At 62.9% G+C, this 57,671-nt stretch carries 50 protein-coding genes and 2 pseudogenes (2 of these 52 only partly in view); 32 read left to right on the top strand and 20 right to left on the bottom strand.

Translation table 11 applies throughout. The features are described 5' to 3' along the window. The 3 genes in view from NKI22_RS04570 to NKI22_RS04560 are tightly spaced (at most 47 nt apart) and all read left to right on the top strand, a layout consistent with a single transcriptional unit that may run on beyond the window. Positions 1-522 carry the 3' end of a TonB-dependent hemoglobin/transferrin/lactoferrin family receptor gene (locus NKI22_RS04570; protein ID WP_502897681.1) on the top strand. The gene continues 1,692 nt to the left of window position 1, outside the view, so 522 of the gene's 2,214 nt are visible here — the last part of the coding sequence; its start codon lies off the left edge, out of view; the stop codon is at positions 520-522. A gap of 2 nt (positions 523-524) precedes the next feature. Beyond that, a complete protein-coding gene (locus NKI22_RS04565) occupies positions 525-959 on the top strand; it encodes a hypothetical protein (RefSeq protein WP_031194295.1) in 435 nt (144 codons plus the stop codon). 47 nt (positions 960-1,006) lie between these two features. After that, positions 1,007-2,293 carry an energy transducer TonB family protein gene (locus NKI22_RS04560; RefSeq protein WP_352937385.1) on the top strand — a complete coding sequence of 429 codons (1,287 nt, stop codon included), beginning with the start codon at positions 1,007-1,009 and terminating at the stop codon, positions 2,291-2,293. 61 nt (positions 2,294-2,354) lie between these two features. Here the strand turns inward: NKI22_RS04560 and putA are convergent, their stop codons facing one another. Then, positions 2,355-5,966: a bifunctional proline dehydrogenase/L-glutamate gamma-semialdehyde dehydrogenase PutA gene (putA, locus tag NKI22_RS04555; protein WP_352852292.1), complete on the bottom strand. Its 3,612-nt coding sequence runs from the start codon at positions 5,964-5,966 to the stop codon at positions 2,355-2,357. Positions 5,967-6,128: 162 nt separating this feature from the next. On the opposite strand from putA, the gene NKI22_RS04550 reads away from it, so the two are divergent. Continuing rightward, the gene (locus NKI22_RS04550; RefSeq protein WP_023720000.1) at positions 6,129-6,581 is read left to right on the top strand and encodes an Lrp/AsnC family transcriptional regulator; all 453 of its coding nucleotides are present in this window, start codon (positions 6,129-6,131) and stop codon (positions 6,579-6,581) included. Between the two features lie 132 nt (positions 6,582-6,713). Here NKI22_RS04550 and NKI22_RS04545 read toward each other — a convergent pair whose 3' ends face one another. The 3 genes from NKI22_RS04545 to NKI22_RS04535 form a co-directional block, all read right to left on the bottom strand. Continuing rightward, positions 6,714-6,914 (bottom strand): hypothetical protein, encoded by a 201-nt coding sequence (locus NKI22_RS04545; RefSeq protein ID WP_031194293.1) that lies wholly within the window; start codon positions 6,912-6,914, stop codon positions 6,714-6,716. Between the two features lie 128 nt (positions 6,915-7,042). Continuing rightward, positions 7,043-8,242, bottom strand: coding sequence for a cytochrome-c peroxidase (locus NKI22_RS04540; RefSeq protein WP_352484207.1), 1,200 nt, complete (start codon positions 8,240-8,242; stop codon positions 7,043-7,045). 7 nt (positions 8,243-8,249) lie between these two features. Further along, on the bottom strand, positions 8,250-8,696 hold the full coding sequence (locus tag NKI22_RS04535; protein ID WP_352590225.1) for a FixH family protein: 447 nt from the start codon (positions 8,694-8,696) through the stop codon (positions 8,250-8,252). A gap of 158 nt (positions 8,697-8,854) precedes the next feature. Between NKI22_RS04535 and NKI22_RS04530 the strand changes: the two genes are divergently transcribed. Then, on the top strand, positions 8,855-9,784 hold the full coding sequence (locus tag NKI22_RS04530; protein ID WP_352814609.1) for a sugar kinase: 930 nt from the start codon (positions 8,855-8,857) through the stop codon (positions 9,782-9,784). Here the strand turns inward: NKI22_RS04530 and NKI22_RS04525 are convergent. From NKI22_RS04525 to NKI22_RS04515, 3 genes and pseudogenes are all read right to left on the bottom strand, one after another. Further along, positions 9,777-10,777, bottom strand: a pseudogene (locus NKI22_RS04525) (NADP-dependent oxidoreductase). The gene NKI22_RS04530 and the pseudogene NKI22_RS04525 overlap by 8 nt on opposite strands. Positions 10,778-10,867: 90 nt before the next feature. After that, a pseudogene (locus NKI22_RS04520) lies at positions 10,868-11,344 on the bottom strand (alpha/beta fold hydrolase); the annotation flags it as partial. Between the two features lie 62 nt (positions 11,345-11,406). Further along, on the bottom strand, positions 11,407-12,222 hold the full coding sequence (locus NKI22_RS04515; protein WP_352791370.1) for an oxidoreductase: 816 nt from the start codon (positions 12,220-12,222) through the stop codon (positions 11,407-11,409). A 106-nt stretch (positions 12,223-12,328) separates the two neighbouring features. On the opposite strand from NKI22_RS04515, the gene NKI22_RS04510 reads away from it, so the two are divergent. Continuing rightward, entirely contained in the window at positions 12,329-12,913 is a 585-nt protein-coding gene (locus tag NKI22_RS04510) for a TetR/AcrR family transcriptional regulator (RefSeq protein ID WP_352937387.1), read from the top strand. 12 nt (positions 12,914-12,925) lie between these two features. Here NKI22_RS04510 and NKI22_RS04505 read toward each other — a convergent pair whose 3' ends face one another. Beyond that, a complete protein-coding gene (locus tag NKI22_RS04505; RefSeq protein ID WP_023719991.1) occupies positions 12,926-13,924 on the bottom strand; it encodes a LacI family DNA-binding transcriptional regulator in 999 nt (332 codons plus the stop codon). Between the two features lie 305 nt (positions 13,925-14,229). Between NKI22_RS04505 and NKI22_RS04500 the strand changes: the two genes are divergently transcribed. From NKI22_RS04500 to NKI22_RS04480, 5 genes are all read left to right on the top strand, one after another. Continuing rightward, positions 14,230-15,162 (top strand): ABC transporter substrate-binding protein, encoded by a 933-nt coding sequence (locus NKI22_RS04500; RefSeq protein ID WP_352958247.1) that lies wholly within the window; start codon positions 14,230-14,232, stop codon positions 15,160-15,162. 131 nt (positions 15,163-15,293) lie between these two features. Next, the gene (locus NKI22_RS04495; RefSeq protein WP_352937391.1) at positions 15,294-16,331 is read left to right on the top strand and encodes an ABC transporter ATP-binding protein; all 1,038 of its coding nucleotides are present in this window, start codon (positions 15,294-15,296) and stop codon (positions 16,329-16,331) included. Next, complete coding sequence (locus tag NKI22_RS04490; RefSeq protein WP_352640453.1) at positions 16,328-17,215, top strand: ABC transporter permease; 888 nt, start codon at positions 16,328-16,330, stop codon at positions 17,213-17,215. Before NKI22_RS04495 ends, NKI22_RS04490 begins: the two co-directional genes overlap by 4 nt. Continuing rightward, positions 17,208-17,999: an ABC transporter permease gene (locus NKI22_RS04485; RefSeq protein ID WP_023719987.1), complete on the top strand. Its 792-nt coding sequence runs from the start codon at positions 17,208-17,210 to the stop codon at positions 17,997-17,999. The genes NKI22_RS04490 and NKI22_RS04485 overlap by 8 nt, the downstream gene beginning before the upstream one ends. Positions 18,000-18,013: 14 nt before the next feature. Then, on the top strand, positions 18,014-18,934 hold the full coding sequence (locus tag NKI22_RS04480; RefSeq protein ID WP_023719986.1) for a phosphorylase family protein: 921 nt from the start codon (positions 18,014-18,016) through the stop codon (positions 18,932-18,934). A 499-nt stretch (positions 18,935-19,433) separates the two neighbouring features. Here the strand turns inward: NKI22_RS04480 and NKI22_RS04475 are convergent, their stop codons facing one another. The 5 genes from NKI22_RS04475 to NKI22_RS04455 form a co-directional block, all read right to left on the bottom strand. Continuing rightward, positions 19,434-20,003: a GNAT family N-acetyltransferase gene (locus tag NKI22_RS04475; protein ID WP_352609116.1), complete on the bottom strand. Its 570-nt coding sequence runs from the start codon at positions 20,001-20,003 to the stop codon at positions 19,434-19,436. A 100-nt stretch (positions 20,004-20,103) separates the two neighbouring features. After that, positions 20,104-21,840: an adenylate/guanylate cyclase domain-containing protein gene (locus NKI22_RS04470; RefSeq protein WP_023719984.1), complete on the bottom strand. Its 1,737-nt coding sequence runs from the start codon at positions 21,838-21,840 to the stop codon at positions 20,104-20,106. A 448-nt stretch (positions 21,841-22,288) separates the two neighbouring features. Then, positions 22,289-23,314 carry an aldose epimerase family protein gene (locus tag NKI22_RS04465; protein ID WP_023719983.1) on the bottom strand — a complete coding sequence of 342 codons (1,026 nt, stop codon included), beginning with the start codon at positions 23,312-23,314 and terminating at the stop codon, positions 22,289-22,291. Between the two features lie 85 nt (positions 23,315-23,399). Next, positions 23,400-24,857, bottom strand: a complete 1,458-nt coding sequence (locus NKI22_RS04460) for an NAD-dependent succinate-semialdehyde dehydrogenase (protein ID WP_352640456.1) — start codon at positions 24,855-24,857, stop codon at positions 23,400-23,402. A 170-nt stretch (positions 24,858-25,027) separates the two neighbouring features. Then, entirely contained in the window at positions 25,028-25,978 is a 951-nt protein-coding gene (locus tag NKI22_RS04455; RefSeq protein WP_352640457.1) for an AEC family transporter, read from the bottom strand. A 149-nt stretch (positions 25,979-26,127) separates the two neighbouring features. On the opposite strand from NKI22_RS04455, the gene NKI22_RS04450 reads away from it, so the two are divergent. The 7 genes from NKI22_RS04450 (at position 26,128) to NKI22_RS04420 (ending at position 34,971) form a co-directional block, all read left to right on the top strand. Beyond that, the gene (locus NKI22_RS04450) at positions 26,128-29,139 is read left to right on the top strand and encodes a caspase family protein (protein ID WP_352814614.1); all 3,012 of its coding nucleotides are present in this window, start codon (positions 26,128-26,130) and stop codon (positions 29,137-29,139) included. 105 nt (positions 29,140-29,244) lie between these two features. Further along, positions 29,245-29,793: a histidine phosphatase family protein gene (locus tag NKI22_RS04445; protein WP_352640459.1), complete on the top strand. Its 549-nt coding sequence runs from the start codon at positions 29,245-29,247 to the stop codon at positions 29,791-29,793. 213 nt (positions 29,794-30,006) lie between these two features. Continuing rightward, positions 30,007-30,291, top strand: a complete 285-nt coding sequence (locus NKI22_RS04440; protein WP_023719977.1) for an acyl carrier protein — start codon at positions 30,007-30,009, stop codon at positions 30,289-30,291. A gap of 38 nt (positions 30,292-30,329) precedes the next feature. Beyond that, complete coding sequence (locus NKI22_RS04435) at positions 30,330-31,517, top strand: beta-ketoacyl-ACP synthase (RefSeq protein ID WP_352495968.1); 1,188 nt, start codon at positions 30,330-30,332, stop codon at positions 31,515-31,517. A 74-nt stretch (positions 31,518-31,591) separates the two neighbouring features. After that, positions 31,592-32,863 carry a beta-ketoacyl-ACP synthase gene (locus NKI22_RS04430; protein ID WP_352640461.1) on the top strand — a complete coding sequence of 424 codons (1,272 nt, stop codon included), beginning with the start codon at positions 31,592-31,594 and terminating at the stop codon, positions 32,861-32,863. An 84-nt stretch (positions 32,864-32,947) separates the two neighbouring features. Then, positions 32,948-33,976, top strand: coding sequence for a zinc-binding dehydrogenase (locus NKI22_RS04425; RefSeq protein ID WP_352640462.1), 1,029 nt, complete (start codon positions 32,948-32,950; stop codon positions 33,974-33,976). 2 nt (positions 33,977-33,978) lie between these two features. Further along, a complete protein-coding gene (locus NKI22_RS04420; protein WP_352640463.1) occupies positions 33,979-34,971 on the top strand; it encodes a lipid A biosynthesis lauroyl acyltransferase in 993 nt (330 codons plus the stop codon). A 150-nt stretch (positions 34,972-35,121) separates the two neighbouring features. Here the strand turns inward: NKI22_RS04420 and NKI22_RS04415 are convergent, their stop codons facing one another. After that, complete coding sequence (locus NKI22_RS04415) at positions 35,122-35,550, bottom strand: L,D-transpeptidase (protein WP_023719972.1); 429 nt, start codon at positions 35,548-35,550, stop codon at positions 35,122-35,124. A gap of 222 nt (positions 35,551-35,772) precedes the next feature. Between NKI22_RS04415 and NKI22_RS04410 the strand changes: the two genes are divergently transcribed. The 6 genes from NKI22_RS04410 (at position 35,773) to NKI22_RS04385 (ending at position 43,227) form a co-directional block, all read left to right on the top strand. After that, positions 35,773-37,062 carry an acetylornithine deacetylase/succinyl-diaminopimelate desuccinylase family protein gene (locus NKI22_RS04410; protein WP_352640464.1) on the top strand — a complete coding sequence of 430 codons (1,290 nt, stop codon included), beginning with the start codon at positions 35,773-35,775 and terminating at the stop codon, positions 37,060-37,062. A gap of 130 nt (positions 37,063-37,192) precedes the next feature. After that, complete coding sequence (locus NKI22_RS04405) at positions 37,193-38,671, top strand: ABC transporter substrate-binding protein (RefSeq protein WP_023719970.1); 1,479 nt, start codon at positions 37,193-37,195, stop codon at positions 38,669-38,671. Positions 38,672-38,926: 255 nt separating this feature from the next. Beyond that, complete coding sequence (locus tag NKI22_RS04400) at positions 38,927-39,874, top strand: ABC transporter permease (RefSeq protein WP_352495965.1); 948 nt, start codon at positions 38,927-38,929, stop codon at positions 39,872-39,874. Next, on the top strand, positions 39,871-40,740 hold the full coding sequence (locus tag NKI22_RS04395) for an ABC transporter permease (protein ID WP_352640465.1): 870 nt from the start codon (positions 39,871-39,873) through the stop codon (positions 40,738-40,740). The genes NKI22_RS04400 and NKI22_RS04395 overlap by 4 nt, the downstream gene beginning before the upstream one ends. Further along, positions 40,737-42,359 carry an ABC transporter ATP-binding protein gene (locus NKI22_RS04390; RefSeq protein WP_352640466.1) on the top strand — a complete coding sequence of 541 codons (1,623 nt, stop codon included), beginning with the start codon at positions 40,737-40,739 and terminating at the stop codon, positions 42,357-42,359. The genes NKI22_RS04395 and NKI22_RS04390 overlap by 4 nt, the downstream gene beginning before the upstream one ends. Before the next feature lie 52 nt (positions 42,360-42,411). After that, entirely contained in the window at positions 42,412-43,227 is an 816-nt protein-coding gene (locus tag NKI22_RS04385) for a CPBP family intramembrane glutamic endopeptidase (RefSeq protein WP_023719966.1), read from the top strand. Positions 43,228-44,048: 821 nt separating this feature from the next. Here NKI22_RS04385 and NKI22_RS04380 read toward each other — a convergent pair. Continuing rightward, positions 44,049-44,480 (bottom strand): tellurite resistance TerB family protein, encoded by a 432-nt coding sequence (locus NKI22_RS04380; RefSeq protein ID WP_023719964.1) that lies wholly within the window; start codon positions 44,478-44,480, stop codon positions 44,049-44,051. 509 nt (positions 44,481-44,989) lie between these two features. Between NKI22_RS04380 and NKI22_RS04375 the strand changes: the two genes are divergently transcribed. From NKI22_RS04375 to NKI22_RS04365, 3 genes are all read left to right on the top strand, one after another. Next, positions 44,990-45,160 (top strand): hypothetical protein, encoded by a 171-nt coding sequence (locus tag NKI22_RS04375; RefSeq protein WP_023676480.1) that lies wholly within the window; start codon positions 44,990-44,992, stop codon positions 45,158-45,160. A 110-nt stretch (positions 45,161-45,270) separates the two neighbouring features. After that, the gene (locus tag NKI22_RS04370; RefSeq protein ID WP_352640467.1) at positions 45,271-46,098 is read left to right on the top strand and encodes a helix-turn-helix domain-containing protein; all 828 of its coding nucleotides are present in this window, start codon (positions 45,271-45,273) and stop codon (positions 46,096-46,098) included. A gap of 73 nt (positions 46,099-46,171) precedes the next feature. Continuing rightward, positions 46,172-46,594 (top strand): VOC family protein, encoded by a 423-nt coding sequence (locus NKI22_RS04365; RefSeq protein WP_352640468.1) that lies wholly within the window; start codon positions 46,172-46,174, stop codon positions 46,592-46,594. Here NKI22_RS04365 and NKI22_RS04360 read toward each other — a convergent pair. Both NKI22_RS04360 and NKI22_RS04355 read right to left on the bottom strand, forming a co-directional pair. After that, complete coding sequence (locus NKI22_RS04360; protein WP_352547275.1) at positions 46,591-48,060, bottom strand: cobyric acid synthase; 1,470 nt, start codon at positions 48,058-48,060, stop codon at positions 46,591-46,593. The two genes, NKI22_RS04365 and NKI22_RS04360, sit on opposite strands and share 4 nt — an antisense overlap. Position 48,061: 1 nt before the next feature. Further along, a complete protein-coding gene (locus NKI22_RS04355; RefSeq protein ID WP_352640470.1) occupies positions 48,062-48,676 on the bottom strand; it encodes a dimethylsulfonioproprionate lyase family protein in 615 nt (204 codons plus the stop codon). A 137-nt stretch (positions 48,677-48,813) separates the two neighbouring features. On the opposite strand from NKI22_RS04355, the gene NKI22_RS04350 reads away from it, so the two are divergent. The 4 genes from NKI22_RS04350 to NKI22_RS04335 all read left to right on the top strand — a co-directional run bounded on the left by NKI22_RS04350 (position 48,814) and on the right by NKI22_RS04335 (position 52,289). Further along, entirely contained in the window at positions 48,814-49,980 is a 1,167-nt protein-coding gene (locus NKI22_RS04350; protein ID WP_352715127.1) for an isobutyryl-CoA dehydrogenase, read from the top strand. Between the two features lie 79 nt (positions 49,981-50,059). Then, positions 50,060-50,428, top strand: coding sequence for a four helix bundle protein (locus NKI22_RS04345; RefSeq protein ID WP_352640472.1), 369 nt, complete (start codon positions 50,060-50,062; stop codon positions 50,426-50,428). A 76-nt stretch (positions 50,429-50,504) separates the two neighbouring features. Continuing rightward, positions 50,505-51,389, top strand: coding sequence for a 3-hydroxyisobutyrate dehydrogenase (mmsB, locus tag NKI22_RS04340; RefSeq protein ID WP_352484536.1), 885 nt, complete (start codon positions 50,505-50,507; stop codon positions 51,387-51,389). Between the two features lie 513 nt (positions 51,390-51,902). Then, on the top strand, positions 51,903-52,289 hold the full coding sequence (locus tag NKI22_RS04335; RefSeq protein WP_352640474.1) for a VOC family protein: 387 nt from the start codon (positions 51,903-51,905) through the stop codon (positions 52,287-52,289). 111 nt (positions 52,290-52,400) lie between these two features. Here NKI22_RS04335 and NKI22_RS04330 read toward each other — a convergent pair whose 3' ends face one another. The 3 genes from NKI22_RS04330 to NKI22_RS04320 all read right to left on the bottom strand — a co-directional run bounded on the left by NKI22_RS04330 (position 52,401) and on the right by NKI22_RS04320 (position 57,345). Then, positions 52,401-53,780 (bottom strand): aspartate aminotransferase family protein, encoded by a 1,380-nt coding sequence (locus NKI22_RS04330; RefSeq protein WP_352640475.1) that lies wholly within the window; start codon positions 53,778-53,780, stop codon positions 52,401-52,403. A 240-nt stretch (positions 53,781-54,020) separates the two neighbouring features. Continuing rightward, positions 54,021-56,090, bottom strand: coding sequence for a prolyl oligopeptidase family serine peptidase (locus NKI22_RS04325; RefSeq protein WP_352484534.1), 2,070 nt, complete (start codon positions 56,088-56,090; stop codon positions 54,021-54,023). A gap of 94 nt (positions 56,091-56,184) precedes the next feature. Next, positions 56,185-57,345, bottom strand: a complete 1,161-nt coding sequence (locus NKI22_RS04320; RefSeq protein ID WP_352590175.1) for an MFS transporter — start codon at positions 57,343-57,345, stop codon at positions 56,185-56,187. A 210-nt stretch (positions 57,346-57,555) separates the two neighbouring features. Between NKI22_RS04320 and NKI22_RS04315 the strand changes: the two genes are divergently transcribed. Continuing rightward, positions 57,556-57,671: the beginning of a trimethylamine methyltransferase family protein gene (locus NKI22_RS04315; RefSeq protein ID WP_023719951.1), read on the top strand. Its footprint extends 1,462 nt past the window's final position; only the first 116 of its 1,578 coding nucleotides appear in the window; its start codon is at positions 57,556-57,558; its stop codon lies beyond the right edge, outside the window.

The raw sequence follows: 57,671 nt of genomic DNA, 5'->3' as shown, positions 1-57,671 counted from the left end.
TACATCGACGGCGTGACGCTATCGGCGTTCGACCCGACCAGCGGCTGCCCGTTCGGTCCGGGCATCCCGATCTGCTTCCAGTATCAGAATTTCGCCAAGGCCAAGATCCACGGCTTCGAGATGGAGGGCGTCTATGACGCAGCCTGGGGCTTTGCCGGGCTTTCGGCGTCGTTCACCGATGGCCACACGATTTCCTATGAAGGCGAGCGGGCGGACCTTGTCACCGTCCCCTCCTCCCAGGTCACCGGGCAACTCGGCTTTCGCTTCCTCGAGGACAGGCTGACTGTCGGCGGCGAGGTGCAATACAACGGCAAGCCGCAGGGCAACGCGGTGGCCAAGGACTATACGCTGGTCAATGCCTTCGCCAGCTACCAGGCGACCGACAATTTCAAAGTCGATTTCCGCGCCGACAATCTGTTCGACGTCAAATACGCCAACCCACTGAACGCGTCGACCACGAGTATCGTCTACGAGCCCGGCGTCACCCTGAAGCTGGCGGCGACCATGCGGTTTGGAGGCTGACGATGAGGCAAGGCGTGACAGCATCCCTTCGTCTGTTGGCCGCGGCGGTGGCTATGTCGCTTGCGGCGGCTCCGGCATGGACACAGCAGCAAGCGCCGGCGCTGATCCTCGAGCTGAACGGCGCGCAGCCATCCGACAAGGGCTGCCGCCTAACCTTCGTGGTCACCAACAATCTCGGCGCCGGTCTTTCCAAGGCGGCGTTCGAGATCGCGTTGTTCAACGAGGCCGGCGTCGTCGACCGGCTGACCGTGCTCGATTTCAAGGAGCTGCCTGCAGGCAAGACCAAGGTGACGCGTTTCGACCTTGCCGGCACCGATTGCGGCAAGGTCAGCCGCGTGTTGATCAACAGCGCCACGGAATGCGCCGGCGCCGAGCCGAATGCCTGCATGCGCGGGCTGAAGACGCAGACCAGGACCGGCATCGCCTTCGGGGTCTGAATTTGGGACTGGAACCGGCATTCGCGCGAAACACCCTGGCGTGGCCATTGGCCGGTTTCCTGCCGCCGGAACCGGACGATCCCCATTTCGCCATCCCTCGCGGGGTGCTGCATGTTTCGCCGCGCGACAGACCGGAAGACAGTTGCATCGCCGATGCCGACGGCGAATTGACTGCGGTGCCGGCGGAGCCATTGCGGCAGGCACGACAGATGCAGCGGCGCCACAACTGGACGGTGGCGATCGCCTGCTCTTGCGCATTTCACGCAGCGGTGGCGCTGGCCTTTCTCACCCTGCCGGACGACAGGCCAAGCATCGAAGGTGCCGACCAGCAAGGCGAAATGCTGCTCGGCGCCGATCCGCAGCAGGCGGCCGGCGATGTCGGAGACGACCCGGAAGTGACCAACGTAACGATGGTGACCATGCTCGACGCCAAGCCCGTCGAAACGGTCGAGGCGCAGGCAACCGCGGCAGAGGAGGCGCTCCAGCCGGTCACCGATGTGGCGGAAGCATCGGAAAAAGATGTGGTCGAGCCGGTTAGCGAGGCCGTCACGGAAACTGCTCCTCTTGCCGATCGCCCCGAGCCCGCGCCTGCCCAGCCTGTCGAGCCGGCGCGCCCGGATCCATCGCCCGACATTCTCGCGACCGACAGGCTGGTGCCCACTGACGACAATGCCGTGCCGCCGCCAGTCAGCACGGTCGAAAGGGCCGATCCTGCCGAGACGAGTGCTCCGGCACCAGCCGACCCGGCGCCGGCCGAAACGGTTCAGACGGTCGAGACCGTCGTCGCGGCGGAAGAACCGAAGCCGGAAAGGCCGAAGCCCAAGCAGCCGAAGAAGGCAACCGCAAAGAACAAGCCGGCCAGGAAAGCCGAACCAAACGAGCCTGAAAAGCCGGTCTCGCGCAAGAAGGCGGGCAAGGCACTTGCCAAAGCCGATTCCAAGAAGAAAAAGACCGGCTCCGGCGGCCGTGACGAAATGGATGTCGCGCGCGGCACGGCCGACGGCAAGAAGGACGGCAAGATCCTGACTGCCAGCAGGGGCGGCAAGTCCGGCATCGGCAATGCAGCCGTCACAAACTACCCCGGCAAGATCCGATCAAAGCTGGTGCGGGCCTTCAATTCGACACGCACGCGCGCCACGGGCACAGCCACGGTTGCCTTTACCGTCGGTTCGAACGGCAGCGTCCGGTCGGCCAGGCTGACGGGCAGTTCAGGCGTTGCCGCGCTGGACAAGGCCGCTCTCGACGCGGTCCGCCGGGCTTCTCCGTTTCCCCCGATTCCAGACGGAGCCGGTCGCTCGGCCTGGCAGTTCGAGGTGCCGCTCGGTATCAGGTAGCGACCCTCCCCACGCAGAGTCGGCGCCGCCCTGCCCGCGATGAGCGAGCCCTGGCGAAACCCTATGCCGCGGCCAGCAGGCTGGCATTGCCGCCCGCCGCCGTGGTGTCGACGCAGACGGCGCGCTCGTGCGCATAGGCGGCCGGATAATACACTTCGCTGACCAGCGGTACGATCGGGCCGGCGCGGTCGGCGATGACCTTGCGCACGATGCGCGCGGCCTCGGGCATACCGGAAAAGGCGACGACATCGACCCGCAGCGAGCGCGCTTCGACCGGGTCCGGACGGCCGTCGATCGCCGCCAGCGGCAGGCCCTTGCCGGTCAGCGCCGACAGTGCCGCAGGCGCGCCAGGTGCGACGGCGAGCACGGCATTGCCGGCAGCCAGCGCCTGGATCGTCTGCGCAAGCAGGGTATCCGCGTCGGGACCGAGGCACAGCACGCGCCCGCGCGGCGACAGCGACAGCGTGTTGGCCTCGCCGGTCGGCCCGGGCAGGTCGACCTGGCCGAAATCGATGCCGGCGGCGGCACCGATGGCCGCGGCACCCTTGCCGCGCAGATGTTTCCTCAGGATGGCGACGCGATCCGGCCGCGTCGACCAGCCGCCAAAGGCCGGGTCCGGCAGATTGTCGGCGAGCTCGGTCGCCGTCACCTTGCGGCCTTCGGCAAGATGGGTGCCGGCCTCCGGCCCCTTGCGGAAGCGCCGGAGATAATGTGGCCCGCCCGCCTTCGGTCCGGTGCCGGAAAGCCCCTCGCCGCCGAAGGGCTGCGCCCCGACGACGGCGCCGATCTGGTTGCGGTTGACGTAGATGTTGCCAGCATGGATGCCGTCGACGAAATGCTGCGCGCGGCCTTCGATGCGGGTGTGCAGGCCGAAGGTCAGGCCGTAGCCCTTGCGGTTGATCGCGGCGATCACCGCATCGATCTCGTCGGCATCGAAGGTGGCGACGTGCAGCACCGGGCCGAACACCTCGCGTTCCAACTCCTCGATGCTCTTGACCCGAAAGACGTGCGGCGCGACGAAGCGGCCGTCCTTCGGCGCTTCGAGCTTGGCGATCAGCCGGCCCTGCAGGCCCATTTTCGTGCAATAGTCGCGGATCGACGCTTGTGCCTCGTCGTCGATGACCGGGCCGACATCGGTCGAGATCCGCCAGGGGTCGCCGAGGCTGAGCGCTTCCATAGCGCCTTTCAGCATCTCCAGCATCTTCTTCTCGACGTCCTTCTGCACGTAGAGAATGCGCAGTGCCGAGCAGCGCTGGCCGGCGCTCTGGAAGGCGGAGGCGAGGATGTCGCGCACCGCCTGTTCGGGCAGCGCCGTGGAATCGACGATCATGGCGTTGAGGCCGCCGGTCTCGGCAATCAGCATGGCGTCGGGCGCGGCGGTCTCGGCCAGCTGCTTTTCGATCAGCTTGGCGACCTCGGTCGAGCCGGTAAAGCAGACACCGGCAATGCGCGGATCGGCGGTCAGCGGGCCGCCGACCGAGGGACCGTCGCCGGGCAGAAGCTGGATGACGTCTTCCGGCACGCCGGCCTCGCGCAGCAGCTGGACGGCGCGGAAGGCGATCAGCGGCGTCTGCTCGGCCGGCTTGGCGATAACGGAATTGCCGGTGACCAGTGCCGCTGCAATCTGGCCGGTGAAGATGGCAAGCGGAAAGTTCCACGGCGAGATGCAGGCGATGGCGCCACGCGCCTCGGTGCCCGCCTCGGCATTGGCGGCCTCGGCCGCATAGTAGCGCAGGAAATCGACCGCCTCGCGCACCTCGGCAACGCCGTCGGCCAGCGACTTGCCGGCCTCGCGGGCGGCGAGCGCAAAGAACTCGACGGCGTTCGCCTCATAGAGATCGGCCGCGCGGTTGAGGATGGCGGCGCGCTCGGCGACCGGGCGTCTTGCCCATACCGGTTGTGCCTCGACGGCGATGCGCACGGCGGTCTCGACCTGCTTGGCGCCGGCCTCGCTGACCGTGCCGACCACTTCCGAAGGTTTTGCCGGATTGACCACCGGACGCTGCTTGCCGTAGCCGGCGGCGCGGCTGACCGGCTTGGCGTGCCAGCGCTCCGGCCCGGCGAACTCGGCCCTGGCCTTGTCGATTGCCGCCAGCGTCAGCGTGTCGGTGATATCGAAACCCTTGGAGTTGCGCCGGCCGGGGCCAAAGATCGCCGACGGCGGCACGATCGCCGGATTGGCGGCGGGGCCTTGTTTCTCCACCGTTTCGAGCGGGTCGCGGGCAATGTCCTCGGGCTCGACCTCCTCGTCAGTGAGCTGGTGGACAAAGGAGGAATTGGCGCCGTTCTCCAGCAGCCGGCGGACCAGGTAGGCGAGCAGGTCGGAATGCGCGCCGACCGGCGCATAGATGCGGCAGCGCGTGCCTTCGGCCCGCCGCACCGTCTCATGCAGCGCTTCGCCCATGCCGTGCAGGCGCTGGAACTCGAATGTATCGCGCTCCGTCGTCATCGACAGGATGGCGGCGACGGTGTGGGCATTGTGAGTGGCGAATTGCGGATAGATACGGTCGGTCATCGACAACAGCTTCTTCGCGCAGGCCAAGTAGGAGACGTCGGTGTTGGCCTTGCGGGTAAAGACCGGATAGCCGTCGAGCCCGAGCGTCTGCGCCCGCTTGATCTCGGTGTCCCAATAGGCGCCCTTGACCAGCCGCACCATGATGCTGCGGTCGTATTTCCTGGCCAGAGCGTAGAGCCAGTCGATGACGAAGGCGGCGCGCGGTCCATAGGCCTGGACGACGACGCCAAAACCGTTCCAGCCGGCAAGCTCCGGCTCGGCCAACACCCGCTCGATGACGTCGAGCGACAAATCGAGGCGGTCGGCTTCCTCGGCGTCGATGTTGAGCCCCATGCGCGAATGGCGCGCCGCCAGCGCCAGCGACAACAGCCGCTCGGCCATCACCGGCAGCATCTTTTCTTTCTGGGTCACTTCATAGCGCGGATGCAGCGCCGACAGCTTGACCGAAATACCGTGGTTCTGGCGGATGTCGGGGCCGTTGGCGCCGGCATCGAGCGAAGAGATGGCGTCGGCATAGGCCTTGAGATAGCGCAGCGCGTCGGCCTCGGTGCGGGCCGCTTCGCCCAGCATGTCGAAGGAATAGAGATAGCCCTTCTGCGTCATCGGCCGGCCGCGCCTGACGGCCTCGGCGATGGTGCGGCCGAGCACGAACTGCTCGCCCATCTCGCGCATCGCGGCGGCGACTGCCTTGCGGATGACCGGCTCGCCCAGCCGGCGCACCATGGCGCGTAGCGTGCCTTCGATGCCGCCCTCGCCTTCGTCGAGCACGCGGCCGGTCAGCATCAGCGCCCAGGTCGATGCATTGATGAAGATCGAGCTCGAACCGCCCGAATGCGCCGACCAGTCGTGCGGCGCAATCTTGTCGGCGATGAGGTCGTCCATCGTCTCGGTGTCGGGCACCCGCAGCAGCGCTTCGGCCAGGCACATCAGCGCCACGCCCTCCTTGGTCGAGAGGCCGTAGGCGGACAGGAACACTTCCATCAGCCGCGGATCGGACGAGCCGCGCACCGCCCGCACCAGATCGGCGGCACGGGCCGAAATCGCCTTGCGATCGTGCACGGACAGCCCGGCCGCCTCGGCCAGCCGCTTCACCGCCTGGTCTTCGTCGGGCAAATAATTGGCACGGATTTGCTGGCGGATGGTGTCGAGCGCTGGCATGGCGGTCCTGTAGAGCGAGCATAAGGAAGCGGGCCGGCGGTCACCGGACCGAATGGCGCAAGCTAACATAAGTAGGGATTTCGTCCGGTCCAAAGAAATCGACAGGACAGGTCGATTGATCTATCATTATGGCCAATCACCTCCAATTCGACCAGGAATCCGATGGCAGAAGACCAATTGGACCGCATCGACAGAAACATCCTGTCGGCCCTGGGCAGCAACGGCCGGCTTTCCATGTCGGAACTGGCGGCAAAAGTCGGCCTGTCGAAGACGCCGGTGCAGGCGCGGGTGAAGCGGCTGGAGAAGGACGGCTTTATCAGGGGCTACCAGGCGATCGTCGACCGCGAGCGCATGGGCGAAGGCCATGTCGCCTTCGTCCAGGTGAAACTGTCCGACACCCGCTCGGCCGCGCTCGACGCCTTCAACCGCGCCGTGCAGACGGTGCCGGAGATCGAGCAGTGCCACATGATGGCATCGAGCTTCGACTATCTGCTGAAGGTCCGCACCACCGACATCGCCGCCTACCGGCGCGTGCTCGGCGAACGCATCTCGGCCTTGCCGCACGTCGCCCAGACCTCGACTTTCGTGGCGATGGAGACGGTGAAGGATCGGTAGGCGCTCAATGATATCTCGTCAGCTCATCCGGCTCGTTCAAGACGCTCCTGAAATTGCTCCTCGATCGCCCTCAGGAAATGGTCGGACGTCGATGTCCATCCAAAGAGTATCTGCACGAGCGTAATCGAGGCGTCATGATTGCTCCTGGGTGCATCCGACGCGATGGGCGGTGGGGCGGACAGCCCGCTGAATCCCGGAAATGTCGATTCCGGCTCTGTCGAACATCCCGCCTTTCGAGCCGAAGTCATTCTGCATGTCCACGACGAGAACTGCGGTCTTGGCGGGGTCAATTGAAACAGGTTGAGGCTTGGCGTCGATTTCAAGTGGCTGCATTTTATCCTCCCACAGCCTGAGGTATCGCACTTTGCGCCTTGGTTATCATGAGCAGCGACCCTGCATCGTGTCAACGTTATTTGGCGGCCCAAGACGGTGGTCCGCTCTTGTCGCACACAAACCCGGCCTCACTCCGCCAGCGTCTTCAAAAACGCCACCAGAGCCGCGCGTTCGCGGTCCGAAAGCTGCAGCGGGTGGATCTCGGATACACCTTCGACACTGGCCGGCGCCTTGGAATAATGCGCCACCACTTCGTCCAGCGAGGAAAACTGCCCGGCATGCATGTAGGGCGGCCGGGTGGCGGCACCGCGCAGCGACGGCGTCTTATACCCACGAATGAGTTCCGGCCCGGCCTTGACCATGAAGCGCAACTCGCGGCAGGCGCTGGCATCACCGTCGCGAAAGGTGCCGAAACAGTTGAACGGATCGGCCTCGACCTGCGCCACCGCGTCGACGCGGCCGCGATCCGGCGGCAGGCCCGCGACAGGCGGCACGCCGGTGTTGTGAAAACTGCCGTCGGTAAAACGCGGGCCGTTGTGGCAGGTCACGCAATTGGCCTTGCCGATGAACAGCTTCAGGCCGAGGATTTCCTCCGGCGAAAAGACGGCGTCGCCTTGCGGCTCGGCGCCCACCGCAAGATCGGTAGCAAAACGGTCGAAGCGTGTCTGCGGCGGCGCGATCGAGCGCTCGAAGGCGGCGATCGCCTTGCCGATATTGGCAAAGACGCGATTGACCTCCTCGGCTTGCGCCTCCGGCATGGCGTTCCAGGCCGCCCTCTCGGCATCGGTGCCGAGCGGGCTGGCATTGGCCGGCACACCCGAAAGGTCCGGCAGCGGCCCGAAGATGCGCTCGTAGCGCTCGCCGAAACGGGCCTTGATGTAATGCGCGAAGGCGGCGCGGTTGCCGGCCTGCTCCAGCGGATTTTCGAGCGGCGTCAGTGCTTGCGCCCACAGGCTGTCGCGCCGCCCGTCCCAGAAGAACCAGGGATCATGCGCGACGCCGGCCAGCGGCATGGTACGCCGGTTGGTGCGGCCGACGCCGACCGCTTGCGGCAGGTCGTCCTGGAACTGGCGGTCGATCTTGTGGCAGGTCGAGCAGGATACGGTGCCGCCGCCGCTCATCCCGGTGTCGAAGAACAGCGTCGAACCGAGTGCCGCGGCGGCCGGCACCTCGGCAAAGCGATTGGTCGTGTCGGGCTTCAGCGGCGGCAGCTTGGACAGCGCCAATGAGGCGACGGTTTGCTTCTCGGCGTCGGAAAACTCCGGCCTGCCGCAGCCGGCGAGCACGGCCACCATCACCAACGCGAGAAGACTGGAAAACCGGCTCATCTATGGCTCACAGCACCACGTTGAAGACGACAGTGTCCGAACCGGCCGCGGCGGAAATAGCAAAATGCAACTGCCACCACCCGCTCATCGTGAATTTCACGCCGTCGATGCGATAGCGTCCTGCGCCGAGGTAATCGGTCGCCTGCGGGCTGGTCGGCAGACCGTGCTTGTGCTGCGGCATGCCGCCGGAAATCGTTATCGCAGCACCTTCCACCGGCGCACCCTCGACGGTTTTCAATGTGAGCAGCCAGGACTCCAGTTCGCCCTGCCGGATGACGCCTTTCTCGGGCTCGAAAGTCGCCACGAACAGCTTGTTCGCCGTCGTCCTTGAACGGCCGACGTCCGAGCTTGGTTGCGGCGCATGCGGCGCCGTCAGATAGACGACGGCCAGCACACCGGCGAGCAAGGCAGCCAGGCCGAAGCCTCCAAGAAGATAACGCCATAACGATGCCAAACCCATTCCTGTTCTGCGGATAACGATTCGCTGGGCAGATCGCGTCCCACGCCCCTGTGGGAAATCGCGCCCAGCGCAAGAATCCGCCGTCGCCAAGCATGGCGCTGCCGGCCGCAAAAAGCTACAGCACCGCAATTGCACGGATGGAGGAGTACTTCATGGCAGGAAACGGCGTCGCCTCGATCGGCGAGTGCATGCTCGAGCTTTCGGGCCAGGCCGGGCCGAACTGGCGGATGGGCTTTGCCGGCGACACGTTCAACACTTTATGGGCCCTGCATGCCTTGAGCGGCGAGCGGCCGGCGACCTATGTCTCGGCCTTCGGCGACGACCCGTTCTCGGGCGACCAGATCAAATTCCTCGCCGAAAACGGCATCGGCGTCGGCGCCAGCCCGGTGATAGCGGGCGCCCGCCCCGGCCTCTATGCGATCACGCTGACCGGCGCCGAACGTTCGTTCACCTATTGGCGGGCCGATGCGGCCGCGAGGCAGTTGGCTTCGGACCCAGCCGCTTTACAGAAAAGCCTTGAAAACCAGGCGCTGGTCTATTTTTCCGGAATCACTTTGGCAATCCTCGACGAGGGTGCGCGCAAGGTACTGCTGACGGCCGTGGCCAAGGCGCGCGCGGCCGCCTCGCTGATCGCCTTCGATCCCAATTACCGGCCGCGGGTGTGGCGCCAAAGCGAGGAAGCGCAGGCCGCGATCCTCGAGGCGCTCGCCGTCGCCGACATCGCGCTACCCACCTTTCCCGACGAGCAGATGCTGTTTGGTGATACGACACCGCAGGAAACAGCCGAACGGCTGCGAAAGCTGGTCGGCGAGGTCGTCGTCAAGAACGGCGAGGAACCGGCGCTGATCGCGCAAAACGGAACCTTGCAAATCGTGCCGGCGGTACACGTCGCCACCCCGGTCGACACCACCGGCGCCGGCGACTCCTTCAATGGCGCCTATCTCGCCGCCCGCCTTGCCGGCCATGCGCCGACTGAGGCGGTGCAGCGCGCCCATCGCGTCGCCGCCGCCGTCGTACAGGTGCGCGGCGCCCTGGCGCCGTTCGAGACGCTCAGGGCTGCGTTCGAGGCAACTGCTATCTGACCTTGATGACGACCTTGCCCTTGGCGCGTCCTGTTTCGACATAGGCCAGAGCCTCATTGGTCGCTTCGAATGGAAAGACCCGATCCAGAACCGGGCGGATCGCGCCGGATTCGATTAGGGAGGTGATTTTGCTCAGCTGATCGCCCTGCGCCCACATGAAAAGGAACGAAAACTGCACGGCACGGCGCTTGGCTTTGGCCCGAATTCCGCGGCTCAGGAAGCGCAGCACCAGCCTCAGCATAAAATTCAGTCCCTTTTCCCTGGCAAACTCGGAATCCGGTGGACCCGAGATGGAGATGAGCTTGCCACCCGGTTTCAGCACGCTCAGGGATTTTTCGAGCGTCTTGGCGTCCTGGCTGTTCAAGACGACATCGTAGCCCGACAGAACCTTCTCGAAGTCTTCTTGCCTGTAGTCGACGACAACATCGGCGCCGAGACTTTTCACCAGATCGGCACTCGACGCGCTCGCGGTTGTCGCAACGGTCGCGCCGAGGTGCTTGGCCAACTGAATAGCGAATGTTCCCACGCCCCCGGAACCAGCCTGGATGAAGACCTTCTGTCCCTTCTTCAGGTTTGCCCTGTCGATAAGCGTCTGCCAGGCGGTGAGACCGACCAGGGGAATCGAGGCCGCCTCTTCCATGCTGAGATTCTCAGGCTTCAAGGCCACATCGGCTTCATCCATGGCGATGAACTCGGCGAATGTCCCAATCCGGCCATCGCGCGGCCGCGCATAGACATCGTCGCCGGCCTTGAACTTGCGGACTTTCGATCCCACGCGGATAACCTTCCCAGCCACGTCATGGCCCAGGATGAAGGGCCGGCGATAGGGCAGGATGAGCTTGAATTCTCCGGTTCTGACCTGGAATCGAGCAGGTTCACCCCTGCGGCATGAACCTCGACCAGGACATCGCTGTCCTGGAGCTGCGGCTCCGGCATTTCGGCCAGCCGCAGAAGGCCCTTTTTATTATATTTATCGACAACGAATGCCTTCATGGCAGTTACTTTCTAAGAATGTCTGTTGGTGTTCCGCGACAAAACAAGCCGAACGTTTTCAGTTGCATGGCCGCCCTGCGGCAAGACCTCAGCCTCGAGGAAGGACAGGGCTTTCGGGACGAAATCGGCGTAGTTCTGAACTACCCCGCCATGCCCGGCATCCGGATAGATAACCAGATGCGCCCCTGGGATACGCCCGGCGAGATCGTAGGTATTGCTGCTCGGCACCATCCTGTCCTGGTCGCCATTCGCAACCAAAGTGGGAATGCGGATAGCGCTCAGGTCTTGCGGCGCCTGGAGTCCGTAGGCCTTGATCGCCTTGAGTTGCGCGCCGAAGGCGCTCAGCGATACCGCCTTGTCCCGGTTGGACCGGCGCTCTTTCAGCCGTTGCAGAAATGCGTTTGCGGCGCGGCGCCCATTCGGCGTCGTTGTGAAGAAGAGATAGTATTTCGGATCCCGCAAAGTCAGCGCGCCCTTGATCATGTCCACGATCGTCAGCGGCGTCACCTTGTCGATGCCTTCGCCACCGGCCGGCCCCGTGCCAGCCAGGATGAGTTTGCGCACAAGGGCCTGACCAAATGTGTTGTGGTTGCTAGTCGCATATGCGCGAAATCCCCTGGCTCTGTTGTTCAGACCGGCAAGCGGAACTGCTTGCGCAGGCTCTTGTCGAACATCCCCGCGGGGGCAAAGCGGCGCAGCAGGCTGACCTGGCGCGCTGCCTTGCCAGCGGTGTAACGCCGTCGCGGACGGGCATCGGTCGCCGCCTTGACGACCACATTCGCCACCACTTCCGGCCGATCGGCTATCGGCATCACATCGCCCAGCAACGCCTTGAGCCCGGCTCGAGCCCGATCGTATTCCTTCAACAGCGAATCCGGCTCGATGCCGTTCTGGTCGAAGACGGTGCGGACGAATGCCGGCTCGATGACGGAAACGCGGACGTTGAAGGCGCGCACCTCGTGGTCGAGCGATTCCGAATAGCCTTCGAGCGCGTGCTTGACTGCCGAGTAATGCGCTGAGTATGGCGCGGGTACCAATCCCAGAATGGAGCCGATATTGATGATGCGCCCTTGGCCGCGCCGCCGCATCGACGGCAATACTGCGTTGGTCATCCGCATGACGCCGAACAGATTGACGTCGAACAGGGCTTGTACCTGTGCGACCGAGGATTCCTCGGCACCCCCTAGCAGGCCGACACCGGCATTGTTGACCAGGAGATCGATCCGGCCGGTCTGCGCGAGCACGGTGGCAACGAGCGCAGTGACGGCCGCATCATCGGTCACGTCGCATGCCAGCATGGTCACCCCTTCCGGGCCATTACTGGTCTTGCGGCGACTTGTGCCAAAGACAGTGAACCCCGCCCGCGCCAAGGCCTCGGCGCTGGCGCGGCCGATGCCCGAGGAGGCTCCGGTCACGATTGCGGTTTTTTCAGAATTCCCATCCATTTTTAATGTTCCAGGTTCGAGAGGTCTAGCTTATTTCCACGAATTGAATTATGGTCGTAATATCAGGTTATGAGCATAATGCAATAGCAGGACAGGAAAGAAAGACATGCGCTACGAAAAGGGCCGAAAAGACGCGTCACGCAGCCGGATCATGGAGGTCGCCGCCGAACGTTTTCGATCTGACGGCATCGCGGCGTCCGGGCTGGCGACCATCATGAGCGACGCCGGGCTGACGAACGGGGCCTTCTATCCGCACTTTCAGTCCAAGGCGGAGCTCGTCCGTGAAAGCGTGGCGGCGGCCCTGGACGCGCAGTCGCAGCAAGTGCAGGAAGCGTTGGCCGTCGGCGGTCCGGAAATGGCCATAGAGGCATATCTATCGGCCGAGCACCGGGACAATCCTGGAAAGGGCTGCGCTTCGGCCGCGCTACTGCCGGAAATAGCGCGGCAGCCGCCTGAAACGCGGGCCCTCTATGCCGAACGCGCCCAATCCCTGGTGCGTCAGATAGCCGACTCTCTGCCGCCGACCAACGATCCAGAGGGCGTTGCGTTGGGTGTGTTTGCAACGCTCATCGGCGCGCTTCAACTGGCCCGCGCCCTGGAAGGGACGGAATTGTCGGATCGCATCCTTGCAGCGGGAGCAGCTGCCGCAAAGGCGCTGATCCGGCCGGTTCAAGACGAGGTGGCCCCCTGAGGGCAGCCCGGACTATTCGGCCGGCTCGAATCTGCCTTGCACCAAGACAGTCTCCACCGGTCCAAGCGGATTGATGATCCGGCTCTCCAGGACTTCGATAAGTTTGCGTCCAACACCCGCCATATCCACGGAATGAACTCCGATCTTTGCCGGCAGGAAACGTGCCAGCCGCGTGCTGTCACGGGTGACGATGTGGACGTCGCGGCCTGGTGTAAGACCCCGCTTGCCGAGGGCGTGCAACGCTCCCAGAAGGCCCAGTTCGTTGGCGCACGCCAAGCCCGTCGGCGGATCTGATGACGCCAGCAAGCGATCGAACCAGCCTGCGCTCGATTCCATGGTGAACATGCCATGACCGATCAGCGATTGGTCGATCGGAATACCGGCCTCGGCCATTGCCCTTCCATACCCGGAAAGACGCATGGCACTCGCCTGGTCCTCCGGAACGAGAAGTTGCAGCGCAATGCGTCGACAGCCCTTATCCATGAGCCGCCGGGTCGCCTCGTAGGCAATCTGTTCATTGTCGACATCGACATAAGGATACGCGATATCCAGGTCGGTTCTTCCAAACGCGACGAATGGCATGCGTTTATCCAGCAGCAGCTTGACGCGCGGATCAGCCGACACCAGGCGTGTGATGATCAGGCCGTCTGCGCTGCGCGCTTGGAGCTGCCGCTCCACACTCTCGACGGGATCGTCGTCGGGAGTGGTGGAATAGATGGACAGACTATAACCGGCTTGCCGCGCCGCCAGCGTCATGCCTTCGATTAAAGGAAGCTTCAACAGATCGGACAGATGATCTCGTGTCTCCATCGGGAGTACTGCCGTCAGCGTCTGCGTTCGACCGGTTTTGAGCGCGCGACCATGATGATTTGGTAAATAGCCGACCCGCTTAGCCGCCTCCTTGACGCGGGCTATGGTCGAGGGCTGCACTTCCGGCCCATCCTTCAGAGCGCGGGATACCGTGGTCACCGAGAGGGAAAGTTCCGCCGCGATCTGCTTTAGATTGGCCATTGTTCGCCCGACTTCGTTTGCGAAAGCGCCGGCTGATTTTGCTGACCGCCAACGTTACCGGATTCGACATCCCGGTCAATCCAAACTCCCGCAGGAAGCAGCTTGACTCCAGCGCATTCAAATGCAATCGTAACGTTACGATTACAAAATAATGGCACTTTTGAGCGACATTTGGATAAAGTTGGGGAGGAGAACCTATGTCCTAGCTACGCATTTCCTTAACAGCATTCGCAATCTCGGCTGCCTTGCCCGTCCATGCGCAAACAGTCACCATCACGACCGCAGGTGGCGATTATGGCAACGCCATGAAGGAGGCCATGTGGGGGCCTGCTGCAAAAGAGCTCGGCTATGATGTCCGCGAGGAGACCCTAAGCGACGGCCTGGCCGCCTTGAAGATGCAGGTCACATCGGGTGCGGTCACGACCGACGTCATTCACCTGGGCTCACCGGAAGGTGCCCAGGCGGCCGCACAATCGCTGCTGGAGCCACTCGACTACAAGATCATCGACCCAAAGGCCGTGCCGGAGGGTGCGAAGTCCGACTACTGCTATCCGTTCGATTCCTATGGCACCGTCATGTCGTGGAACACCAAGACCTATGGCGAGAATCCGCCGAAAACCTGGGCGGAATTCTGGGATGTTGCCAAATTCTCGGGCCGCCGCGCGTTGCGCGCCAATGCGCAAGACTCGATCGAGATCGCGCTTCTCTCCGATGGCGTAGCACCGGCGGACGTCTATTCCGTGCTCAGCACGCCGGAAGGGCTAGAGCGCGCCATCAAGCGGCTTGAAGCGATCAAACCAAACGTTGCCGTGTGGTGGACCTCGGGAGCTCAGTCGGCGCAGTTGCTGAAAGATGGTGAGGCGGATTTGGTCATTACCTGGAACGGACGGGCTCAAACCGTGAAAGCAGATGGCGGCGCGGCTGACTACACGTTCAAGGGTTCGGTCATCGGCACGGACTGCCTTGGGGTGCCGAAGGGAGCGCCGAACAAGGAAGCCGCGATGAAGCTCATCGCAGCGATGACGCAGCCTGCGCGAGTTGCGAAGCTGACCGATTTCATTGCCTATGGCCCAGTCAATCCTGCGGCATATGAGGGTGGCCTTATTCCCGAGGACCGTCTGAAGACCCTTGCGACCGCGCCTGAAAATGCTGGCACTTCGGTGTTTTCGAATTCAGAATGGTGGGTCAAGAATGGCGAGGCTGCCCAAAGAGCCTTCGATGAAATGATGGCCCGCTGACTCTCAGCTCTAATGCATATCGCGCAAAAGTGTGCAGCGGATTTGCGACAACGACATGCATGAAAACAAGAACCTAAAGCGTGTCGCGTGAGGCCGGTCGAAGGCGACGCGCCTTAAGGCTGGAGCACATGATGAAGTCGCTCGCGATCACCATCGAAAGCGTGCACAAGGCTTATGGATCCTACGTCGCACTGGATGATGTTTCGCTCGACATTCAGGCTGGCGAATTCCTCACGCTGCTAGGGCCATCGGGATCGGGCAAGACCACGTTACTCATGGCTCTGGCCGGTTTTGTCCGGCCGGATTCCGGTAAACTTCTCTTGGGCGATCGAGACATCACCCGCCTGCCGCCCAACAAACGAGACATTGGCATAGTATTCCAGAATTACGCCCTGTTTCCCCACATGAATGTCCTGGCGAACGTCGCGTATCCGCTGGTGCTGCGCAAGATACCGAGAGCGGAGGCGCGTCAGCGGGCGCTTGATACCTTGGCCCGCGTGAAGCTGGATGGCCTGGCGGAGCGCAATGTTGCCGCACTATCCGGCGGCCAACGTCAACGGGTGGCATTGGCGCGGGCTATCGTCTTCGAACCGCGCGTGATGTTGATGGACGAGCCGCTGTCGGCGCTCGACAAGAATCTGCGCGAGACCATGCAGTATGAGATCCGGCGCCTGCATGATCATCTAAGGATCACCACAATCTATGTGACCCATGACCAGCGCGAAGCGTTGATTATGTCTGACCGGATTGCGGTGATGAATTCTGGCCGCATCCAGCAGATAGATACGCCGCAGCGGATTTATGATCGTCCATCGACCCGCTTCGTCGCGGAGTTCATGGGCGAGGCTAACATTGTGGCGCCAGGCTCAGCACGCAGAATCGACGGCGCCGAACCATCACGCGAAACTCTGATGATCCGCGCCGAAAGCTTCCATCTTGATGCGAAGCTCGTCGGGGGAGACGGAGTGGCTCTCGAAGGAATACTGCGCGCCAAAGTGTTCCGCGGCGAGAATTGGCTTTTGACGCTGGCGCTTGACGGTGGGCAAGAGGTTCTTGTCTGCATTCCGGCAGCGCTGGCCGGCGGCTGCGCCGAGCTTGCCGCCGGTCAGCGGATGACTGCATATGCACCAGCAGCGAAGGTTCACGCGATACCGGGAGCGATGGCGTGATCGTCGTCCGGGATCCGGCGCTCGCGGCGGATGCACGGCGCGAGCGGCGGTTTTTTCTTTCGCTTTCGCTCCCGGCGCTGTTCATCGTTGGGCTGGCGGCGATACTGCCCATCCTTTGGATCATCCGGCAATCCTTCCTGACCACCGGGGGTGAGTACACGGTCGGCAATTACCAGAAGGTCCTTTCGAGCGGACTGACGTGGTCGGCGCTCGTCACGACCCTCGAACTGTCCTTGGGTACGCTGGCGGCCTGCATTCTTCTCGGCATCCCTCTGGCGCTGGCTCTGGCCAGCGTCAGACCAAGGGTGGCCAACGTGCTGATGGCGTTCGTCATGCTGCCGCTGTGGACCTCCATTCTGGTGCGTACCTATGGTTGGCTCGTGCTCTTGCGGCGCGATGGCCTGATCAACGCGGCGTTGACCGGTTCAGGCCTGACGGCGGAGCCATTGCCGCTGGTCTACAACTTCACCGGAACGCTCATCGGCATGGTGCACTACATGCTGCCACTCTTTCTGCTGCCTGTTTATGCTGCGATGCGCGATATCGACCCAAATCTCATTCGCGCGGCAGCGAGCATGGGAGCCACTCTCAGGCAGGTCATCCGCACAGTCATTTTGCCGCTATCGGCGGGCGGCATCTTCTCCGGTTCGATCATCGTCCTCATCTACGCCATAGGTTTTTTCATCACGCCGGCGGTGCTTGGCGGCGGCAAGGTAAATCCTCTCTCTACCCGGATCGAGCGTACACTATCGACCTTTCAGGACTGGGGGTCGGCGAGCGTCCTGGGCATTCTGCTCCTCGTTCTTATGGCGCTGATCGGTGTGATGTTGCTGGCGGCACGCCGCCTGGTGGCCCAGAACACAGTGGAAGCCCCCTATGCTTGAAGCCTATCCGCAAAACAGGCTCGCCCGCATTTTGCTCTGGAGCTTTGCCGCTCTTGTCATGGCATTTCTGATGCTGCCAACGCTCGTGGTGGTGCCGCTTTCCTTTTCGGCGTCGAATCTCCTCGAGTTTCCGCCGCACGCCTACTCGTTGCGTTGGTATGAGAACTTCTTCGGCTCGGCAACGTGGATGGCTGCGCTCAGAACGAGTTTGATCCTTGGGACATTGACGGCGTTGATCGCGGTGCCGTTTGCGCTGCTCGCCTGCATTTCAATGAATCGGCTAGGCGGAAAAACCGCTGCGATCATCCAGAGCGTCCTGCTAACCCCCTCGATCACCCCGGGTATCCTGCTTGCGATCGGTCTCTTCTTTGTCTTGGCTGCACAACATCTGATCGGAACGCTATTCGGTGTGCTGGTCGGACATGTGGTGCTGGCCGTTCCGGTCGCCTGCATTGTGTTGCTGCCGGCTCTCGCCCGCTTTGACTGGAACCAGGTCCAGGCGGCGCGCAGCCTCGGTGCAAACTGGGCCAGAGCCATTGGCGGAATAATCGTTCCGCAACTTCGGATCAGCTTGCTGTCGGCGACATTGATGGCGTTCCTGACTTCGCTCGACGAGTCTGTGATTTCGATCTTCATCGCAAGCGGTCGCAACAGCACGATGCCGAAGCTTATGTTCCTGTCGCTGCGCGATCAGATCGATCCGACCATTGCGGCGATCTCGACATTGTGGACCGTCATCGTGGTGGCCGTGGTCCTGATTGTGACCCTTCGCCAAAAATCCTGACCGAGACTGGAAACATGCCCACCAATCACCATGCAGCCGACGATCTGACGGATCATTCGACGGACATCCCTCAGGTAGGGTTGGCCATCATCACCGGGTCGGCAAACTGGGGGCTTGCCTTCCCGGAAGATGTCGAATTCGATGGTGTGCGCACGTTGCGGCGCGACATGAGTTTTGAAACGCCTTTCGGTCGTACCGACAACTGGAAGCTGCTCGAGTTCGATGCGTCGATCACAGCCGAAGGGAGAGCAAAACGTGCGTTGTGCATGTATTCGCACGGCAATCCCCGCGACCGTATCGACCATTCCTGCCATCGCCGCGCGTTCTGGGTATTGATGCGGGCGGGTGTACGGCAAGTTCTCGCCTGCTCGACTGTAGGCGCCGTCAACAAGGCGATCCAGCCGGGCGACATGGTGGTGACCGCCGACATCATTGAACTGACGCAGACCCCGTTTTCACTGCTTCCTGACCGCCAGAGCTTTGACTGTTCGGGCAAGCAAATCGTGTGTCCAAGATGTGCGGCGGTTCTGGTCGAAACGGCCCGCCGTCATTGGCCAGCCGAATGCCGCGTTTACGGCATCGAACAGCAGTTGGTGGCTGCCCATTGTTATGGGCCCCGACTGACAACGCCAGCCGAAGCCTTGGCGTATCGGGGCATGGGTGCGGATGTCCTCAACCATTCCATCGCCCCTGAGGCGACCTTGTCGCGCGAGATCGGCGCGTGTTTCGTGCCTTGCGCATTCGTGACGGCGGGCTTCAACGACTATATGGATCGCAATCGCCAGAAATTGCTGCAGGAGGACGTGCTGCCCAGTCTCTCCATGACAGCCTCGCGGGTCGCGCTGGAGACCGCCGCGCGACTTCCCGCTGATCCGGAATGCTCCTGTCACGGCTTGAAGTCGCCTCAGCCGAAAGAACGCTCCAGCCGGTTCTGAGACGACCTTGGTGCGCCGGATAGCTGAAGCTCTGCCACCGACCAAGAATCCCGAGGGCGCTGCATTGGGCGTGTTTGCGACGTTCGAAACGCTGAGGGCGGCGTTTGAGGATTAGGGTCAAAACTCAATCAGACTGGCTGCCGCCAATGGCCCAGATGGGCGGAACTTGCCGTTTGAATTAGTCGGCGGGAATGAGCACAGAGCGCCATTTGCTGACAATCATGGCGCTTCAGCATTGCGCTCGTTCTCGCTACGACCTGATGCGGACCCGAAGCGGATGGTCGTTTGATCCGGTTAAACTCAACGCGCCACCCGACCACATGCGCCATCTCGAGACGTTCCCGAAAACCCCCACGTCGGTCGCGACTCGACCATGGAGCGGAAGTACAGGCGAAGTACTGTTTCGTTCGAGATGGCCTGGTTCAATCTCCAGCATCCTCCTCCTGCCATACTGGCCGGAGCGAGTGCCGGCCGCGAGCGAGTGGCCTTTGAGCGTAGCTCAGAGCGTCTTGCTCATCATCAGGATCGGAACCGGAGCGCCGCCACGGTCATCGACGAATTTCTCGGCGGGTTGGTAGCCGCAGGCTCGATAGAGCGGCTCTCCTGCCATCGTGGCTGCCAGATCGGCACGGCGGAAGCCCTCAGCCTTAGCGGCACGTTCACACAGCGAAAGGATCAGGCGGCCGACGCCTCGCCGGACAAAGTCCGGATGCGTATACATGGCTCTGATACGCGCCGCGTCCGTGGCTGGATCAAGCAGTGCCGCGTTGCGTCCCGGTGACTGATCACCACCATACATGGTCGTGCGCCGGCTCCAGCCACCGCAGCCTGCCAGGACGCCGGCGTGCTCCACGACGAAATAGGTGCCATCATCGACAAGCTGCGTGTCCAGCCCCATGATTGCGCGGCTGGATCGGATCTGGTCATCGTCGAGAAACGGTTTCTGGAGTTCGGAGATCGCTGCATCCATGAGCGCAATCATGGAGGCGAGGTCCTCGCGTCGCGCTATCCGGTGCCGAAAGTCTTCACTGGCCATGTTCAAGCACACCATGAGGCGAAACAAACGCACGATATGGCGAATTTCGTTCCGTCAGAAGACCAAAATGTTCGCTGCTGCGGCAGCCTTGGGACGCCTGTCGACAGCAGGCCGAAGGTATAACCAATGACAGTCATTCTGGCAGCCCCGCCATGCGATAACCTTCCACGATATGCCGGCGCACGTCTTCGGCTGGGAATGGCTGCGAATCCGACCAGTGCCGGATAGTGAAGTGCGGATTGCTTATCATGAACATTTTCGCCTCCCAGCGCGCTTCCTCCAAACGGCCAAGTTGCGCAAGGCTTGCTGCAAGCAGGCGTCGTGAAGTCGTGCGATAGGTTTCGGGCCTGCGCAGCGTTTGGATCGCGGATTCGTAGTCGCCCATGGCATATTGGGCCTGGCCCAACATCCAGTAATACCAACCGGGCGGGTGAGGGTTGAGTCGCAGTGCCCTGCGGACCTGCTCTATGGCTTCGGCAGGTCGCCCCTTTTCAGTCGTCAACTCGGCCCGCATCGCCCAAGCGTCGGCGTGGTTGGGGTCCAGCTCGTGGGCAGCATCGAATTCGGCATCCGATTCCACCCAGCGACTCTCATGTCCCAGTATGACGCCCAATACCCATCTGTTCCCGGCGTCGTTCGGGTCGAGTTCGACCGCCAGCTGTGCTTCGGCGAGCGCTCTTGCGCGGTTGGGGTCCATCGGTTCGTCCCAGAACTCCCAGCCCAGCCAGAGGTTGAGTGCCAGCCAACGGTGCGCCTCCGCGTATTCCGGGTCGAGCGCGATTGCCCGGTTCAGCAGCAAAATGGCCTCTTTCGCGGTGAGCGCCGTTTGCAGGCCAAGGGCCCGGGCACGCACACAGAGATCATAGGCCTCCAGGTTGCTCGGTCTGTTGCGCGCCGGCGCGGTGGTCAGGCGGCCAACCAGAGCCTCGACAATCTTGCCGGTCACCTCGTCCTGAACGGCGAAGATATCTTCTAGGCTCCGATCGAATCTTTCGGCCCAAAGGTGGTCACCCGCGATCGCGTCGATCAGTTGGGCGTTGATACGCACCCGTCCAGCGGCCCGCCGTGCACTACCTTCAAGAAGATGGCGAACTCCCAGTTCTCGCGCGATGCGACGCACATCCACGTGCCTGCCTTTGTATGCAAATGCCGAGTTGCTGGCGATGACGAACAACTCGCTTGTCCTCGACAGATCCGTGATCAAGTCTTCGGTGAGGCCATCGACAAATGCCTCCTGCTCCGGATCATTGCTCATGTTCGTAAAGGGCAGGACGGCAATGGAGGGCTTGGCGGGGAGCTGCAGAGGCGCTTTCTCCGCGAGCCCGCCATCGTCCGATGCGGTCGACAGCCGGATCCGGTAGACAGACACTGGTTCGGTGACGTTCTTGATCGCTTGCGGACCAAGTTCGTCGAAGCCGCAATCGAGCTTCCGCTTGACTTGGTCGTAGACGCTGCCGGACACACAGACATCTCCTGCCCCGGCCATTGCCTGGAGCCGCACTGCGACAATGACGCCGTCGCCGAACAGATCGCCGTCCTCGACAACGACATCGCCCAGATTGATGCCGATATGCAGGTAGATTCTCCGGTCGGCGGTCACACCCTCGTTTGCGGCCGCCATCCGCTTCTGAAGGTCCACGGCGCATGACACGGCGTTCACCGCGCTTCCGAACTCGACCAGAACGCCATCACCCATCACTTTCACAATACGGCCATGACGGTCGCGGACGAGTGGTTCGAGGATTTCCTTCCTCGTCCTCCTTAAAGCGGCCAACGTTCCTTGCTCGTCCAGGTCCAGAAGTCGACTGTAGCCCACCACGTCGGCAGCCAATATGGCGGCAAGGCGGCGTTGGGCGCGTTCTTCGGCCATTTCGCGTTGCTTTCATTGAAAGCAGAAAAGCGAATTTTATGCCGCCCATTTCAAAAGTCTATCAGGTTGACTTCGAGGCTCGATCGCCAAGCAGCTACATAGGGTGATCGCGCCTGTCGATTGTCCCCACTGGGGCCACGACTTGCGCTTGGGGCTCGTCTTGGAGAAGGTCAGCAAGGGGTCAGTGCCGAGTGCCGCGAATGTCGGCTATCGCGCAGTGAAATGGGCTGACGAAGGGCAGCTCAGGGTCAACTTGCGTCGTCAGGGCTCTCGGCGTCAAAGGTCCGAGAGGGTTCGAAGTCGGTCGTTCAGAGTGATTGCGTTTTGACTCCAGAGCGCCGCGCGTCATTGGACGCGCAAAGGACGCTATAACACTTTGAATTTGCATGATCCTTTCCGAACCGGAGGTCAGCGCAGCAAAACCATGCCGGTTTCCGGGTGTCATGCCCTAAGGCAGCCTAAACCGGTATTCCGTCACGTGATGGTAGATCTGGCCCGGCCACAGCGTGGCTTGCGGGAAATACGGCCGGTTGGGCGCATCCGGCCAGATTTGCGGTTCCAGGCAGAAGCCTGAAAAAGGCTTGTACTGGCGGCCGCCCAAACCAGGCGAAGACGGCGCCAGATACTGGCCGGTATAGAGCTGGACGCCCGGCTCGGTGGTCCAGAGCTCCATCTCGACGCCGGAATTCGCGCCTTGCGCCCATGATGCCTGCTTCAGCGGCCCGCGCGTCGAGGCAAGGCAGAAATTCTGGTCGTAGGGGAGCTGTTCGCCCTCGGTCTCCATGCGCAGCGGCCGCGCCTGGCGAAAGTCGAAAGGTGTGCCGTCGACCGGCTTGACCGTGCCTGTCGGAATCAAATCGGCGTCGACAGGAATATAGGCGCCGGCATTCAGCATCAGCCGGTGGTCGAGAATGTCGCCGGCGCCGCCGTCATCCAGGTTGAAATAGGAATGCTGGGTGAGGTTGCAGAGCGTCGGCTCCTCGCAGGTGGCGGTCAGTTCGATGCTGAGCGTGCCGGGGATCTTCAGCCGGTAGGTGCAGGTCACGTCGAGCGCGCCGGGAAAGCCCATCGTGCCGTCGGGGTCATGCAGGGTCAGCGTGACAAAATCCCTGCCATGCAGCGAAACCGCCCAGGCTCGTCGCGAAAAACCTTGCGAACCGCCATGCAGCGTATGCTTTTCGAGGAAATTGCGCTCGGTCTGGTAGCGTTTGCCGGCAAGCGTAAAGCGGCCGTCGCGGATACGGTTGGCGTAGCGCCCGACGACAGTGCCGAAGAAGGCCTTATCCGTCTCATAGTACTGGAAACGATCATACCCGAGCACCAATGGCGCCTCGTGCCCGGCCAGGTGCAGATCCTGGATGATCGCGCCCAGGCCGATAATGTTGGCGGTAAGGCCGCCGCCACGGATGGTGAAACGGCGGACTTCCTCGCCCGCCTGCGTCGTGCCGAAAACCTCGCCGTCCTTCATCGCCATGCTCGCAAGTTCGTTGCTCGATCGACGCCAGCCTGGCCTTTCCGAAGCGGCCCAGGATCGTTTTCGGTATTACCGTATGAGGCTTCTAGAGACCAAGTCCGCCGATGCAGACATATTTGGTGTCGAGATAATCCTCGATGCCCTGATGGCCGCCTTCCTTGCCGAGGCCCGATTCCTTGACGCCGCCGAACGGCGCCTCAGGCGTGGTGATGAGCCCTTCATTGACCCCGACCATGCCGTATTTCAACCCTTCCATGACCCGGAAGGCGCGGCCGAGATCGCCGGTGTAGAAATAGGCGGCCAGCCCGAACTCGGTATCGTTGGCGAGTCCTACGGCCTCTTCCTCGGTCTCGAACTTGAACACCGGCGCCACCGGGCCAAAGATTTCTTCCTTCATGAAGCGCATCTTCGGCGTGGCATTGGCGATCACCGTCGGCTGGAAGAACGAGCCGCCGAGCGCGTGGCGCTTGCCGCCGGCGACGATCTTGCCGCCTTTGGCAGTAGCGTCGGCAATCAGCTCCTCGACCTTCTCCACCGCCTTCTCATCGATCAGCGGTCCCTGCTGGACACCGTCTTCGAGGCCGGAACCGACCTTCAGCCCGTTGCTCGCAGTAGCCAGCTTTTCGACGAACCGGTCATAGATGCCGGCCTGCACCAGGAAGCGGTTGGTGCAGACGCAGGTCTGGCCGGAATTGCGGTATTTGGCGGTGATGGCGCCAGCGACGGCCCGATCGAGATCGGCGTCGTCGAAAACGATGAACGGCGCATTGCCGCCGAGCTCCATCGACACTTTCTTGACGGTCACCGACGACTTCTGGATCAGGATCTTGCCGACCTCGGTCGAGCCGGTGAAGGTGATCTTCTTGACCAGCGGATTGGCACAGATCTCGTCGCCGATCTCGCCGGCGGCGCCGGTCAGGATGTTGATCACGCCTTTGGGGAAGCCGACTTCTTCGGCAAGCGCGCCCCAGGCAAGCCCGGAATAAGGCGTCTGCGACGCCGGCTTGACCACGGCCGTGCAGCCGGCGGCAAGCGCCGGGCCGAGCTTGCGGGCCAGCATCGAGGATGGAAAATTCCATGGCGTGATGGCGGCGATGACGCCGACCGACTCCTTGGTCACCAGGATGCGGCGGTCCGCCCAGGGTGACGGAACGACGTCGCCATAGGTGCGGCGGCCCTCTTCGGCGAACCACAATATGTAGGACGCGGCCGAGCCGATCTCGCCCTTCGATTCGAACAGCGACTTGCCCTGCTCGATGGTCAGCAGTTCGGCCAGCACGTCCTGATTGTCCATCATCGCGTCGTGCAGCTTGCGCAACAGCTTCGAGCGTTCGAGCGCGGTGGTCTTGCGCCATGTCTTGAAGGCAGCGTCGGCGGCCTCGATGGCGCGGCGGGTCTCGGCCTTGCCCGACTTCGGCACGGTGCCGATCTTGAGGCCGGTGGCAGGGTTGTTGACGTCGACCGTCTGGCCTGAATCGGCCTGCACCCATTCGCCATTGATGAGATTGGCCTGCCGCATGAAATGGCTGGTTTTCTGAAGCATGATCTCGCCTCCGTTCGGCACCTGGCGGGCCGGTCGCTGATTTCGTGAATGGACGTGCGCGATAGCATCGCTAGAGCCACTGCTCTTAGCCCAGGGCAAGCCCCGCAAGCAATCACAAGATGGCATATAGGGTTTAGGCCAGCCAAAGCGAGAGCGATCCCGCCGGGCTCCTATCCAAAAATATGGACGACCACTGTCAGCCAAAACGCAGTGGTCACGACCGCACTGGCGGTGGCGATGGTCATCTGGTTCGATGCCAGCGCCTGGCCGGTGTTGAACTGCACGGCAATGAGATAGGAATTGATGCCGGACGGCAACGCCGCAACCATGACCGCCACTTTGGCGGTCAATGGCGGCAGGCCGATCAGCCAGACCAGGCAAAGAACCAGTGCTGGCATCAGGAACAGTTTCAGCGCCGACAGCGCCAGCGCCGGGCGGACATTGCCGGAAATACCGAAACGGCGCAGGCTTAGCCCCATGGCAAACAGCGCCACCGGGGCGGCCGTGCCGGCCAGCGCGTCGCTCAACCGCGTCGCAAGCGCTGGCAGCGGCGCACCGGTGAAGCGCCACGCCAGCCCGGCCAGTATGCCGATGATCAGCGGGTTGATGAATACCCTCCTGAGAAAGCTCGTGATGACGCGGAGCGGATGCACAGGCTCGCTGCCGCCGCGGCCGAACATCTCGAACAGGATGATCGAGGCCATCATCATCACCGGCAGGTGAATGGAAACGAGCAGCGACAGCACTTCGAACCCGGCCGGCCCGAACACGCCGATGATGAAGGGCGCGCCGAGCAGGACAACGTTGGAGTAGGACGACGATACGCCGCCGACGACGCCGGCGCGGGCGTCTCGTCCGAAGATGCGCGTGGTGACCAGATGGCCGGCGGCCCAGGTGAGCGCCACCGCCGTGAAATAGGCGCCCCATAGCGACCACGGCGCTACGCCATGGAAATCCGCCTTTACCATGGTCTGGAACAGCAAAAGCGGCATTGCCACGTTGATGGCGAATTCGGATACGCCCTCGCCGCTCGCCGGCTTCAAATAGCCGGTAAGCCCGGCAAGATAGCCGAGCCCGACGAGACTGAAGACGAAGAGGACGGTTTCGGTAAGCGGAGACATTTTTGCCGTGATAGGCGAGCCCCGGCGGCGGCGCAATCGCCCTTCCCTCGCGAATGTACCAGCCAACAATCCGGCCGCTCGGATCTTGCCCGAATTTGCTCATGGTTGGATGGCAGCGCTATACAGGGTTGTCGGGGGACACGCGGCGAATGGGCCTTGTCGGAAATCAGCACTTCTTCAAGCAGGCGTGGCTGACGGCTTTCGTCGGCGCCATGCTTTGCCTCGTGGTGACCTCGGCTCATGCCGCGGAGCCGGAGAGCCTCAAGGGCGTGGCGCTGATTGTCGGCCAGTCGAAATACCAGCACATAGCGGCGCTTCCCAACCCCGCCAACGACGCCCGCGACATCGCCAAGATGCTGACCGATCTCGGCTTCGACGCGCGCAGCGTCACCGACCGCGACGCGGCAAAGCTGAAGCGCGACCTCGAGCGTTTCGCCGAGGATGCCGAGGACGCCGACGTCGCCTTGATCTACTATTCCGGCCACGGCATCGAGGCCGGCGGCGAAAACTATCTGGTGCCGGTCGACGCCGACGTTTCTTCATTGAAGGACGCCGATCAGGCCCTGGTGCCGATCTCCGCTGTCATGGACGAATTGAAGACGACCGTGCCGGTAACGATCATGCTGCTCGATGCCTGCCGCACCAACCCGTTTCCGGCGGATGCGGTGCTGCGCCGGGCGCCGACGGCCTCGGCCTCGCCGGTCAGCGCCGGCGGATTGGAGCCGGTGCGCGGTGCCAGGGCACTGGCAAACGCGACCGCGACGGAAAATCTGGGAACGGTGATCGGCTTTGCCGCCGAGCCGGGGCGGCCGGCACTCGACGGCATCGTCGGCGAAAACAGCCCCTACGCAGCGGCACTTCTGCGCCACCTCGCGGCGATGAAGGGCACGGAGTTCGGCTCGGTCATGCGCATGGTGACCGAGGAGGTCTATCTCGACACCAAGGCAAAGCAGCGGCCATGGGTCAATGAAAGCCTGCGCCGGCTGCTCTATTTCGGCGTTGCACCGCAGGAACCGACCGGCGACGACGGGCTGATCACTGGCGAGCGGCGGCAATTGCTGCTGACGATCGCCGAGTTGCCGAACCCCAAGCGGGCACAGGTCGAACTGGCCTCGCTGCAGGATGGCGTGCCGCTCGACGCGCTTTATGGCGTGCTGAAGGCACTCGGCACCGAAAAGATACCGGAGGACCCCACCGACCTGCAAAAACTGCTCGATGCTCAGGCCGAGCGCCTGAAGAAGATGATCTCCGAGCGCAACGCGCTGCGCACCGACGACCCCGAGATCAGCCGCCTCGTCGCCTCGGCCGACAAAGCGATCGGCCAGGGCGCTATCGTCACTGCGCGCAACTTCCTCGACAAGGCAGTGCGCCGGGTCGAGCAGACCAGCGGCGTGGTCGACCAGGCAGAGGATCTGGTCAGGCAGAAGCGTCTTGCCGACGCGGCGATCTATGCCAGGCGCGCCGACGCTTCGGCGCTGGTCTTCGACTATCTGTCCGCCGCCAACGATTACGGCAAGGCCTTCTCGCTGGTCGAGAAATGGGACGACAGGCTGGGGTGGAACTACAAGAACCAGGAGGCGGAAGCGCTTAACGCGCATGGCGACGCCACCGGCGAAAGGCAAGCGCTGCAGCACGCCATCGACGCCTACCGCGTCATCCTGAGCTTCATCGCCAATGGCGAGCAGAACCGCGATTGGGCGATCACCCGCAACAACATGGCGGTGGTGCTGCAGACGATCGGCGAGCGCGAGCGCCAAATCGACCGGCTGGAAGAGGCCGCGAAAATCTTTCGCGATTCGCTTGCCGTGTTCGAGCGCGAGAAGGATGATCTCAACTGGGCGGCCGCCCAGAATAACCTGGCCAATGTGCTGTTGAAGATCGGCGAACGCGAGAGCGACCCGAAACGCCTGAACGAGGCAGTGGTGGCGATGCGCGCCACGCTGGAGAAGCGGCCGCGCGGCAAAGTCCCGCTGGACTGGGCCGCCTCGCAAAGCAACCTTGGCCTTGCGCTTTACGCGCTTTCGGAACGCGAACCGGGCGGCGCGCGCCTGACCGAGGCCGAGGCCGCCTACCGGCTGGCGCTTGAAGAATACACGCGCGAAAAGGCGCCCGTTCAGTGGGCGATGGTCCAGAACAATCTCGGCAACACGCTGGTGTCTCTCGGCACGCAACGCAACGACAAGGCAAAAATCGACGAGGCAGCCGCGGCATTCCGCGCCGCGCTCGAAATCCGCACACGCGACACCTTCCCGCTCTCCTGGGCAAGCAGCCGTCTCAATCTGGGTAACGCGCTGAGCAGTGCTGCCCGTTTCGATCTCGGAACCGGCCTGCTCGAAGAGGCGGCTGCTGCCTATGGCGACGCGCTGACCATATTCACACGCCAACGTTTTCCAACGGATTGGGCTTCGGCGGAGAACAATCTCGGCTCGATCTACCAGACGCTCGGCCAGCGCACGCGCGATCCTGCCAGGCTTGAGCAATCGGCTGCTGCATACCGGGCGGCACGGCGCGTCTATACCAAGAAGGAGTTTCCGCTCGACTGGGCGATGACCCACTACAATCTCGGCAACACGCTGCAACTGCTCGGCGGCGTGACCGACAAGCCGGTGCACTACGAGGCGGCGATCGAGGCCTATCGCGATGCACTGCGCGAATACAAGCGCGAGACGACGCCGCGGCAATGGGCGCTGGCGCAGGCCGGCCTCGGCTCGGCGCTGCAATGGCTGAGCATGAGCGAGGCCGACACCAGCAAACTGGTCGCTTCGATCGCCGCGCGCCGAGCGGCGCTGGAGGTGCTGACCTTCGAAACCTCGCCCGTCGATTGGGCAAACGCGCAGAACGGCATCGGCATGAGCCTGATCAATCTCGGCAATCTCGAACGGACCGGCAGATATCTGGACGACGCCGAAGCCGCCTTCGAGGCGACGCTCAAGGTCTTCACCCGCGAAGGCCAGCCGATGCAATGGGCCTTCGAGCAGAACAATCTCGGCGACGTCCACTGGAACCGCGGCAGCTATGGCGGCGGCAATGCCGAATACCAAAAGGCGATCGAATTCTTCGAGAACGCCAAGCAAGGCTTTACCGAAGCCGGCTACACACTCCCCATCCCGCTGACCGACCGCAAGATCGATCTGGTGAAGAAGCAGATAGCGAAGAAATAGGCGTCTCGGCCGCAGGTTGCACTCGGCTTGTCTTTCAGCCGGCTTTGCCGTCCCTATATGCCGGTCACCGGGGACCTGCCTGCCGGTCACCCGAAAGGATGTCTGATGCTTCGATTTGTGCTGGCGCTGCTGTTGCTTGCCGTTTCCGCCACAGCCCATGCGACGGAAGCCGGCTGGGCGCTGCTCCGCGACGGCGGGCATGTGGTCCTGCTTCGCCATGCCATGGTCACCGGCACCACCGATGCGGCCAATTTCGACCTCGGCAAATGCGCGACCCAGGTCAATCTCTCTGAGCGCGGCAAGCAACAGGCGCGCAAGATCGGCGCGCTGTTTGGCGCCCGCGCGGCACCGGTCGAGCGCGTGCTGTCCAGCCGCTATTGCCGCTGCCTCGAGACCGCCCGCATCGCTTTCGAAAGCGAGCCGGAGCCGTTCGAACCGCTTGACCTGCTGAAGACCGGCGAGAAGGAGAAGGCCACCCAGATCGCCGCGATCCTGGCCGAGATCCGCGGCTATTCCGGGTCAGACAATCTGGTCATGGTCACACATCTCGAAAACATCAAGGAATTGACCGGCATCTCGCCGCGCGAAGGCGAAGCCGTGGTCGTCGAGCCGCAAGGCGACGGCCTGCGCGTGCTCGGCCGCGTCACCTTCTGACCGGGCCGGTCGCTCCTCGCGTCGAGCGAGATAGGTGTTGCCGAAATGCCACTGCCACGAGAAGCCGCGGTTGGATTCCGATCTCATCTTGCTCTGCCTGGGCAGCAATCCCATCTGCGCCGGGCGTATCAGGCCTTTTCCTGCCCGGAAAAACCGACTAGACAGCCCAAAACACATGCGGACAGATTCCGCCCGCAATCGAAGGAAAAGCCCTTGTCCACCACGTTCGACAAAGTCGCCAAGATCATCGCCGACACCAGCGAGATCGACATCGAGACGATCACGCCCGAAAGCCACACCATCGACGATCTCGGCATCGACAGCCTCGACTTCCTCGACATCGTCTTTGCCATCGACAAGGAATTCGGCATCAAGGTGCCGCTGGAAAAGTGGACGCAGGAGGTCAATGACGGCAAGGCGTCGACCGACGACTATTTCGTCATGAAGAACCTGTGCGCCAAGATCGACGCGCTCGTCGCCGCCAAGAACGCCACGTAAGCACAGCGCTTGACGCGCCTTCACCCGAACAGCCGCCCATGAACCCCCACGACGTCGTCATATCAGGCATCGGCCTAGTCTCGTCGCTGGGCGAGGGTCCGGATGCGCATTGGCAAAAGCTCGTCCAGCCGCGCCTTGAGCCGGTTCTGGAGGCCTCGCGCTTCTCGCCCTATACAGTCCACCCGCTGCCGGAGGTCGACTGGAACCTGCAGATCTCCAAGCGTGGCGACCAGCGGCAGATGGAGACCTGGCAGAGGCTCGGCACCTATGCGGCCGGCCTTGCGCTCGATGATGCCGGCATCAAGGGCAATGACGAACTCTGCGCGACCATGGACATGGTGGTGGCCGCCGGCGGCGGCGAGCGCGACGAAGCGGTCGACGCGGCCATTCTCGCGGCATCGGAAAGCCGCAATGACCGCGACGTGCTGCTCAACGAGAAGCTGACCACGGAATTGCGCCCGACGCTGTTTCTGGCACAGCTTTCCAACCTGCTCGCCGGCAACATCTCGATTGTCCACAAGGTGACGGGGTCGTCGCGCACCTTCATGGGCGAGGAAGGTGCGGGCGTCGCCGCCGTCGAGACCGCGGCCGCGCGCATCCGTTCCGGTCAGTCGACGCATATACTGGTCGGCGGCGCTTTCCAGACCGAACATTCCGACATGCTGCTCGGCTATGAACTGGCCGGCTACCTGCATCGCGGTCCGTGGCGGCCGGTCTGGCAGAGGCAAGGTGCCGAGGGCGGCGGCGTGGTGACCGGATCCGGCGGCGCGTTTCTCGTCCTGGAGCAGCGCGAGCACGCGACAAGCCGTGGCCGGAAGATCTATGCGGAACTTGGCCCGGTCCTGTCCGGTCGCGCCAGGCGCCGGCGGGGCGAACTCGATGGAGAGATCGCCATGCTGCTGAAGCAAGCCGCATTGCCGGACGGCGAGTTGCTGGCGATCTCCGGCGCTTCGGGCGCCCATGCCGCGACCGCCGCCGAGAAATCGGCGCTCGAGGCCAATCCGGCGATCGCCGCACGCGGCTTTTCGACGCTCACCGGCCACATGAAGGAAGCGCAGTTCCCCTTCGCCGTCGCGCTGGCGGCCCTGGCTGTCGACCGCGAGGCCGCCTACCCTGTCTTCGACGCCACAGTCGAAAAACCGTTTGCCGGCGTCCCGAAGACCGTCCTTGCAACGGCGATCGGCTATCACCAATTCGAGGGCATGGCGCTGATCAAAGCCGCCTAGAGCATCGGACCGAAAACGTGACGCGGTTTTCGGGCGATCCGATGCTCCAAGAGAAACAGGTTTTTGGACAACAAATGGCCAATCTGAACGACCACATGGGCAGGCCGATCGTCGCCGTCACCGGCATCGGCGTGGTGACCTCGCTCGGTGTCGGCAAGGCCGATAATTGGGCGGCGCTGACATCCGGCAAGTCCGGCATCCATCCGATCACCCGCTTCCCGGTCGATCATCTCAACACCCGCATCTCCGGCATGGTCGATTTCCTGCCGTCGAGTTCCAAGGGCGCCAGTCTCCTCACCTATGAGCTTGCCGAAACCGCCGCCCGGGAAGCGATGTCGGAGGCGGGCCTCGATGCCGGCGATTTCGGCGGACCGCTTTTCCTCGCTTCGCCGCCGGTCGAACTCGACTGGAGCGAGCGCTTTTCGCTCTACAATTCCGACACGCACGATACCGGTGCAGAGAGGCTCCTGCGGGTGGCGCGCGGCCTGAGGGAACTCGACATTTTCGAGACCACCCAGTTCGGTTCGATCGCCGACCGGCTTGCCGATCGTTTCGGCACGCGCGGCCTGCCGATCACGCTGTCGACCGCCTGCGCCTCGGGCGCCACGGCGATCCAGCTCGGCGTCGAGGCGATCCGCCGCGGCGAATGCGACCGGGCGCTGTCGATCGGCGCCGACGGATCGGCAACCGCGGAGGCGCTGATCCGCTTCTCGCTTCTGTCGGCGCTCTCCACCCATAACGACATCCCCGAAAAGGCATCCAAGCCGTTCTCCAAGGATCGCGACGGCTTCGTGCTGGCCGAAGGCTCGGGCGCCCTTGTGCTGGAATCGCTGGAGGCAGCACTTGCCCGCGGCGCCACCATTCTCGGCATATTGCGCGGCTGCGGCGAAAAGGCCGACGACTTCCATCGCACCCGCTCCAAGCCGGACGGTTCGCCGGCGATCGCGGCGGTGCGCGCCGCCGTTGCCGATGCCGGCCTGAGCGAGGACGGGATCGATTATGTCAACGCCCATGGCACCTCGACGCCCGAAAACGACAAGATGGAGCATTTGTCGCTGTCGACGGTGTTCGGCGAGCGTATCTCGTCAATGCCGGTCTCGTCGAACAAGTCGATGATCGGCCATACCCTATCGGCAGCCGGTGCCGTCGAGGCTGCATTTTCGCTGATGACGATGCGCGAAAGCGTCATTCCGCCGACCATCAACTACGACAATCCCGACCCGGCGATCGTGCTCGACGTGGTGCCGAACACCAAGCGCAACGCCGAGGTCGGCACGGTCCTGTCGAACTCCTTCGGCTTCGGCGGCCAGAACACCTGCCTTGTCATGGCGCGGGAACCGGTCTAAGCGACCGTTCCGCTCTAGCACTGTTGTCGTGCGCATGGTCCTTTCCGAAACGGTTCTCGGGTCATGCGCAACCTGGGATCTGGCATGCGCGCATTGCAACTTATCGAGGATCGCCGGCTTGAAACGGTGGACCTGCCACCACCGCCGCCGCCTTCGCTCGGCGAGGTGACGCTGCGCATCAAGGCCGTGGCGCTGAACCACATCGACGTCTGGGGCTGGCGCGGCATGGCTTTTGCCAAGCGCAAGCTGCCGCTGGTCGTCGGCGCCGAGGCTTCCGGCGAGGTCGAGGCGGTCGGCCCCGGCGTTTCCAGCCTTGTGCCCGGGCAATTGGTGTCGATCTACGGTGCCCGCACCTGCGGTCTTTGCCGCGCCTGCCGCGAAGGCCGCGACAATCTCTGCGAGCATGTTTCGGGCGTGCACGGCTTCCATCTCGACGGCTTTGCGCAGGAAAAGATCAACCTGCCGGCGCGCCTTCTGGTCCCCGCGCCGCCCGGCGTGAGCGAGATCGGCGCGGCGGTGGCGCCGGTTACCTTCGGCACGGTCGAGCATATGCTGTTCGACAATGCCCGGCTGCAGCCCGGCGAGACGATACTGGTCCATGCCGGCGGCTCCGGCATCGGCTCAGCCGCCATTCAGCTGGCCAAGAAGATGGGCTGCACGGTCATCACCACCGTCGGCTCGAACGAAAAGATCGACAAGGCCAAGGCGCTCGGCGCCGACCACGTCATCAATTACCGCGACGACCGCTTCGAAGGCGTCGTGCGCAAGCTGACGAAGAAGAGGGGCGTTGACGTGGTGTTCGAGCATGTCGGCGCCGACACCTTTGCCGCTTCGATGCTGTGCCTGAAACGCGGCGGACGGCTCGTCACCTGCGGCTCGACCTCCGGCGTGTCGACGCAGATCAATTTGATGCAATTGTTCCAGCAGCAGCTGAAGCTGCTCGGCTCGTTCGGCTGCCGCATGGAAAACATGGCCGACGCCATGCAGAAGATGGCGGCAGGTCTGGTGGCGCCGGTGATCGACACCGAGGTCGGTTTCGACGGCATCGATGCCGCGCTGAAGCGCATGGAGGGCCGCGACGTGTTCGGCAAGATCATCCTGCGCGTCGGCTGAGAATGATCGGCAACGCTTTCAGGAAGATCCGCAGGGACCTGGGATTCCGCTATGGCAGGCGGCTTCGCCAGTTCAACTACTGGCTGGTCGCGCGGGTTGCGATGATCATCATCTCCGCGCTGCGGCTGCTGCCGCCCGACCGGGCGCTCAATTTCGCCGACCGCGCCGCCCGCCGCATCGGCCCTTGGGTGCAGCGCCATCAAGTTGCTGTCGACAATCTGCGCAAGGCCTATCCGGAAAAAAGCGATGCCGAGATCGAGGCGATCGCTTCCGATATGTGGGGCAACATGGCTCGCCTCGCCGCCGAATATATCTTCCTCGATGCCCTATTCGACTATGATCCCGCTGCGACAAAGCCGGGCCGCGTCGAGGTCAAGGGCGAGCAGCATTTCGTGCGCATCGCCGGCGAGGACAAGCCGCATATCGTCTTTACCGGGCATCTCGGCAATTTCGAGCTGCTGCCTGTCGCGGCCGCCACTTTCGGCATGAACATCACGGCACTGTTTCGCCCGCCCAACAATCCTTACCTAGCCGATTACATCCTCTCGACCCGCCGCTCGAGCATGGGATCGCTGCTGCCGTCTTCGACCGGCGCCTCGTTCGCGCTTGCGGCCGTCCTCGAGAAAGGCGGCAATATCGGCGTGCTGGTCGACCAGAAATTCACGGGCGGGCTCGAAACGACGTTCTTCGGCCGCCCCTGCGAGAGCAACCGGGTTCTCGGCACCCTGGCGCGGCACTATGACTGCGATGTCTATCCGGCGCGCTGCGTGCGCCTGCCGAACAATCGTTTCCGGCTCGAGATCGAGGACAAGCTCACCTTGCCGCGCACCGCAGGCGGCAATGTCGACGTCCCCGCCACCACTCAGCTTCTCAACGATGTGGTCGAGCGCTGGGTGCGCGAAGACCCTGGCCAGTGGATGTGGTTCCACAAGCGCTGGGAGATCAGCAAGCGCAGAAAGCGGCGGCCGTTGAAATTGCGCGACAAAGCCGCCTGAGCGGAAATCATAGCAAACATTTTCCGCTACTGACGTATTTTGTTCTTGCTTTGTGCCGGCAGCTATGCTACTAACTTCGGTATGGTGCTACTTGGCGCCGACGAACCTGCCGCTCCGGCGGGTTTTTTATTTTCGGGCCCAGTGACAGGCCTAATTCGTCACCAGGATCCGCGTGTTGCCGAAGCCGGCTTTGCGCACCATCGAATAGAAGGCCGCGGCGTTGCTGGGGTGGAGGCGCACACAGCCATGCGATGCCGGGCGCCCCAATTGCCGGACGGCACCGGTGCCGTGGATGGCATAGCCGCCGCGGAAGAACACCGAATAGGGCATCGGCGACATATCGTATTTGCGCGAATACCACATCCTGGCCGTCCGCTGCGGACGATAGCTGCCGCGCGGCGTGATGTAGCCTTTGCGGGCGGTGGAAACGCTCCACCGGTAATACGAAAGCCCGTATCTTACCGTCATCGTCTGTGAGGAAATATCAATGTTCGCGACCAGGCTGGCCGCCCGGCCCTCGAACGACGAACCGAACAGCATCGCTACCAATGCTGCTGCCATGAGAACAGTGTTTTTCATGCGATCAAACCCCTTTGATGCCCCTTGCCTGCCTGCCCTCACGCTGTTCTCCAGCATTTTGATGGCAAGCCAGCGAGCTAACACCTACTCCCTGACGATTTCACCAATCCAAAGCAGCGAATTTGAACGATTTCCCGCAATAGTTGCCGTAACGACACGCAATCGCCTCGCAATTCGCCATCGGGCTTGCAAAACCGCCTCATCCGCTGCTCAATTCGCCGAATGAACGAACCGAACGAACGGCTCCTCAAGGCGATCGATGACCGAGCCGATGATCTGGTTGCGCTGGCCGCGGATCTGATCCGCTTTCCGACCATCAACCCGCCCGGCGAAGCCTATCAGCCGTGTGCCGAATTTATCGGCGCGCGGCTGAAGAAGCGCGGTTTTGAGATCGAATTCATCCGTGCCGAAGGCACGCCCGGCGACACTGACCGTTATCCGCGCGTCAACGTCGTCGCCCGCTTCGATGGCCGCGCGCCGGGTGCTTGCGTGCACTTCAATTCGCATATCGACGTGGTCGAGCCCGGCGACGGCTGGAGCCTCGATCCGTTCGCCGGCATCGTCAGGGATGGCAAGGTCTATGGCCGCGGTGCCTGCGACATGAAAGGTGGGCTTGCCGCCTCGATCATCGCCGCTGAAGCCTTCATGGAGGTCTTTCCCGATTTTCCCGGCGCCATCGAGATTTCGGGGACGGTCGACGAGGAGTCCGGCGGCTTTGGCGGCGTCGCCCATCTGGCCAAGCTCGGCTATTTCTCCAGGCCGAAGGTCGACCACGTCATCATTCCCGAGCCGCTCAACAAGGACCGCATCTGCCTCGGCCATCGCGGCGTCTGGTGGGCGGAGATCGAGACCAAAGGCGAGATCGCGCACGGCTCGATGCCGTTCCTCGGCGACAATGCGGTACGCCATATGGGCGCCGTGCTGCGGGCCTTCGAGGACGAATTGTTTCCGGTGCTCGACCGCAAAATGACGCGCATGCCGGTCGTGCCCGAAGGCGCAAAACGCTCGACCATGAACATCAACTCGATCCATGGCGGCCAGACGGAGGATTTCCGGCCCGGCCTGCCCTCGCCCAACGTGCCTGATTCCTGCCGGCTGACCATCGACCGCCGTTTCCTGCTCGAAGAGGATCTCGGCACGGTCAAAAGCGAAGTGATCGATATCCTCGAGCGGCTGAAGCGCGAGCGCAAGAAATTCGATTACGAAATCCGCGATCTGATGGAAGTGCTGCCGCTGATGACCGAGCGCGACGCACCGGTGGTGAAGGCGGTCGCGCAAGGCATCATGGAGATATTCGACCGCGAGCCGGATTACGTGATCTCGCCCGGCACCTACGACCAGAAACACGTCGCCCGCATCGGCCACATCTATGACTGCATCGCTTATGGGCCGGGCATTCTCGACCTTGCCCACCGACCCGACGAATGGGTCGGCATTGCCGATATGTTGGACTCGGCAAAGGTGATGGCCATCGGCCTCGGCGTTCTGCTGAGGGGGGCCGGCCCGCAATGATCCGGCCATGGGCGGAAAAACATTCCTCCCGGCGGCGGCGGACGGTACGAAACGCAATTTACTCGGCGGCGAATTCACGCTTCTATCCGCCGGGTTTCAGCACGTGTTTTAGCATATGGGGAGTTGCACGATGAAATTGTGGAAAACCATTCTGGCCGCAGCGGCGCTGGCGTTGGCCGCCGGAACCTCGGCGATGGCCGCGCGAACTGACCTGGTCATCGGCATTCCGCTCGAACCCCCGCATCTCGATCCGACCGCGGGTGCCGCGGCTGCGATCGACGAGGTGCTCTACGCCAATGTCTTCGAGGGCCTGACCCGCATCGGACCGAACGGCGAAGTGCTGCCCGATCTCGCCGAAGGCTGGAGCATTTCCGACGACGGCAAGGTCTACACTTTCAAGCTGCATACAGGCGTGAAATTCCATGACGGCAGCGACTTCAACGCCGACGACGTGAAATTCTCGCTCGATCGTGCCCGCGCCGACAATTCCGTCAACGCGCAAAAGGGCCTGTTCGCCGCCATCGGCAAGGTCGAGGTCGTCGATCCCGCGACGGTGACGGTCACGCTGAAGAACCCGCAAGGCTCGTTCCTTTACAATATGGGCTGGGGCGACGCGGTGATCGTCGCGCCTGAGACAGCCGACACCAACAAGGAAAAACCGATCGGCACCGGCCCGTTCAAGTTCCAGAACTGGGCCAAGGGCTCATCGATCACGCTGGTCAAGTCGGACAATTACTGGGGCGCCCCGGTGTTCCTCGACAAGGCCGAGTTCCGCATCGTTCCGGACGCCGCCGCCGCCGTTCCGGCGCTGCTTTCCGGCGACATCCAGGCCTTTCCGTTCTTCGATCCTGACAGTGTCGCCCAGGTCAAGGACGACCCGCGCTTCAAGGTGGTGATCGGCTCGACCGAGGGCGAAACCATCCTGTCGATCAACAACAAGAAGCCGCCCTTCGACAAGCTGCAGGTCAGGCAGGCGATTTCCTTTGCGCTCGATCGCAAGGCGATCATCGACGGCGCCTCGGCCGGCCTCGGCGTGCCGATCGGCTCGCACATGTCGCCCGCCAGCAAGGCCTATGTCGACCTCACCGGCCTCTATCCGCACAATGTGGACAAGGCCAAGGAGTTGCTGAAGGAAGCCGGCCTGGAGAATGGCTTCAAGGCGACGCTGAAGCTGCCGCCGCCCTCCTATGCGCGGCTTGGTGGCGAGATCATCGCCTCCGAGCTTCGCGAAATCGGCATCGACCTCGAGATCATCCCTGTCGAATGGGCGCAGTGGCTTGATCAGGTCTTCACCAAGAAGGATTACGACCTGACCATCGTTTCCCACACCGAGCCCAACGACATCGATATCTATTCGCGCAAGGACTATTACTTCAACTACGACAATCCGGCCTTCGACAAGATCATCGACGAGCTGAACCTTACCTCCGACGAGGCCAAGCGCATGACGCTGCTCGGCGAGGCGCAGAAGGTTCTGGCCGATGACGCCGTGGTCGGCTTCCTCTACGAATTGCCGAAGGTCGGCGTCTGGGACGCCAAACTGCAAGGCCTATGGGAAAACGCCCCGATCCAGGCCAACGACCTGACCAAGGTGAAGTGGACGGATTGAGCCGCTGACAGAAGGGCGAAAGTTGCACTCCGTCACACCCCCCTCTGTCCTGCCGGACATCTCCCCCTCAAGGGGGGAGATCGAGCCCTCATCGCCGCTTTCGCTAACCACTAGCGTTGCAAGGACAGTGTCAGCGTGGAAACTGCTAATCTCCCTCCTTGAGGGGGAGATGTCCGGCAGGACAGAGGGGGGTGGGCGGGAACGCAAGCTTCGCCCGGTTTTTGCGTCCGGCAACACAGCGGTTCCTCAACGTCCATGACCGCCTACCTCCTCAAGCGCCTCGCCATCGCCGTCGTCACGCTGGTTCTGGCCTCGATGGTGGTCTTTGCCGTGCTGGAGATCATTCCCGGCGACCCGGCACGGCTGATGCTTGGCCTGAACGCCAGCGCCGACCAGATCGAATTGCTGCGCAACCAGATGGGCCTCAACGCTCCCGTCGTGCTGCGCTATCTGCATTGGGCCGGCGGGCTGCTGAGCCTCGATTTCGGCCGTTCCTATACCTATTCGGTGCCGGTCATCGATCTGGTCCGCGAGCGCCTCGTCGTGTCGCTGCCGCTAGCGTTGATGGCGCTGGCGCTGTCCACCGTCATTGCCATCCCGGTCGGGCTGTTTTCCGCCAGCCGTAGCGGCCGGGCCGGCGACACGATCGCTATGGGCGCCGCCCAGCTTGGCGTCGCCGTGCCCAATTTCTGGTTTGCGCTGATGCTGATCTATCTTTTCGCCGTCTGGCTGCGGCTGGTGCCTGGCGGCGGCTTTCCCGGCTGGAGCGCCGGCGTCTGGCCGGCGCTGAAATCGCTGCTCCTGCCGGCAATCGCACTCGCTCTGCCGCAGGCGGCGATCCTCGCCCGGGTCACCCGTTCAGCGCTGATCGAAGTGCTGAGCGAGGACTACATCCGCACCGCCCGCGCCAAGGGCCTGCCCTATCGTATTGTCTTGTGGCGGCACGCACTGCGCAACGCCATGCTCCCGGTGGTCACCATTCTAGGCCTGCAATTCGCCTTCCTGCTCGCCGGCACCGTCATCATCGAGAACGTCTTCTACTTGCCCGGCCTCGGCCGGCTGGTGTTCCAGGCGATCAACCAGCGTGACTTGATCGTGGTCGAGAGCGTCGTCATGCTGCTGGTCGCCGCCGTCATCGTCGTCAATTTCGTTGTCGATCTCTCCTATGCGGTGGTCGATCCGCGCCTGAGAGGCCGGCAATGACGCTGCACATCGACATCCCCGACGAGAACCTTGCCGGCATCCTGGCCAAGGCGTTCAAAAACCGTTCGTTCCTCGCCGGCTTCGTCATCACCGCGCTGGTGGCTGCGGTCGCGATCCTCTCCTTCTTCTGGACGCCTTACGATGTCACCAGGCTGGTCATTTCCGACAAGACCCAGGCGCCATCGCTGGCGCACTGGTTCGGCACCGACCATTTCGGTCGCGACATCCTGTCGATGATCATGGTCGGCGCCCGCAACTCGATCGCCGTCGCGCTGGTGGCGGTCGGCATCGGCATGGGCATCGGCGTGCCGCTCGGCGCCTTTGCCGCGGCGCGCGGCGGCATCGCCGACGACGTGCTGATGCGGCTGAACGACCTGGTCTTCGCCTTTCCGGCGCTGCTTTCGGCAATCATGATCACCGCCATCTTCGGGCCGGGCGCGTTCAACGCCATCATCGCCATCGGCATCTTCAACGTCCCGGTGTTCGCGCGCGTCGCCCGGGCCGGCGCCCTGGCGATCTGGCCGCGCGAATTCATCCTCGCCGCCCGCGCCGCCGGCAAAAGCAGGACGCTGATCAGCATCGAACATGTGCTGCCCAACATCGCCACGCTGCTGCTGGTGCAAGGCACCATCCAGTTCGCGCTGGGCATATTGGCCGAAGCCGGGCTTTCCTATGTCGGGCTGGGCACCCAGCCGCCGATGCCGAGCTGGGGCCGCATGCTGTTCGACGCCCAGACCCGCATGGTGGTGGCGCCCTGGATGGCGATCTTTCCGGGCATGGCGATCATCGTCACCGTGCTTGGCCTGAACCTGCTTGGCGACGGCATTGCCGACATTCTCGATCCGAAATCGCGGCGGCAGCGATGAGCCTGCTCGAAATCGACAAGCTGTCGCTGACCATCGGCAGCACCCGTATCCTCAGAGACATCGAACTTTCCGTCGCGCCGGGCGAAGTGATGGGGCTCGTTGGCGAATCCGGCTCCGGCAAGTCGATGACGGCGCTCACCGTCATGCAGCTTCTGCCCTGGGCGGCGCACACCAGCGGACGCATCACCTTCGACGGCATCGACATCCTTGCCGCCAGCGAGGACCAGATGTGCGCGCTGCGCGGCGACGATATCGGCATGGTGTTCCAGGAGCCGATGACGGCGCTCAATCCGGTCAAGACCATCGGCGAGCAGGTCGCCGAGGGTATTCGCTGGCACACCAGGGCAAGCCGCGCCGACGCCGAGGAACGGGCGCGAAAAATGCTCGACCGGGTCGGCCTGCCGGCAGCACAATTCCCGCTGTCGCGTTATCCGCACGAACTCTCCGGCGGCCAGCGCCAACGCGTCGTCATTGCCATTGCCTGTGCGCTGAAACCCAAGCTGCTGATTGCCGACGAGCCGACGACCGCGCTCGACGTGGTGCTGCAGGCGCAGATCCTCGACCTTCTGCGCGACCTCGTAGCGGAAAACCGCATGGGTCTTCTGCTCATCTCGCACGACCTCGCCGTGGTGACGGAGATGGCGGACCGCATCACCATCCTGCGCCATGGCGAGGTGATGGAGGCCGGCGACACGGCCCGCACGCTATCTGAACAGCTTCACCCCTACACGCGCCAACTGGCGCAGGCCTCGATGCATTTGCCGGCGCGAGCCCGCACGCATGACAGCGGATCAGCCAAACCGCTGCTTCAGGTAGCGAACGTAACGCGGGACTATCCCGGACGGCGCATATCGCTGTTGAAACCGGCAGCTCCCATCCGCGCCGTCGACGATGTCTCCTTCTCGATGGCGCCCGGCCAGTCGGTGGCGCTCGTGGGGCGCTCCGGCTGCGGCAAGTCGACGCTCGCCCGCATGGTCCTGGCGCTGGACAAGCCGACGGCCGGTGGGATCCGCTTCCGTGGCGACACCCTCACCGGCAAGAGCGAGGCGGAGCTGAAGCCGGCGCGGCGCGACATGCAGGTCGTGTTCCAGGACCCGTATGGTTCGTTCGACCCACGCCAGAAGGTCGAGAGATTGGTGGCCGAGCCGCTGCATGTGCTGGAGAAGAAGCCGGCGCCCGCCGCGCGGCGCGAAATGGTGGCGCATGCGCTGCACGAGGTCGGCCTGTCGCCTAAAGACATGGACAAATATCCGCACGAGTTTTCGGGCGGCCAGCGCCAGCGCCTGTCGATCGCCCGCGCCATCATCACCCGGCCGAAGCTGATCGTCGCCGACGAGCCGGTCTCGGCGCTCGACGTCTCGATCCGCGCGCAGATCCTCGATTTGTTCGCCGAACTCAACCAGAAACTCGGCATCGCCTATCTGTTCATCACCCATGATCTGACCGTCGCCCGCGCCATCACCGACGAAGTGATGGTCATGCATGACGGCAAGATCGTCGAGCGCGGCAGGACGAGCGAAGTGCTCGACCACCCGCAATCCGAAGCCGCCAAGGCGCTGGTCGCCGCCGCTCCCGATTTGCATCGGGCAATTGCGAAACGGCTGCAAGAACAGGGGTGAGCAGCTTCGTGGCACGGCTAATTCGTTGGGCGCACGGGCGGGAGAACGGCTATTGACAGCCAACAGTTCTGAAACGCGCGAAGGGCCTGAGCCTCCTCCACTGGGCCTGGGCGGCTCTGCTGCGCTGTTCGGGGCGGGTGCTCTGCTGCTGTTCCTGGTCACGCGGGTAGCCGTCCCAGCGTTTGTCTCCGCTAGCGGGGCTGAGACTGTGGTGATGTGGTTCTTGGCCGCAAGCATCATCCTTTTTGGCCCCCTGATTCTCACGGCTGCCCTGCTATTGCATCGAGAGCGGCGTCAAGGAAGGCTGGTGCCGTGGGGCGCGCGGCTGTGGCTTCGCACTATGAATGGCGGCGACTGGCTATGGGCTGTTGGAGGGCTGGCGGCTGTCAGCGTGCTGACCGGCGGCATCAGCGCCGCGCTCCGGATGCTGCAAGACGGGAAGACTCTTCATCCCTCGTTCATGGCTTTCGAGCCACTAGGTCCTGGGCGGTACTGGATTCTCGGCGCGTGGCTGCCGTTTTTTGCACTGAACATCGCTGGGGAAGAGTTTGTCTGGCGGGGTGTCGCACTGCCGCGGCAAGAGGTTGCCTTCGGGGGGTGGGCGTGGCTGGTCAACGGGATAATGTGGTTGCTGTTCCACGCTGCCTTCCCCTGGCAAGTCCTGTCGACCCTTGTGCCGATCACGTTGCTGCTGCCCTACATCGTCCAGCGGCGTCGCAGCACATGGGCCGGGATCGTCATCCACGCCGGGGTTCGGAGCGATGGGCTTCCTTGTCCTGGCATTCGGGCTTGCATGAATGCCGCACGAAGTGAAGCGCTTGACGCAACGCGGAGCAAAGCTGCCGGACCAAGGAAACGACGAATCTGAGAATGATGAACGCGACAAACCCGGGCAATTCAAGTCCTGCCAGACAATCTCGAACCCTTACACCGGGGCCAACTTTTGGTACCTCCCGGGGGGCGAGTTCAAGGGAACATCAATTCGCACATATTCCAAACTGAACGCGATAGGATAAACGTCATATGGACTACCTAAAGGAAAATCTCATTGGAAAAGAATTTCGATCCATTAAGTACCAAAACGGCAGTATCATGATCGCATTTGAGAGAGGTTCCATCGCAGTAAACACCAAAATTTCATGCTCTATCCGAGCATACATGGAGTCTATCAATATTATTGACGTTGTCACCGACTCCCAGTGGGTTTCCATTATATTCTCTGACAGATCTGAGATTCGCATATCAAGAGTAGTTGAGCACGGCCCTTCTCCGGAGAGCTTTGTCTATGATGGCGCGGACAACATAATCATAGTAGACAATGCTATAGAATAAGGTGATTAACTAATTGGCGCCGACGGTGTCAGAATAGTGGATAGTTTAACTTAAAACAAAAGATTGCGGGCGCATACCGGCTGTCGGCCCCGATCCTGACCTCGGCACCTCGTCCTATATCTATGACGGAGTAGCGGAATAGCAGTGACAGTGCACTTTTATCCTGTTCACTGTCCTCTTCGGCGAAGGGTTCGTCAACCAATGATGAAACCGGCCCCGCGCACAGACTCCTGACAGTCCCTTCCGGTAATCTTGAAACGGAGATAGGCGTCGATGCTGCGAGTGGGCAGCAGGATGCAACCATCGGCTCAGACAAAATGACGTTCAGAACGTCGGCAATCGTAGTCAGCCGATGCCTCAGCCTTGCGGCTTTACCACATCGGCAGGGCTGATTTCGAGCAGGTCGAGGGTGCGGCGTAACAGCTGCATCTCGCTCCCGGCAAGTTGCGAATCGGCCTTGGCGATCTCGGCCATATGGCGGGCGAGCAGCTTGCGCCGTTCGATGTCGAGGTCGCGAAACTGAGCGATGGCCTGCGAGCTGTTGGTCTCGTAGCCGAACTCGTTGAGATATTCGATAACGCTGTCGATGCTGGTTTCGGGAATGCCGAAGGCTTCCCGGCAGATACGCCTGAAGGCTGTCATTTCGCTTTCGCTGACCGATCCGTCGGCCAGGATCATGCGGAACAGCATCAGCAGTTCCGCCGACAGCACCGGATCGTCTGCGACCTTGCGCACGCCGGGATCGCCGTCGAAGATCGAGCGTATCTGGTCCAGCAATCCCATCGCCATCAGCCCCTTCCGATTCGTCGGGAAGGTAGCGCGGAATCGGCTTTGCGCAAACGGGGTGCGAAGGGTGGAACTGGGCAATCGCTTCAGGTTTTGAATTCGTCTCCTCACCCCTTTAGGGCGTTGGCGCTGCCCCTCACCTGCCTGCCGGCATCCTCTCCCCGTTTAGTGACGGGGAGAGGGCGCTCTCGTCACCGGTTTCGCCAATCGCAGACGCTGCAAGAAAAGGCGCCGACGTTGCGACCAGCCCTTTCTCCCCGTCACTATACGGGGAGAAATGCCCGGCAGGGCAATGAGGGGCGGCGGCGACATCGACAATTGGTGGTCTCCGCCACAATTTGGAAACTGTCATTCGTCTGAAGCGATTGCCCTTCGTGATCGAACTCGCGGCACCGTTCTGGCCACTCCCATAAAACTGCCGGCCAATCCGGCAAGCCCGCTGCGCTCATTGGTGTGTGACCGCGCGACTGATAGTATGCCGTTGTACGAATCATGTTGAGGAGGGACCGAACATGAATCTCAGTGCGCCTACCCAGCTTATTTTCATCATATCCCTTGTCATCGCCATCATCGGCGTTCTCGCCGCGCTTGGCGTTCTTGCGTTCATCCCTTTGAATGCCGCGTGGATTGTCGTCATCGCCTACATCGTGCTGGCCGCCGGCTGCCTGATGCGCGGCGCTTAAACACGTCCAGACAATTCAGAATCTCAGGCAACTCGGAGCGCCCGGCCACAAGCCGGGCGCTTTTGATTCTGCAGGATGGTCTGTTAGAATTCCTGGACGAGGGAAAGCACATGCCCGCCAGCGAAGACGGCAGCCGCCACGACGGCCCAGGGCTCGATCGGTTCGAGATGGTGCGGCGCGCGCCCAGTCATCGGCTTCAGGGCGCCGTCACCGACATATGCGGCTTTCGCGAAACCATGCCAGGCCATTTCCGCGCCATCGAATATGCCTCGCTGACCGTGCCGCTGGTCATCAGCTTTGCCGAACCCTTTGCCATCGGGCTCGGCAGGGACCCCGGCGACAATGACCGCTTCGCCAGTTTTGCCGCCGGCCTCTACGCCGGGCCGGTGGTGATCGAATCCTTCGGCGGCGCCTGTTGTGTGCAGATCAATTTCACCCCGCTTGGCGCTCGTCGCTTCTTCGGCCGGCCGATGAGCGAACTGACCGACCGCATGGTCGGCCTGGATGACGTGCTCGGCGCTGGAGGCGTCGCGCTTCGCGAAAGGCTTGGCAATGCGCCGGATTGGAGCTCACGCTTTGCCATCGCCGAGGCCTTCGTCGCCGACCGGTTGGCAACCACAGACGGCACTCAAGCCGAAATTGTCTGGGCCTATGAGACGATCGTCTCGACGAGTGGTCGGACCCGCATCTCGACGCTGGCCGAAAAGCTTGGCTGGAGCCGCAAGCATCTCGCCGGAAAATTTTCGGACGCGGTCGGCGTTGGACCCAAGACGCTCTCGCGCATCGTACGCTTCAACCACGCGCTTTGCCTGTCGAGAAAGGCCAACAGCGATTGGGCCGACATCGCCGCCGACTGCGGCTATGCCGACCAGGCGCATCTGGTGCGCGAGTTTCGCGACCTCGCAGGCGTCACGCCGACGACTGTCGCCGTGAGGTAACATTTCTTCAAGACGCGCGACCGGCCTTCGCCCAGACTGGGTTGATCGACCAACACAGCGAAGGAGATCAGCCATGCCGAACACCACCGAAGCACCGCGGCTTTACCCGGCGCTGCGCTACAGAAATGCCGGCAAAATGATCGACTGGCTATGCGAGGCCTTCGGCTTCAGCGTCCGCGCCCGCTATGGCGAAGGCGACGTGGTGCACCATGCCGAACTCGCATTCGGCTCCTCGATCATCATGCTCGGCACGGCCCGCGACGATGCCTATGGAAAGATGGTCGGCGCGCCCGGCTCGGGCGGCGGCAAGTCGATCTATGTCGCGGTCGCTGACGCCGACGCGGCATACGCTCGGGCAAAAACCGCCGGCGCCGAGATTCTGGAAGAGCTCACCGACCGCGACTATGGCAGCCGCGAATTCATCTGCCGCGATCCGGAAGGCAATGTCTGGTCGTTCGGCACCTACTGGCCGAAGGCTGACGAAGCCGCCAGCTAACGCGCCAGCCCGAAAATCGCGTCGCAGTCGAGGTGGGTTTCCAGTTCGGCTGCGATCTCGTCCAGTGCCCGTTCGACCTCGGCGCGGTAGTCGATGCCGCCGCCCTTGACGCCGAGGCTTTCGAGGAATTTCGCCCGGAAGGCGTCGGCGGAAAACAGCCCGTGCATGTAGGTGCCTGACACCTTGCCGTCGGCGGAGATGGCGCCGTCATCGACGCCGTTGATAACGGCGGATGGCCGCAGCGTGTCCGGACCGGTGGTGCGGCCGAGATGGATTTCATAGCCCTCGAGCGGCAGATCGAACGGCACCGAGCGCGCGCTGACATTGCGCACTGTCTTTTCCGGCTCCATCACCGTTTCGACGTTGAGCAGGCCGAGGCCTTGCGTCTCGGTAACGCTGCCCTCGATGCCGTCTGGATCGCGCACGCTATGGCCGAGCATCTGGAAGCCGCCGCAAATGCCGACGATGTGGCCACCGCGTTTCCTGTGCGCGGCAAGGTCGCGGTCCCAGCCGTTCTCGCGGAATTTCACGAGATCGCCGATCGTCGACTTCGAGCCGGGAATGACCACCAGACCCGCATCCTGCGGCCAGCGCTGGCCAGGCGGCACGAACACCACCTCGACCTGCGGTTCGGCCTTGAGCGGGTCGAGGTCGTCGAAATTGGCGATGCGCGAGAGCATCGGCACGGCGATCTTCAGCGCGCGCTTCTCGCCGGACGCCAACCGATCGAGCACGACGGAATCCTCCGACGGCAGCCGCGCCGCCGCCTTCAGCCACGGCACGACGCCAAAACAGCGCCAGCCGGTGAACTTTTCGATCGCCTCGATGCCGTCATCGAACAGCGAGACATCGCCACGGAACTTATTGATGAGATAGCCGACGATCATTCGCCGATCCTCGTCCGGCAGGATCAGATGGGTGCCGGCGATCGAGGCGATGACGCCGCCGCGATCGATATCGCCGACCAGGATCACCGGCACGCCGGCGCGCGTCGCAAAGCCCATATTGGCAATGTCACGGCTCCTGAGATTGATCTCGGCCGGCGAGCCGGCGCCCTCGACAATGACCAGATCGGCGCCCTCGCCGACCTTTGCCCAAGAGTCCAGCACCGCATCCATAAGCCGGCCCTTCAGCGCCTGGTAGTCGCGCGCCCGCGCCTCGCCGAACACCTTGCCCTGCACGACGACTTGAGCGCCGACATCGGTCTGCGGCTTGAGCAGCACCGGGTTCATGTGGATGGTGGGCGGCACGCCGCAGGCGATCGCCTGCAGCCATTGGGCGCGGCCGATCTCACCGCCACCTGAAACGCCTGGAATATCGGCGACAGCCGCGTTGTTCGACATGTTCTGCGGCTTGAACGGCCGCACTTTCAAGCCGCGCTTCTTCGCCGCGCGGCAAAGACCGGCGACGAGCACCGTCTTGCCGACATCCGAACCCGTGCCCTGCAGCATGATCGCCTTGGCCATATCAGTCCCTGCCCTGCGCAACGGTTCCGGTGATCGTCGACTTGGCTGCCAGTGGCCCGCCGCGCCAGAGATAGAGCGCCATCAGTGGCTCCTTGCCGGTGCGCATGGCGTGGCTGACGTCAGAGGCATGGTGGATCACCTCGCCCGCCGCTCGAAGGCGAAAACCGCCATCGCCCATGCGCCATTCGGTGCCGCCGGTAAGCGGGACGTAGATCTCCTCCGCGACATGGTGGTGATCGGGGTAGACGATGTCGGGCCCAAGGATCAGCAGGCCGGCCGCGACCTCTTCATTGACGAAATGACCGCGCGTGCTGAATACCTCCAGCCAGCCGTAGTTGTCGATGAATGTCTTGCCGAAATCCGCCTCGCTGTAGGTCTGGCCCCAGTGCAGATCGCCGCGACGCTCCGCAACCAGCCGAACCAGCGGCTTGGCCGCAGCGGGAGCGAGTTCGACGATACGGTCGAGCAGGACGAGACAAGGCAGTGCATGCGGTTCGAGCGGCCGGCTTGGCATGTCCCAGCCGATTCGGGCCACGGCGTCGCGCACCAGCGCATCATCGAACGTCTGGAGATAGGCATGGAAGCGTCCAAGCAGTTCGTCGAAATTTGTCGTCACACTTTGCTCCAAAGCGCATTCGCACACAGCGGCTGCGCAGACGGTCGGGTTGCGCGGCGGCATCATTGGTCTAGATTGGACGGCGCGCAAAGCCAAAAACGACAGGCCAGCAGGCCGGAAACATCAGGGAGCACGCCATGGACGCCGCTGTCGATGCGGGCACCAGCCAGTTCGAACTCAACGAGGACCAGCGCGCCATCCAAGAGATGGCCGAGGCCTTCGCCGCCGATCGTGTGGCGCCGAACGCACTCGACTGGGATCGCAACAAATATTTCCCCGCCGACGTGATCCGCGAGACCGGCCCGCTCGGCCTTGGCGGCATCTATGTCCGCGACGATGTCGGCGGCTCGGGGCTCGGCCGGCTCGACGCCGTGCTGATCTTCGAGGCGCTTTCGCGTGCCGATCCGGCGTTTTCCGCCTTCATCTCGATCCACAACATGGCAGCATCGATGATCGACCGCTTCGGCAGCGACGAGCAGCGCCGGCGCTTCCTGCCCAAACTGACCTCGATGGAATGGCTGGCAAGCTACTGCCTGACCGAGCCGGGCTCGGGCTCGGATGCGGCGGCGCTGAAGACGCGCGCGGTCAAAAGCGGCAGTGACTATGTGCTGAACGGCGCCAAGCAGTTCATCTCCGGTGCCGGCGACAGCGACCTCTATGTCGTCATGGCGCGCACCGGCGCCGACGGGCCGAAAGGCATTTCCACCTTCGTCGTGTCGAACGATGCGCCCGGCCTTTCCTTCGGCGCCAACGAACACAAGATGGGCTGGCACATGCAGTCGACCCGCCAGGTCGTCTTCGAGGACTGCAAGGTGCCGGCGGAAAACCTTTTGTCGGCAGAAGGCGCCGGCTTCGGCATCGCCATGGCCGGGCTCGACGGCGGCCGCTTGAACATCGCCGCCTGTTCGCTCGGCGGCGCGCAATCGGCACTCGACAAGGCTCTCGCCTACACCGCCGAGCGCAAGGCCTTCGGCTCGAAGATCAACCAGTTCCAGGCGCTGCAGTTCAAGCTCGCCGACATGGAGACCGAATTGCAGGCAGCACGCATCTTCCTCTACACCGCCGCCTCGAAGCTCGACCGCAAGGCGCCGGATGCCGGAAAATGGTCGGCGATGGCCAAGCGCTTCGTCACCGACACCGGCTTCAACGTCGCCAATGACGCCCTGCAGCTGCATGGCGGCTATGGCTATCTGCACGATTACGGCATCGAGAAGCTGGTACGGGACCTGCGCGTCCACCAGATCCTCGAAGGCACCAACGAGATCATGCGCGTCATCATCGCTCGCGCGCTGATCGAACGGTAAGGCAGTAGGCAGTAGGCAGTAGGCAGTAGGCAGTAGGCAGTAGGCAGTAGGCAGTAGGCAGTAGGCAGTAGGCAGGAAGATGACCGGCAAGATCAATTCGTACAAGGATCTTATCGTATGGCAGCAGGCGATGGATCTGGCCGTCATCACCTACTCCTTGACCAAGGCATGGCCAAAAGAAGAATTGTATGGGTTGACCAGCCAAATTCGCCGCTCAGCAACCTCTATTCCTGCAAACATCGCGGAAGGTTATGGTCGAGACAACAGAGGCTCCTATCAGCAATTTCTCAGGATAGCCCAAGGATCGTTGAAGGAGTTCGAGACACACCTTCAGATCGCTGAACGCATTGGCCTTGCCACGCATGACCAAGCTTATCACGTACTGTTAGCGACCGAGGGCATCGGAAAAATGCTTCGCCAACTTATTAGCAAACTTGCGCCCGAATAGGTCGCCTACTGCCTACTGCCTACTGCCTACTGCCTACTGCCTACTGCCTGCCTTACCCAAACCGCGGAGTGCCATTATGACCACCATCGCCTTCATCGGCCTCGGCAATATGGGAAATCCGATGGCCGCCAACCTGGTCAAGGCCGGGTATGCCGTGCACGGCTTCGACCTGGTGCCGGAAAACCTCGTCATCGCCAGGGAGCACGGCGTCGTCATCATGGCCAATGCCGTTGCGGCGGTAAAGGATGCCGATGCGGTCATCACCATGCTGCCGGCCGGCAAGCATGTGCTGTCGGTTTACGCAGACATCGCGGCCAAGGCGAAAAAAGGCGCGTTGTTCATCGATTCCTCGACCATCGACGTCGAGTCGGCGCGAAAGGCCCATGCCACCGCGGCCAAGCACGGATTGCTGACGATCGACGCGCCGGTCTCCGGCGGGACGGGCGGTGCGGCGGCCGGCACGCTGACCTTCATGGCCGGCGGTTCGAAGGACGCCTTCGCCAAGGCCGAACCGATCCTCAAGCCAATGGCCGGCCGCATCGTTCATTGCGGCGACGACGGCGCCGGGCAGGCGGCGAAGATCTGCAACAACATGATTTTGGGCATTTCGATGATCGGCGTTGCCGAGGCCTTCGTGCTGGCGGAAAAGCTCGGCCTGTCGCACCAGGCGCTGTTCGACGTCGCCTCGACCTCGTCCGGCCAGTGCTGGTCGCTGACCACTTACTGCCCGGTGCCCGGCCCTGTGCCGACATCGCCCGCCAACAATGGCTATAAGCCCGGGTTTGCAGCGGCACTGATGCTGAAGGACCTGAAACTGTCGCAGGAGGCCGCACAGAGCGTCGGTGCGGCAACGCCGCTCGGCGCCGAGGCAGCCCAGCTTTATGCGCTGTTCAACGCACAAGGCAATGCCGGCGCGGATTTTTCCGGCATCATCAATTTCCTGCGCGGTGACCCTGCGTAAGGTCAAATTTCATAGTTTTCGATCTGCCCAAAGCGGAAAGTCGGCAAATTTAGGTTTGCTTAAGCTCTTGCTAACCCTGCAGTAACGATGTGCGTTTAAAACGGATTGCGAGGCGGACATCCGCCCGGCGCTCCGGATCAGGTCTCGCGTACCGGAGCCCGTAAGTTTCGCCGTAAGTTTCGCAAGTGTATTGTTGGCGAAGCACCATGCGTATCTGGCAAAGCCGCGTTCCGATGGAGCGCGGTTTTTGCGTTTTCGCCATGTCGTCGGAGCTATATTCCGATTGCCGCGTCGCTGATGCGGCCCTTCGGTGCTGTCTCAGTTTGAATTTCCGCTCACGACCCCCACATGAATTTCGGCTCGCTACCATTTCCACCGAGCGGGCTCGAAAGCTTGAAGGCAACCCAGTTGCAGACATAGTCGCGAAGACTATTTCATTAGAGGCTATACGGCCGCACGAATCTCTTCACATATTGAGGTCCCGCAATGGCGCACGAGCCTCGAAAAAGACCATTGTTCCGCAAGCTCGATAATCATCTATTGCGCGTGAGCGACCTCGATGCAGCCGTATCGTTCTATGGGGATCGTCTCGGTCATGCGCTCGTTTGGCGGGACGATGAAGCCGCCGGCTTTGCGCTGCCTGAAACCGATGCGGAGCTGGTTGTCCATCTTCATATCGGTCCCGAGACCGACATCCTGGTCGATAACGTGGACGACGCGTTTGAGGAATTCTTGGCCGCCGGCGGTGAGGCTGTGCAACCGCCATTCGAGATCTCGGTCGGGCGGTGCGCCCGTGTCCGCGATCCTTTCGGCAACATTGTTGTGATCTTGGACCAATCGAAAGGGATGTTGGTCACTGACGCGAAGGGGCACGTCATCGGTGTCAAGGCGGGCCAGTGATCACGCGTGGTCGTCGATACTGCCAACAGCCTCGCCTGGCGAACTCTTCGCCATAAAGCGGCATTCAAACTCCGGGCGCCCGATTACCGGACGCCCGGCGATCGTTCCATCTTACCGCTTGCGCAAATCTGCTTCGGCCAGGTCGAGCGCCCTGGCGATGCGGTCGCAGGCCATGTCGATCGTCTCGCGCGTCCAGATCAGCGGCGGCGACAGGATCATCGTGTCGCCGGTGGCGCGCAGCATCATGCCTTGGGCAAGGGCGTGGTCGCGAACCATCACCGCCGCGCTGCCGGCCGGCAGGAAGCGCTCCTTGGTCACCTTGTCCTTGACGATCTCGATCGCCCCCATCAGCCCGAACGAGCGCACCTCGCCAACCAGATCATGCCCACCGAAACGTTCCTGCAGCGCCTTGGCGAAGTAAGGCCCGGTGTCGTTCCTGACGCGCTCGATCAGGCCCTCGCGCTCGATGATCTCGAGGTTCTTCAGCGCCACCGCGCAGGCCACCGGATGCCCGGCATAGGTGTAGCCGTGATAGAATTCGCCGCCCTTTTCGACCAGCGTCGCCGCGATGCGGTCGCCGACAAGCAGCGCCGACAGCGGCTGATAGCCGGAGGTCAGCGCCTTGGCCGTGGTGATGGTGTCGGGCTCGACGTCGAAGGCTTGTGCGGCGAACCATTCGCCGGTGCGGCCATAGCCGGTGATAACCTCGTCCAGCATCAGCAGTACATCATATTTGCGGCAAATGCGCTGCACTTCCGGCCAATAGCTCATCGGCGGGATCTTCACCCCGCCTGCCCCCATCACCGGCTCGCCGATGAAGGCGGCGACCTTGTCGGCGCCAGCTTCGAGGATCGCGTCCTCGACCGCTTTTGCCGCGCGCAGGCCGAAATCATGGTCGCTTTCGCCGGGCAGTGCCAGCTCATAGGCATAGGGCATCATCACATGGACGATGTTGGGCACGGCGCCGCCGAGCTGGTTGTGCATCAAATCCATGCCGCCGAGCGAGGCACCGGCTATGGTCGAGCCGTGGTAGCCCATCTTGCGCGAGATGATGCGGTTCTTCTCGGGGCTGCCTTCCAGCACCCAATAGTGGCGGACGAGGCGCAGCGCCGTGTCGTTGGCCTCCGAACCGGATGAGCCGTAGAACACCTGGTTGATGTGCCTTGGCGCGATCTCCGCCAGCTTTTTCGACAGCAGAACCGGCGTCGGCGTCGAGCATTTGAAGAAGGAGTTGTAGTAGGGCAATTCCTTCATCTGGGCGTAGGCGGCGTCGGCAAGCTCGTCGCGGCCGTAGCCGACATTGACGCACCATAGCCCGGCCATGCCGTCGAGGATTTCCGTCCCTTCGGCATCGTAGATGAACGGACCGTTGGCGTGAGTGATGATGCGCGAGCCGGTCTCGCGCATCTCCTTGTGGTCGGTGAACGGATGAAGGTGATGCGCGGCATCGATCTGCTGAAGCTGCTTCAGCGAATAATTCTGGTAGGTCATGTCTGGTCTTTCCTCTTGAACCAATCCGGCAGCTTTCGCGCCGGGGCGGATTCGTTAGAGGACAGCGGGCGGCGAATAGCCGATACGGGCGCACAGCCGCAACAGCTCGGCGCGAAGCGTGCGCGGCGACGGCGTCACCGCCACCCCAAATGCGCACCCCGATTTCGCCAGCCGAGCCATGCATGTACCTTAGGCTGCCTCCAGCCCTCAGTTCAAGCCGTACCGGTCAAGCGATGTCGGTCAATTGGTGCCAGTCAGGGCCCGCTGCAGGAAGACGTACTTCATCGCCGCCTGTGCGGCCTGCGGCCGCCGATCGCCGCGCCCGCCATGCCCGCCCTCGGTCTCTTCGAAGAACAGCGTCTTGCCATGGCCCGCCGCCTGCAGCCGCGCCGCCATCTTGCGGGCATGGCCGGGATGGACGCGGTCGTCGGCAGTCGAGGTCGTCAGCAGTACCGGCGGATAGGCTGCATCCGTGTCTACATGCTGGTAGGGCGAATAGGAGGCGAGCCAAGCTGCCTCTTCCGGCTTCGCCGGATCGCCATACTCGGCCATCCATGACGCGCCGGGCGGCAGCTCGGTGTAACGCAGCATGTCGAGCAGCGGCACGTCGATGATCACCGCGCCGAACAATTCCGGGCGTTGCGTCAGCGAGACGCCAGTCAGCAAGCCCCCGTTCGAACCGCCCTGGATGCCCAGCGTGGCCGGTGTGGCGATGCCGCGTTTGACCAGATCTTGCGCCACCGCTGCGAAATCGTCGAATGCATTCTGGCGATTGGCCTTGAGCGCCGCCTGGTGCCAGTTCGGGCCGAACTCGCCGCCGCCGCGGATGTTGGCCTGCACATAGGCATTGCCCTTCTCCAGCCACAGCCTGCCGCGCACGCCGGCATAGCCGGGCAGCAGCGGCACTTCGAAGCCGCCATAGCCGTAAAGCAATGTCGGCACCGGCCCGTCCTGGTCGCGCCGCCTGACGACGAAGTACGGGATCATCGTGCCGTCCTTCGAGCGCGCCTCGAACTGTTCGGAGACCAGGGACGACGCATCGAAGCGCGCCGGCTGCGACTTCACCGTTGCCAGCGCCGCGGCATTATCGTCCGACCAGATGATCGAGCTCGGCGTCAGGAAATCGGTGAAGGAGAAGGAGACGCTGGAGCCGAAATGCTCGGCATGGCTGATGCCGACATTGCCGTTTTCGGGCAATGCAACGGGCTTGAACTCCCAGCCGCTGTCGCTGCGCTCGCCGGCGATGACCTTGCCGCGCACATTGTCCATCAAATTGATGAACAGCCGGGCCTGCGTGCGGGCGATGCCGGCGATCGAGACACGGTGCGCCGGCTCGAGCACGATATCGATGGATCCGAACAGACCGGTTTCGATCCAGCGCTCGAAATCGAGTGAATAGAGCCCGTCGGGCTTGCACAGCGTGCCGTCCGGCGCCGTCCACGGGGTACGCACGCCGAAGACAAGCTGGCCCTTGAACAGCGCCGTATCGGTGACGTCGTCCGGCAACGGGATGCGCCGGTTCTCGCCAGAAGGCAGCCGCAGGAAACTGTGCGAGGCGAAGAAGTCGAGCGTCCGGGCCAGGAAGACGTGGCGCCTGTCACCGTCGAATTCGACGGATCCGCCGGCGGCGAGATCCTGCTTCAGCGCCTCGAAGATCGGCATCGCCGCTTCCAGTGGCGTGCCGCGCCGCCAGAGCTTGACCACGCGCGGATAGCCGGACTGGGTCTTGTCGTCCTCCTCGAAGGCGGCGGAAACGATGACCGTGTCCTCGTCCAGCCAGCTGAAGTTCGATTTCGAGGCGGGAGCACGAAAGCCACCCTCGACGAAGGACCTGCTTTCGATATCGAATTCGCGCATCTCGCTGGCATCGCCGCCATCCGGCGACAGGCTGAGCAGGCAGCGGCTGAAATCGGGGTAAAGCCGGCTGGCGCCGCTGAACACCCATTTCACCCCCTCTTCCGCCGCCAGACTGTCGAAGTCAATGATCGTCTGCCAATCCGGCTTGTCGGTCTTGTAGGACGCGACGGTGGTGCGCCGCCAGAGGCCGAGTACGTTCGTGCGGTCCTGCCAGAAATTATAGACATGGCCGTTGATAGCGGCCCCGACGGCGATGTTATCCTCGGCCGTCATCAGGTCGAGCGCGGTCTGGAACGTTGCCTGGTAGGACGGGTCACCCTGCAATTCGGCGACAGTGATTTCATTCTGGCGATGAACCCAGTCGAGCGCTCGCTGGTCAGTCCTGCCCTCCAGCCAGAGGAAGGGATCTTCGGCCGCCGGATCCGGTTGGGCCTGGCTGTTCAATTTGGTCATGAGGTCTCCGGTTGAGTCGGGCGTCGGCATCGCCAAGATCGACACGGGGCCGCTAATATTCAAGTCATTGCGTCAGAACGGCGACTTCAGGCATTCACACCATCCGCCTTCGAATGACCGTTACAAGCCCCAGCGCCAGGCAAATGGCGCCAAGCGTGAGCGGCAGGCCGCCTGCGCCAACAACATCCATGGCGCCGCCCGCCAGCGGCGGCACGGCGATGCCGCCGACGCCCCACATCAGCGAAAAGGCGGCGTTGCCGGCGACCAGCGCCGAGCCGGTGAACCGCTCGCCGAGCTCGATGATCGACATCGTGTAGATGCCGTAGGAAACCGCACCCCAGATGAAGACGCATGGCCATATGAGCGGCGTCTCGATGAGAACCGGCAACAGCACGCATCCGAGCACCGTCACCGCCACACAGATGAACCGCACCAGCCGCGCCGTCAGTCGTTCCGCCAACAGGCCGAGCGGCACCTGCATAGCGATGTTGCCGGCGATCATCACCGACAGCAGCGCCGACATGCGCGCTTCGGCGATGCCGTAATGCGTTCCGTAGACCGGCAGCAAGGCGAGCACTGCCTGTTCGAAACCGGCGGCCACCACGACCGCCGACAACAGCAGCCACGCCTGCGGCACGAATCCCAGCACCGAAACCCGGTGCCCGCTCTCGTCGACCCTCGGCAGCCGTGCCAGCACCGAGGCAAGGCAGGCGCCGCAAAACAGGAATGCGCCGATGCCGACCAGAAACGGCGGCCATCCCACGGTGCCGACCGCAAGCAGGCACAGCGGCCCCGCCGCAAAGCCCGCCGAAATGATCGTCGAATAGATGCCCATGACGCGGCCGCGGCGTGCTGGCGGCGCCAGTGCAATCACCCAGACTTCGCTCAGCACGTAGAGCGGGTTGGTGACCCCACCGATCAAAAAGCGCAGCGGAAACCACAGATAGACATTTTGCGTCCAGCCGATCAGCGCCAGCACCAGCGCGGAAAGTGCCGCGCAAGTAAGCGCGGTGCGCCCGGCCCCGAAACGGCGCGCCAGCGCTGGAACCAACGGCGAGGAGACGATGAAGCCGATCGGCGTCATTGCCGCCGACAGGCCGATCATGGCCGGCGAGACGCCCTGGCGCTGCAGGATGAAGCTCAACAGCGGGTAGCTCAGCCCTTGCGCAATGGCGAACACCGAGACAGTCGCGATCACGCCGGTGATCGCCGCCCATTGCACTGCCTCGCCGCTGTTCTGTTCCGCCCGGTCCATGATGCAGGATTAGCGTTTCGGTTCCGTCGCAGTAAGCACCGGCACCGAAAACCGCTTGCGCCAGCCGGAACGCGATCAAGAGGCTGACGATCCCGCCGGCTGCCCCCAGGGCATGTCGCTTCCCTCGTCCTAGTGGTCGCCGCCTCCGCAATGGCCGGACGGCCGGCAGTCCATTATGCCGCCGCATTGCCGCAGCGTACGAGGACTATCATGACCGCCGCCCTTCAGCCCGCCGAACCGGCACTGGCAAACGACCGCGCCCGTCGCGGCGGCCGCGCGGGGAAGCGTGCCGGCGGATCGGCGGTGTTCGAGCAGCCGCCGTTTCG

Source organism: Mesorhizobium sp. M0778 (genome assembly GCF_040320105.1).
Classification (GTDB): Bacteria; Pseudomonadota; Alphaproteobacteria; order Rhizobiales; family Rhizobiaceae; genus Mesorhizobium.
The sequence above is the reverse complement of the archived record's forward strand: the minus strand, read 5'-3'. Positions and strand labels throughout refer to the sequence as shown.

Bases quoted from the DNA above. Each gene is read 5' to 3' on its own strand.
- NKI22_RS04320 (WP_352590175.1), bottom strand. From the start codon at position 57,345: ATGGACCGGGCGGAACAGAACAGCGGCGAGGCAGTGCAATGGGCGGCG.
- NKI22_RS04325 (WP_352484534.1), bottom strand. From the start codon at position 56,090: ATGACCAAATTGAACAGCCAGGCCCAACCGGATCCGGCGGCCGAAGAT.
- NKI22_RS04510 (WP_352937387.1), top strand. From the start codon at position 12,329: ATGCGCTACGAAAAGGGCCGAAAAGACGCGTCACGCAGCCGGATCATG.
- NKI22_RS04540 (WP_352484207.1), bottom strand. From the start codon at position 8,242: ATGAGCCGGTTTTCCAGTCTTCTCGCGTTGGTGATGGTGGCCGTGCTC.
- NKI22_RS04545 (WP_031194293.1), bottom strand. From the start codon at position 6,914: ATGCAGCCACTTGAAATCGACGCCAAGCCTCAACCTGTTTCAATTGAC.
- NKI22_RS04360 (WP_352547275.1), bottom strand. From the start codon at position 48,060: ATGGCCAAGGCGATCATGCTGCAGGGCACGGGTTCGGATGTCGGCAAG.
- NKI22_RS04380 (WP_023719964.1), bottom strand. From the start codon at position 44,480: ATGGCGATGGGATTGCTGGACCAGATACGCTCGATCTTCGACGGCGAT.
- NKI22_RS04370 (WP_352640467.1), top strand. From the start codon at position 45,271: ATGCCCGCCAGCGAAGACGGCAGCCGCCACGACGGCCCAGGGCTCGAT.
- NKI22_RS04550 (WP_023720000.1), top strand. From the start codon at position 6,129: ATGGCAGAAGACCAATTGGACCGCATCGACAGAAACATCCTGTCGGCC.
- NKI22_RS04330 (WP_352640475.1), bottom strand. From the start codon at position 53,780: ATGACCTACCAGAATTATTCGCTGAAGCAGCTTCAGCAGATCGATGCC.
- NKI22_RS04460 (WP_352640456.1), bottom strand. From the start codon at position 24,857: ATGCTTCAGAAAACCAGCCATTTCATGCGGCAGGCCAATCTCATCAAT.
- mmsB (WP_352484536.1), top strand. From the start codon at position 50,505: ATGACCACCATCGCCTTCATCGGCCTCGGCAATATGGGAAATCCGATG.
- NKI22_RS04455 (WP_352640457.1), bottom strand. From the start codon at position 25,978: ATGTCTCCGCTTACCGAAACCGTCCTCTTCGTCTTCAGTCTCGTCGGG.
- NKI22_RS04470 (WP_023719984.1), bottom strand. From the start codon at position 21,840: ATGGCCGAAGAACGCGCCCAACGCCGCCTTGCCGCCATATTGGCTGCC.
- NKI22_RS04530 (WP_352814609.1), top strand. From the start codon at position 8,855: ATGGCAGGAAACGGCGTCGCCTCGATCGGCGAGTGCATGCTCGAGCTT.
- NKI22_RS04390 (WP_352640466.1), top strand. From the start codon at position 40,737: ATGAGCCTGCTCGAAATCGACAAGCTGTCGCTGACCATCGGCAGCACC.
- NKI22_RS04445 (WP_352640459.1), top strand. From the start codon at position 29,245: ATGCTTCGATTTGTGCTGGCGCTGCTGTTGCTTGCCGTTTCCGCCACA.
- NKI22_RS04435 (WP_352495968.1), top strand. From the start codon at position 30,330: ATGAACCCCCACGACGTCGTCATATCAGGCATCGGCCTAGTCTCGTCG.
- NKI22_RS04565 (WP_031194295.1), top strand. From the start codon at position 525: ATGAGGCAAGGCGTGACAGCATCCCTTCGTCTGTTGGCCGCGGCGGTG.
- NKI22_RS04425 (WP_352640462.1), top strand. From the start codon at position 32,948: ATGCGCGCATTGCAACTTATCGAGGATCGCCGGCTTGAAACGGTGGAC.
- NKI22_RS04495 (WP_352937391.1), top strand. From the start codon at position 15,294: ATGAAGTCGCTCGCGATCACCATCGAAAGCGTGCACAAGGCTTATGGA.
- NKI22_RS04420 (WP_352640463.1), top strand. From the start codon at position 33,979: ATGATCGGCAACGCTTTCAGGAAGATCCGCAGGGACCTGGGATTCCGC.
- NKI22_RS04365 (WP_352640468.1), top strand. From the start codon at position 46,172: ATGCCGAACACCACCGAAGCACCGCGGCTTTACCCGGCGCTGCGCTAC.
- NKI22_RS04345 (WP_352640472.1), top strand. From the start codon at position 50,060: ATGACCGGCAAGATCAATTCGTACAAGGATCTTATCGTATGGCAGCAG.
- putA (WP_352852292.1), bottom strand. From the start codon at position 5,966: ATGCCAGCGCTCGACACCATCCGCCAGCAAATCCGTGCCAATTATTTG.
- NKI22_RS04400 (WP_352495965.1), top strand. From the start codon at position 38,927: ATGACCGCCTACCTCCTCAAGCGCCTCGCCATCGCCGTCGTCACGCTG.
- NKI22_RS04480 (WP_023719986.1), top strand. From the start codon at position 18,014: ATGCCCACCAATCACCATGCAGCCGACGATCTGACGGATCATTCGACG.
- NKI22_RS04395 (WP_352640465.1), top strand. From the start codon at position 39,871: ATGACGCTGCACATCGACATCCCCGACGAGAACCTTGCCGGCATCCTG.
- NKI22_RS04500 (WP_352958247.1), top strand. From the start codon at position 14,230: ATGAAGGAGGCCATGTGGGGGCCTGCTGCAAAAGAGCTCGGCTATGAT.
- NKI22_RS04450 (WP_352814614.1), top strand. From the start codon at position 26,128: ATGGGCCTTGTCGGAAATCAGCACTTCTTCAAGCAGGCGTGGCTGACG.
- NKI22_RS04410 (WP_352640464.1), top strand. From the start codon at position 35,773: ATGAACGAACCGAACGAACGGCTCCTCAAGGCGATCGATGACCGAGCC.
- NKI22_RS04505 (WP_023719991.1), bottom strand. From the start codon at position 13,924: ATGGCCAATCTAAAGCAGATCGCGGCGGAACTTTCCCTCTCGGTGACC.
- NKI22_RS04465 (WP_023719983.1), bottom strand. From the start codon at position 23,314: ATGGCGATGAAGGACGGCGAGGTTTTCGGCACGACGCAGGCGGGCGAG.
- NKI22_RS04485 (WP_023719987.1), top strand. From the start codon at position 17,208: ATGCTTGAAGCCTATCCGCAAAACAGGCTCGCCCGCATTTTGCTCTGG.
- NKI22_RS04405 (WP_023719970.1), top strand. From the start codon at position 37,193: ATGAAATTGTGGAAAACCATTCTGGCCGCAGCGGCGCTGGCGTTGGCC.
- NKI22_RS04350 (WP_352715127.1), top strand. From the start codon at position 48,814: ATGGACGCCGCTGTCGATGCGGGCACCAGCCAGTTCGAACTCAACGAG.
- NKI22_RS04375 (WP_023676480.1), top strand. From the start codon at position 44,990: ATGAATCTCAGTGCGCCTACCCAGCTTATTTTCATCATATCCCTTGTC.
- NKI22_RS04430 (WP_352640461.1), top strand. From the start codon at position 31,592: ATGGCCAATCTGAACGACCACATGGGCAGGCCGATCGTCGCCGTCACC.
- NKI22_RS04415 (WP_023719972.1), bottom strand. From the start codon at position 35,550: ATGAAAAACACTGTTCTCATGGCAGCAGCATTGGTAGCGATGCTGTTC.
- NKI22_RS04515 (WP_352791370.1), bottom strand. From the start codon at position 12,222: ATGGATGGGAATTCTGAAAAAACCGCAATCGTGACCGGAGCCTCCTCG.